Below are 57,671 nucleotides of genomic sequence, written 5' to 3' on the forward strand. Positions count from 1 at the left end.
CGCCAGGGTGGTGTCCTCGAACCAGGGCACGTCATTGACCTGCTGAAGCTGGACACCTGCACGGTAGTTCTCCGGTGCAGCCACACCACAACGCACGACGATCTCTTCCTGGCCCGGCGCGCTGTAGACCCAGGTGTTCTTGTCACCGACATCCTCGCGGCGCGAGTAGCCCTCCGCGAGGGTCTCCGGCAGGGCCTTTTCCAGCCGGCTGCACATGGAATCCGGGCCCGCCTTCAGCTGCGATAGCGGAGCGGCATTGGGCTGTTGCTGTTTCTGTTCCAAGTGGTCGAGAGCATCACCGAGACCCTCCGGGGCGTCGTCGCGCGCGTTGTCGGAGGTGGTGGTGACCGCGACGGCGGGAACGCGCTTGGTGCTGTACCACGTCGTGAGATTCGAGCCGGGAGTGGCGTCGACGACCTGCAGCCAGGATTCGCCGTCGGCCTCGACGGTCTGGGAATACTCAGTAAATTGCTGCGGCAAGTCAACACCGCAGCGCAGCGTTATCTTGTCCTCCGAGCTCTTCGCCCACGCCGCAGCACCCGCGGGAGCTGGCTCGACAAGATCGACGCGTGGGTACCCCAGTAGTTTGTCTGGCAGCGCATCGACCACGGCGGCGCACTCGGGGGAATCCGCCGCCTCAGATGGGGTGGGAGGCAGCGCCACCGGTTGCTGGGCAGCGGTGGTGAAGACGTATTTTGCCCCAAAAATCACCGCGAAGACCATCGCGATGGCGATCCCGAGTGAGACGTAGATTGCGGTGCGGTTAAATTGGGTATCCATAGGGGCTTATCCTATCGCTGATAGTCCAGGAAGAACGAACGTGGACGGTGCGCACGCGTACAGTGCGTGGCCCGCGCAACACAAAGGAGTCCGTGACGGTGGGTTTATCGCATACCCTCGACCAAGCCGGTGAGCGGCAAGTCATCCATGAGATTGTCACCGCTGCCCCGAGCGCGCTCAACGGTGACGATGCCGCGGTGCTGTACCCGGCAGCGCCCAATTCCCGCACGGTGGCAGCGACAGACATGATGGTGGAAGGCAGGCATTTCCGCCGGGATTGGTCGACTGCCGCAGAAATCGGGCAGAAGGCCATCGTGCGTAATTTCGCCGATATCGAGGCGATGGGTGCCCGGCCCACCGCAGCACTGCTGGCTATTGCCGCCCCAGGGGAAACCCCGGTGGATTTCGTGCGGGGGATTGCGCAGGGCATCGCTGAGCGCTGCGCGGTCTATAACGCAGAGCTGGTCGGCGGCGACCTTACCCGCAGCGACAGCTTAGTCATCAATGTCACGGCGATGGGCTCCTTGGGAGGAAGTGGGGCGCCGCTGACCCTAGATGGAGCACGCGCGGGCCAAAAGCTGGTGGCGCACGGCAAGATTGGGTACTCCGGAGCGGGCCTTGCTCTGCTTCAGCGCTTTGGCCGCGCGCTGCCCCCGGAACTAGAGGAGCTGTGGCCGCTGATCGACGCCCACTGTGCACCCACCCTGAGCCCAGGGCGTGGGGTTATCGCTCGGGCAACGGGGTCGACCGCGATGACAGATAATTCGGATGGCTTAGTGCGTGATGTGGGGCATCTGGCACAACGCTCCGGGGTGCGCATCGACCTCGACCGCGCAGCCATTGCCCCGGATCCGCTCCTAGCTGCTGCCGGCGCGGTGCTTGATATCGATCCGTGGGAATGGGTCCTAACGGGAGGGGAGGATCACACGCTGTTGGCCACCACGTACAAGGCCGCTCCCTCTGGGTTCCGGGAAGTAGGCCGGGTGATGCGCGGTACCGGTGTCACCATCAGCGGAGAGGAGCCTCGCTATCGCGAGGGCTGGGAGGGATTTGCGTGAGCCACATCGATACCTCTCGTATTCACTATTCGTGGATGCCCCACATCCGGCAGGCGCTGGAGGAGAATCTGCCGCGCCTTGAGCAGCAGATCGGCCAAGACTTTCTGCCCCCGGCCGAGGACGTCTTCGCTGCCTTGTCGATGCCCCTCGACGACGTACGTGTCCTCATCGTGGGCCAAGATCCCTATCCCACCCCGGGCCATGCCATGGGCTTGTCCTTTTCTACGCGCCCCGGGGTGCCGGCTCCCCGCTCGTTGCAGAATATCTACGTCGAGCTTCACGATGACCTCGGGATCGACGGTCGCGCGGATGGGGACCTGCGGGCGTGGTTCGACCAGGGCGTGCTGCTGCTGAACAGGGTGCTTACCGTGGCCCCGGGCCAGGCCGGCTCGCACCGGCGGATGGGCTGGGAAGCGATTACGGAGGCCGCCATCAGAGCGTTGGCGGGGCGCGATATCGTGGCCATTTTGTGGGGGCGCGATGCCCAAACCTGCCAGGCCTTCCTGCCGGGTACGGAGTGCATCACCTCCCCGCATCCTTCACCCCTGTCAGCACGACGCGGCTTCTTCGGATCGCGTCCATTTTCCCGGGCGAATGCGGCCTTAGAGGCCCGTGGCGTCTCGGCAGTGGACTGGCGCTTGTAGACTAACCAACATGTCTTATCCCGCCGAGTTGGATGCCCGTGGCCTGCACGAGTGGGCCGCGCGAACCGTTAAGGAGCTACAGTGCCGCCGCGCCGAGATTAACGCCCTCAACGTCTTCCCAGTGCCCGATTCTGACACGGGTTCCAACATGGCGCACACCATGGAATCTGCTCTGGCGGAGGCCGATAAAGGCGAGATGGACGTGGCTGAAGCCCTGGCCATCGGTTCGGTACGCGGAGCTCGCGGCAATTCCGGGATGGTGCTGTCCCAGGTATTGCGCGGGGTGGCTGACGCCACGACGGATTCGCGGGTGGATGGTTCGGTCTTGGCGGATGCCCTCTCGCTGGCCGTCACGCTGGTGGACCGTGCTCTGGCCTCTCCAGTGGAAGGCACCATCATCACCGTGCTGCGTACCTCGGCCGCCGCTGCCAGCAAGGCCGCCGAGCAGTCCGGCGCGCAGCTGCACGGAATCTTGGTCGCGGCGGTCAACGCCGCCCGGCAAGCCCTAGCGGAGACCCCTTCCCAGCTGCCGGCGCTGCGCGAGGCCGGTGTCGTAGACGCCGGCGGAGCCGGCTTCGTCATCTTGTTGGAATGCTTGCTGGCCCAGCTCACCGGTGAAGAGACCGCGCCCCAACCTGTGGCTATAGAACCTGAAGGGGCAGAGCCCACGCCGAGCGAATTGGTGCCGTCTCACGGAGAGAAATGTGCCGCGCCACAGACTGGGGCGGGCGCGGAGATTGAAGTCATCTTCTTCTTCGAGGGAGACCTCGCCCAGATCGAGGAGACACTTAACCCGCTGGGCAATAGCCTCGTCATCGCGCGAGCCACGGAGGATTCGGCGAGCGTGCATATCCATAGCGTTCAAGCCGGTGCGGTCATAGAGCAAGCCTATGGCCTCGGAAAAGTCAGTAACCTGCGCCTCGAGGTGCTTCCCTCCGCCGGAGATACAGCGGCCGGCGAAATGCAGGCCGCCGACCGTGCCGGGCGGCGAATCTTCGCCGCAGTGCCCGAAGGAGCCGCCCGCGAGCTTTTTGAAAAGGCCGGGGCGGATACCGTCAAGCCCGGCGACGGCCCTCGCGCCGCGAAGGCGGGTGATCTCTTCTTGCCCAACGGCTACGGCGGTGCGCCCGGCACAGCCACGCTTATCCCGACTGATTCCCTCGTCTCCGGGCTCGCCGCGCTGTCGGTCTACTCCCCGGGTTCCGCCCGCACCGCCGAGGCAGTGGCCGCCATGGCGGATGCCGCACGCTCGATGCGGGTGGTGCATCCGGATACAGAATGCCTCGACGGGATTGTGGCGTCGTGCCGCAGCCAATTGGCTTACGGCGGGGAGCAGATCACCGTGCTCACCGGACTCGAGATCGATGAGGACGAGCTGGCGCAGCTCCTAGGCGTCGACGTGGTAGTGCTGCGAGTTCCCGGGCTGCGTACCGAGATCGGGGTGGAGTAAGCCATGCTGGGGTGGCAGGATGACCGTGCGCTGACGGAGATTCTGGCAAAGAAGGATGCCTCAGCGATCAAGCGAGCCTTCGGGTACACCACGTGCGGTGAGCTGCTCAGCCACTATCCACGCGACTACATCCGCCACAACAAGGACGTCGGCCTCGGCGGTGCCGAGGACGGTGACCACGTCACCATCACCGGTGTCATTGAGGATGTCCGCGTCAAGCACACCTCCAAAGCCATGGTCTTTATTCTCTACATGGATAGTGGAGTCCAGGCTTCGTTCTTTAACGCGCACTACGTGCAGCGCGTGCTGGGGCGCGGCATGCGCGTCATGCTGTCTGGCAAGCTGAAGTACTTTCGGGGATATCCCAGCCTGCAGCACCCTGACTTCCTCATCCTCGACCCCGGCCGTTATCAGGAATCCTTGCTGGATAGCACGTCCGGGCAGGGGACGGGCTCGCTGAAGAAGCTCTCCCAATTCGGGTCGCTGGAGACCTTCCTGCAGCGCGAGTGGATCCCCGTGTACCCAGCCAGCGGGAAGGTGACGTCGTGGTACATCATGGGTGCTATCCACAAGGTGCTGGAACACACGCCTTCGATTCCGGAGCCACTGGACTACCGCATGATGGTGACGCTGGACCAAGCCGTCCGCGAGATCCACGAACCGGGTGAGCACGGGCCCGAACGCGCCATCCAACGTTTGAAATACAATGAGGCGCTGTCGATTGGGCTGGTTATGGCCCTGCGCCAGCGCGATGTCAAGGCGCGTACGGCAACCCCGATGCCAGCGATTTTGGAGGGCTACCGCGACGAACTGCTCAGCGAGCTGCCCTTTGAACTGACTGCGGGCCAGCGCCGCGTCATCGCGGAGATCGACGCGGACCTGTGTGGCACCGCGCCCATGATGCGTCTGCTGCAGGGCGAGGTGGGCTCGGGCAAGACCCTGGTGGCCACGTGTGCCATGCTGCAGGCGGTCGACGCCGGTAAGCAGGCCGCCCTTCTCGCGCCGACGGAGGTGCTGGCGGCGCAGCATGGGGCGTCGATTAGCGCCAGCGTTCCCGAAGGAGTCACCGTCACCGTGTTGACCGGCTCGATGAAGACGGCGGAGAAGCGGCAGGCGCTGCTGGAGATTGTCTCCGGCGAGGCCGATATCGTCATCGGAACGCATGCCATCATCCAAGACACGGTGGAGTTCTTTGACTTGGGCCTCGTCATCGTGGATGAGCAGCACCGTTTCGGCGTGGAGCAGCGCGATAGCCTGCGCACCAAGACCCGGGAGGGCACGAGTCCCCACCTGCTGGTCATGACGGCGACACCGATCCCGCGCACGATTGCCATGACCGTCTTCGGTGATTTGGCCGTGTCCACTCTCAAGGAGCTGCCTGGCGGGCGAAAGCCCATTTTGTCCGCGGTGGTGCCCGAATGGAAACCGGAATGGGTGCGCCGCGCTATCGAAAGAATCCGCGAAGAGGTAGAAAAGGGGCACCAGGCCTATATCGTCTGCCCGCGGATTGAAGGAGAGGGCGGCGTGGAAACGATGTCCGTACAGCTGCGCAACCTGCCGCTGCGGGGTCTGCGGGTGGAGATGCTCCACGGCAAAATGCCCGATAAGGATGAGGTCATGGAGCGCTTCGCCCGCGGGGAAATCGACGTCCTCGTGGCGACGACCGTCATCGAGGTTGGCGTCGACGTGCCCAACGCCACCGTGATGCTCATCCGCGAATCGGAGAATTTTGGCGTCTCGCAGTTGCACCAGTTGCGTGGGCGCGTGGGGCGCGGTGGTAACGACTCCGTGTGCTTGCTGCACACGACCGCCGAGCCCGACAGTAAGTCCTACCGGCGCATCCAGGCCATCGCGGATACGCCGTCCGGTTTTGATTTGGCGGAGCTAGATCTTCGGCAGCGCCACGAAGGGGACATCCTAGGAACGCTGCAATCTGGCACCAAGCGCACTCTGAAGCTGCTGGATCTCAGCCATGATAGGGACATTGTTGAGCGCACGCATGCTGATGCTGCCGCATTGGTGGAGCGCAATCCCGAGCTAGCGGAGGAGTTGACACACAATTTGAGTGCGGATGAGCAGGAGTTTTTGGAGAAGAACTAGGCCAGTCACCGCGCGCAGTTGTGGGGAGATAGGGTAGAGGCCATGACCAGAATCATTGCTGGGGAGGCCCGGGGGCGCACCATCAAGGTGCCGGAAGCCGGGACTAGACCTACCTCTGACCGTGCCCGCGAGGGCCTTTTCTCATCGTTGAACGTGCGTTGGGGTTTCATCGACTCCCGGGTGCTGGACCTTTTTGCTGGGTCCGGTGCCTTAGGTCTGGAGGCAGCCAGCCGCGGCGCTGAGGAAGTGGTCTTGGTGGAAAACAATCCTGCGGCGGTGAAGATCATCCGCCACAACATTGGGGTGGTGAAGCACCCGCGCGTCGAGGTACGCGAGATGAAGGCCTCGTCCTATCTAGCGACCGCCCCGCGCGGGTATTTCGATATGGTGCTCGCGGATCCTCCCTATGAGTTCGATGATGTGGATGGGCTGTTGGCCGCGATCGAACCGGTGTTGGATGATGCCGCAATCGTCGTCATCGAACGCCATGTGGATTCCCCGCAGACGCAGTGGCCGGAAGGCTTTGAGCCCACCGGCCAGAAGCTCAAGAAGCGGACCTTTGGCATTGCGCGTTTTGATATGGCGATTTATCACCGCGCTGAGGACAGTGACTACAGCGACAACGCGGGTAGCGAAGATACCGCCATGACCGAAATCAAGGAGGATTAGCCATGCCCACCCACGCCGTCTGCCCGGGATCTTTCGACCCCATCACGCTGGGCCACGTTGACGTGTTCAGCCGCGCCAGCGAATTGTTTGACAAGGTCACGGTGCTGGTGACGGGAAACCCCGATAAGCCGTCCGGACTGTTTAGCGTGGAGGAGCGCGTGGATCTCATCCGCCGTACCGTCGCGCCAGAGATCCAGGTGGACTGGTGGGGCGGCCTGCTCGTGGATTACACCAGTGCCCATGGCATAGACACCATTGTCAAAGGCCTGCGCTCCTCCTTGGACTATGAGTATGAGCTGCCGATGGCACAGATGAACCGGCGCCTTTCCGGGATCGATACGGTCTTCTTGCTCACTGATGAAAAGTACGGCTATATCTCCTCCTCCCTGTGTAAGCAGGTGGCACAGTACGGCGGTGATGTCACGGGTATGTTCCCAGAGCACGTTGCGGCCGCCGTGATGGAACGCTACCGAGGCTAAGGAGACATGTCTGTACTGGCAATACCTTTCGTCGTCCTCGTTACCGTCATAGTGGGCTCCTGCCTGCAGCGAGTCTCCGGCATGGGGTTGGGCCTCATTGGCGGGCCCATCTTGACGCTCTTCCTCGGCCCCGTGGAAGGCATCATGGTCATCAACGTTTTGGCCTGCATTAACGCCATCCTCACGACCTATTCGATGCGCGAGAATGTGGCTTGGAATAAGTGGCTGCGCATCGGCCCCTTCATGGTCCTCGGCTCAATCCCGGCGGCGCTGCTGATCGCGCGCATCGATACCTCGGCGTTGTTGGTGCTCGTGGGCGCCGCCTTGTTGATCGCGCTGGGCGTGGTGGTCTTCGGCCGCAAATTCGTCCCAGAGATGCGGGGGACGGGGCCCGCGATCTCCGCGGGTATCTTGGGCGGTTTTACCAATACCCTGGCCGGCGTCGCCGGCCCCGTCATCACCGTGTACGCCCAGGCTGCGCGGTGGCCTAAGTCAATCCTCGCCGCGACCCTGCAACCCTGCTTTGTCATCGGCGGATTGTCCTCTGTTCTGACGAAGTACTTCCTGGGCTCCGGCGGTTTCGAGGGCCTGCATTGGCTGGTGTGGCCTTGCGGAATAGTCGGCATGTGCGTTGGTATCCTCCTGGGCAAGAAGATCGCCGGGCACGTCTCGCGGGAGAAGGCCCACACGCTGTCGCTGGCGTTGGCTAGCCTGGGAGCGATGAGCGCTCTGCTGCGCGGTCTTTCCACGCTGGGCGCTTAAAACACTGCCTGGGTAAAGTGGACCCATGGCGAAGTTCAAGATTGAAGACGCGCTCTCCCTGCGCGCAGGCAAGAATTTTCAGATCGACTCGGTCGATGCCTCCGCAACCCCCGGCTTCGACGGTGACAAGGACGAGCTCGATGCCCGTTTCACCAAGTACGATGACGAGCTCTATGAACTGCAGGAGCGGCTCTTTGCCAACGGTCGCAGCTATGGTGAGGACGCCCCAGCGGTGCTCATTGTGTTGCAGGGAATGGATACCTCGGGCAAGGGCGGTGCTATTCGCCACGTGCTCAGCACCTTCGACCCGCAGGGAACCACCACGGTTGGTTTCGGAAAGCCCACCGAGGAAGAGCTGGAACATGACTTCTTGTGGCGCATCCGCAAGCACGACCCGCAGCCGGGACAGATTGTGGCCTTTGACCGCTCCCACTACGAAGACGTCCTCATTCAGCGCGTGCACGAGTGGGTCGACGAAGAAGAAGTGGACCGCCGCATCGAGGCTATCCGGGATTATGAGCTCGACCTGACAGCGAAGGGTGTCAAGGTCATCAAGATCTTCCTACACCTGTCCAGGGAAGCCCAGAAGGAGAATCTGCTGGAGCGCACGGAGCGGGAAGACAAGTTCTGGAAATACGATCCCGCCGATGTGGAGGAGCGCGCCTATTGGGATAAGTACATGGCGGCCTACCAGGACGCCATCCAGCGCACGGATGAAAACTATGCGCCCTGGTATGTCATTCCTACCGATAACAAGAAATACGCCCGCATGGCGCTGAAGTTCCTCATCGTGGATCTCCTGCGCCATCTTGACCTCGAGTGGCCGGCGCCCGACTTCGACCCGGAGGTGGAGCGCCAGCGCATCGAGGACGCCGACTAAGAACTAGTCGCTCTGTGCCTCATCGACGTCGCTGGCGAGCTCACGGGCGGCGGCGTTGAAACTATCGAGGACGGACAACAGCGCTTCCTGGGCATTGATAATTCCCAGGTTGAGGGCGTGGAAGAGCTGGTCCTCGTTCAGACCCGCCGTGGTGACGAAGCAGGCATCACCACGCAGCTCCACCTCATCCTCAACGAGGCCAACGATCGCGCGCCCATCGAAGGCACTGGAATTGAACTCGTTGCACAAGACGTGGAAGATCGGGAGCATGTCCGCGTCGAGCTGCGTCGGCAGCACGCATTCTATGCGCACGAGGCCATCGTCGACGGTGATAACCCAATCAAGGTCATTGAGGCGGGCAACCGCCGCAGTGGGGTCCTCCGGGTGCGCGGTGGCCGCCATATCTAGTTCCGTACCGTTGAGCACGCTCAGCACGCTGTCCCGGCTGACGGCGGGCAGCGGAGACCCAGACAGGATGTCGAAAGGATCGGTGCCTTCGCTAGCGTTGTGGCTCATTCCTACTCCTCCTCGTCCCAGGTGATCGCCTGCGGAAAACTCTGCGCCACGACGTCGAAAATCTCCGCGAAGCTGGCGAGCGAGCTCAGCAGGAAATGCCCCAGCTGGGCCAAGGACAAACCTTCGCCCACGGCCATGGCGCGGTTGGCACCTAGGTGGATCTCCGCGTTGCCCTTCGCGTCCTCTTCGACGAGGAAGTTCAGGGTGGGCGCCACGCTGGCCCAGTTCAGCTCCGCCACGGCAGCAGCAACGTCTTGTTCGAGGTGCGCGGGAAGCGTGCCTTCCCAGGAAGCGAAGGCGCTCAATACGTCGCCCTCCGCGTCGAGGTCACAGTGCACCGCGATGTGCGGCACACCGGTCTGCAGGACGCGGCGCGCGGGGGCGTTGTCGCCGCCGACACCGAGAGCGTCGCCTTCCTCGGGGGCAGCTTCGATGAGCGCGTAGTCGGCGTCGATAAGCTCGCACAACTGCGCCAGCCGGTCGATGGTGACCGGCTCAACCACGTGGAGATCGGTCACTGCTGCTCACCCTGGGCGCCCTCGGTTCCCTCGCCTGCCTGTGCGGCAGATTCGGAACCGAGCTTGGCCATCTCCTCGGCGGCGGCGACCATGGCGTTCTGGGCGTTGATGACACCATCCACGGAGGCGCGCAGCGCGGCCGCGAGTTGTTCGTCGGTCATGCCGGCCGCGCACGGAATATCGGCCTCGGTGCGCACGAGCAGCATGCCGTCGAAGTCAGCGATGACAGCGCGTGCCCCCATGGCCACGGAGTTGATCTGGTTAGCCGCGAGGAAAAGGCCGGCGTCGGCCTTGGCGTAGTTGACGTCCGTTGGCACATCGCAGCGCACGATGGCGACGCTTTCCAGCACAGCGAACATGCACGGCAGGCCGTTGAGGTTGGCGGTAGCGGCGTCGTCGCGGCCGGTGACCGGCTCGAGTTCGATGTCGAAGGTCTTCATTGCCTCAATGATGCGGTCGAGGGTGACCTCCGGCAGTGCGTGCGGATCCTCGGCGGGGGTAGTCGCAGGATTAGTCATGGTTGTGCTCCTTCCAGGTGACGAGCTGCGGGTACTGCTGTTCAATCCACTCGAAGGACTGCAACACGGCATCCAGGGTGGACATGACGAACGCGCCTAACTGGTTGCGGGAAGCGCCGTGGGTCAGGTCGAGATCGCGCGCACCGGAGACTGCCAAGGCGTTGTCCGGAGCCTCAAAGAAGCGGAACGTCGGCGTGAAGTGATCCTGGTTCCAGGCGTTGATGTGCATGAGGAGCGCGGGGCCCTCGGAGGCGGGCACGGAACCGCGCCACACGGAATCGACGATGAGGGACGAGCCAACCAGCTGGAAGGCGATGGCGGCGTTGGAGAAGCCGGTGCGCAAAAGGTTGACCGTTTGGCCGTCCTGCGTCTTTTGCTCTTCGATGCGGTATTCCAAGCCCTCTGACTTAAAGATCTCCGCAATGCGCTCGAGTGTGACCTCCTCAATCGGAGTATCGGGCTGCAGCTGGCGTTGCTGCGCTTCGTCGTGATTAGTGGTGTCAGTCAATTCTTCTACTCACTTCGCTACATTCTTCTTAATCTTTTCCGGCCCCGACACTACCGGAGCCGTCTTCCTTGGGTGCGGAGGTGGGGGTCTCGACGAGCTTTTCTCCGCCCAGCTCGTGGGCAAGCGCTGGAGCGATCTCGGGATAGCGGAAAGTATGGCCGAGCGCTTCTGCGCGCGTGGGCAGAACTTTTTGGTTAGCCAGTGCAAGCTCACGCGCACCTTCCTTGCCCAGCAGCAGAGCCGGGCCGACGCTGGGAATCGGAATGATGGTGGGGCGGTGAAGCAAGGAGCCAAGGGCATCAACATAATCGCGGTTGAGCACCGGAGTGGGGGAGACCGCGTTGATGACGCCGTGCCAGGCTGGGTCGAGCGCGGCGCGGATGAACATGTCAGAAAGATCATCGTGCGCAATCCAGCTATTCCACATGGTGCCTTTGCCGAAGGCGCCGCCAAGACCTGTGGAAAACAGCCCGCGTAGCAGCGGCAGGATCCCCGCATTGGCTGATTGCACAATACCCGTGCGCAGGTTAACCACGCGCTTTCCAGCCTCGCGCGCCGGCCCGCACGCCGCCTCCCAGTCGGCGACGACGTCGGCGAGAAAACCCTCGCCGCGCTCCGATTCCTCGGTCAATTCCGTATCACCCCTGTCCGGGCCATAGATTCCAATGGCGGAAGCACACACCAGGGCGGTTAGGGACGGGGTCTCAGCAGCTACCTGGGCGAGTAGGCGGGTAGGCTCGACGCGGGAATCCCGAATGGCCTCTTTGTGCGCGGAATTAAAGCGCCCGAAGATAGGTTCGCCGGCCAAGTGGATGAGAACGTCAACGCCCTCCAGCAGGTCCTTCGCTGGCAGCTGGGGGCGCCAGAGGCGCTCGCCAGGCCCGGGGTTGGAGCGCACCAAAGGAATGACGGTGTGGCCCAGGGTGCCCAGTTGTGCAGCCACAGCCGCGCCCACCGTCCCGTGCGTTCCGGTTACCGCTACCGTGCGGGGCTCGGCGTTGAGCGCGCCGAGCCTGTGAGCAAAGCGAAAGTCTTCGAGGAGCTGCTGCTGGCGGTAAGCAAAGATCGATTCCAGGGCTCCGGCAGGAATGCGGGTCTCCACCTTGTCCGTGATGAGCGTGCCCTCCGGGTGATCCTCAAAGAGGTGCTCGTGGCGCCAGTTCGCCAAGGACCGGAAGGGGGCGTTAATGCAGACATCGGCAAAGGATCGGCGTGGTTGGTAGCGGCTCAAATCATGCCGCGCAACCCATTTCAGTCCGCCGGGAAACCCCAAAATGGATGTCCCATCGGCCAAAGACTCGGCCTGTTGCAGGGGAGTCATGAAACCGAAAGGCGCGGTGAGACGGGCGAGCGCTCCCGGGCGGGTGTGCCATTGCCAAACCTCTTCGCGCGGGGCTGGAACAACATGCTGGGTAGTAAAACTCACTGTCTAGGGACCTGCCTCAAAAATTTCGGGGGTGCGAGGGCGTATACAGCACACCTGAAGGGTGCTATGGTTAGTGCTGGCTTTCAAGCATAGACAAGTCCTATTAACCATTGTCCGACATCCTTTAAAGACCGCACCGTGAGGCGGGGAAGGAGGTCACGATGAGTGAAACCGGCACCCACGCGGAGTCCAATGAGCTGCTGAGCTCGAAAGACGTCGCGCGCACTGTCGCACGCATCGCGCACCAGATTATTGAAAAGACGGCGCTTGATTCGAGTGATTCCCCTCGAGTCCTGCTCTTAGGCATTCCCTCTGGTGGCGTGCCTTTGGCACAGCGTCTTGCCGAAAAGATTGAGGAATTCTCCGGGGTGGAGGTTCCTTGGGGCTCCCTTGACATCACGTTGTACCGGGATGATCTTTATGCCCGCCCGCACCGTGCATTGCAGCCTACGACGGTGCCTGATGGCGGCATTAACGGCGCCACCGTGATCCTTGTCGACGACGTCCTGTACTCCGGCCGCACCATCCGCGCCGCGCTGGACGCCCTGGCAGACATCGGCCGCCCCGACATCATCCAGCTTGCTGTCCTCGTGGACCGCGGGCACCGCCAAGTTCCCATCCGTGCCGATTACGTGGGCAAAAACATCCCCACCGCACGCGACGAGGACGTCACCGTATACAACGCCGACATCGATGGCCGGGACGCGGTCGTTCTTACCCGCTTCACTGCACAGCCCGGCAAGGAGGCATAAATGAAGCACCTCATCAATATCGCCGACCACAGCGCCGAGGAAATCCTTGGGCTCATGGATGAGGCCGACCGTTTCCGGGAAGCCCTGGAAGGCCGGGAGGTCAAGAAGCTGCCCACGCTGCGCGGGCGCACTGTTTTCACCTTGTTCTATGAGAATTCCACCCGTACTCGCTCCTCGTTCGAGACGGCCGGTAAGTGGATGTCGGCGGATGTCATCAACCTGTCTGCGTCGACCTCCTCTGTGAAGAAGGGCGAGTCCCTCAAAGACACCGGCCTGACCCTGGCTTCCATCGGTGCCGACGCCATCATCATGCGCCACCCATCTTCGGGCGCGGCGCAGCAGTTGGCCGGCTGGGTGGCACCGGGAGGACAGGGGCCGAGCGTGATTAACGCCGGCGATGGCTCTCACCAGCATCCCACGCAGGCGCTTCTCGACGCCGTCACGATGCGCCAGCGCCTGCGCCTAGGCACGGATCGCTCCGCAGCGGGAACCGGCTTCGAGGGCCTGAAGGTCACCATCGTTGGTGACTGCCTGCACTCCCGTGTCGTGCGCTCCAACGTGGATTTGCTTTCCACGCTGGGCGCTGAAGTCACGCTCGTCGCCCCGCCGACGCTGCTGCCCTTCGGGGTGGAGACCTGGCCCGTGCGGGTCTCCCACGATTTCGACGCCGAGGTGGACAAGGCAGACGTCGTCATGATGCTCCGCGTGCAAGCAGAGCGCATGAACGGCGGTTTCTTCCCATCTCACCGCGAATATGCCACTCTCTACGGGCTGTCCAAGGACCGCGCCGCGGCCATGAAGAAGGATGCCATCATCATGCACCCAGGCCCCATGGTCCGCGGCATGGAGATCAACTATGCCGTGGCCGACTATGACAACACCGCGGTGCTCCAGCAGGTCAACAACGGTGTCCACGTGCGCATGGCGGCCTTGTTTACGCTGCTGACGAACGGCGAGAACGCCGGTATCTAAATCGAGATGTCCCACTTAGCAACGAGGAGAGCTGAAGAATCCATGACTAATTATCCAGACACCGGCGTGCTCTCTGCTCCCGCGGCCGGCACTCTGCTCATCACCAACGTTCGCCCCTATGGCGAGGGCGAACCCACCAGCATCCTGATCAAGGATGGCGTCATCGAGGCCATCGGCACTGCCGCCGATGCCGGGGACGCCAGGGACGCCGGGGACGCCGGGGCCGTGACCCCGGCAGTTGAGGTGGACCGCACTATCGACGGTAGCGGCAACGTGCTGCTGCCGGGGCTGGTGGACATGCACGTTCACCTGCGTGAGCCCGGCCGCGAGGACACCGAGACCATCGAAACCGGTTCGCGGGCTGCCGCCAAGGGTGGCTTTACCGCCGTGTTCACCATGGCCAACACCTCACCGGTGACGGACCAGCCGATCATCGCCGAGTCCGTCTGGGCCAAGGGCCAGGCACGCGGCCTGTGCGATGTTCACCCGGTCGGCTCCATCACGAAGGGCCTCGAGGGCAAGACCCTGACCGAGTTTGGCATGATGGCCCGCTCGGATGCCAAGGTGCGCATGTTCTCTGATGACGGCAAGTGCGTCCAAGACCCGCAGCTCATGCGCCGTGCCTTGGAGTACGCCAAGGGCCTTGACGTCCTGCTGGCCCAGCACGCAGAGGACCACCGCATGACTGACGGCGCTAGCGCCCACGAGGGCGAGGTTGCGGCCCGCCTGGGCCTGCGCGGCTGGCCCCGCGTGGCCGAGGAGTCCATCGTCGCCCGCGACGCACTACTCGCGCGTGACTATGGCAACCGCATGCACATCTGCCACGCTTCGACGAAAGGCACCGTGGAGCTGCTCAAATGGGCCAAGGAACAGGGCATTCCGCTGACCGCCGAGGTGACCCCGCACCACCTGCTGCTGACCGATGACAAGCTGGTGACCTACGACGGCGTCTACCGCGTCAACCCACCGTTGCGCGAGGAATCCGACACCCTGGCCCTGCGCCAGGCCTTGCTCGACGGGCTTATCGACGTCGTGGCGACCGACCACGCCCCGCACGGCAGCGAAGACAAGTGCGTCGAGTTCGAACACGCCAAGCCGGGCATGCTGGGACTGGAATCCTCCCTGGCGGTCATCGCCAAGCTTTTCGTTGCCACCGGTCTGGCCGACTGGCGCTTCGTTGCCCGCGTCATGTCGGAACGCCCGGCCGAGATCACCCGTCTGCCCGGCCATGGCCGCCCGATTGCCGTGGGAGAGCCCGCAAACCTTACCATCGTTGATCCGGAACACCAGTGGGTATCCGATTCCACGCGCCTGGCCTCGAAGTCGGAGAACAACCCCTATGAGGGGGAGGAATTCGGTGCACGCGTGGCCTACACCATCCTGCGGGGCGCGGTGACCTACGACCTAGCGGCTGAAAGCGCCAGCGAGGCGGCCGAGTAATCGGGATAATCGACAATCAGAGTTGCTCAACACTTAAGTAGCCAACGCACACCAACGCACGTCCCCAACACAATCACCCTTCACCGAGAAAATTCACTGAAAGGTTCAACACACAGTGACTTCCACTACTACCACCCCCGCCATCCTGGTCCTCGCTGATGGCCGCACCTTCCGTGGCTTTGGCTTTGGCGCCACGGGTACGACCCTGGGCGAGGCTGTCTTCACCACCGCCATGACGGGCTACCAGGAGACCATGACGGATCCGTCGTACCACCGCCAGATCGTCGTAGCCTCCGCGCCGCAGATTGGTAATACAGGTTGGAATGATGAGGACAATGAGTCCCACGGCGACAAGATTTGGGTCGCCGGTCTGGTCATCCGCGACCTTGCTCGCCGCGTCTCCAACTGGCGCGCCGAGCGCTCACTGCCGGAGGAGATGGAAAAGCAGGGCATCATTGGTATCAGCGGCATCGATACCCGCACCCTGGTGCGCCACCTGCGCAACCATGGCTCCATCAAGGCCGGTATCTTCTCCGGTGCCGATGCTGAGCGGGACGTCGAGGAGCTCATCGCTGAGGTGAAGAATCAGCCCTCCATGGCCGGACTCGACCTGTCGGCAGAGGTCTCGACTGATGAGGTTTATTCCTTCCCGGCCGTAGGGGAGAAGCTCTTCACCGTCGTGGCCTACGACATGGGAGTCAAGACCGCCACACCGAAGAACTTTGCCGAGCGCGGCATCGAAACCATCGTGGTTCCCGCCAACACCCCGTTCGAGGAGATCAAGCAGTACAAGCCGGACGGTGTGTTTGTCTCCAACGGTCCGGGCGACCCGGCTACTGCGGACACCATGGTTGGCATCGTCCGCGACATCCTCGCCGCCAAGTACCCGTTCTTCGGCATCTGCTTCGGCAACCAGATCCTCGGCCGTGCGCTGGGCATGGATACCTACAAGCTGAAGTTCGGCCACCGCGGCATCAACGTGCCGGTGCGCAACCAGCTCACCGGAAAAATCGACATCACCTCTCAGAACCACGGCTTCGCCCTGGCTAGCCCGTCAGGCAAGGAAGACCCGGCCGGTGAGGAATTCGATACCAACTTCGGCCCGGCAGTGGTGTCTCACACCTGCCTCAATGACAACACCATCGAAGGTGTTGCGCTCAAGGATGGCATGGCCTACTCCGTGCAGTACCACCCAGAGTCCGCGGCTGGCCCGCACGATGCTAACCCGCTCTTTGACCAGTTCATTGAGCTCATGACTGAAAAGTCTCCGAACAAGTAGAACACAACCAGGAAAAGGAAGAAGAAACACATGCCAAAGCGCAACGACATCAATCACGTCCTGGTTATCGGCTCCGGTCCGATTGTTATTGGCCAGGCCTGCGAGTTCGACTACTCCGGCACCCAGGCCTGCCGCGTGCTCAAGGAGGAAGGCCTGCGCGTCACGCTGGTCAACTCCAACCCGGCAACGATCATGACGGACCCGGAATTCGCAGACCACACCTACGTAGAGCCCATCGAGCCCGAGTTCATCGAGAAGATCTTCCAGAAGGAGAAGGAAGAGGGCAACCCCATCGACGCCGTCCTGGCTACCCTGGGCGGCCAGACCGCTCTGAACGCCGCGGTACAGTTGGACCGCCTCGGCATCCTGAAGAAGTACGATATCGAGCTCATCGGTGCCGATATCGACGCGATTGAGCGCGGCGAGGACCGCCAGAAGTTCAAGGATATTGTCGCCTCCATCGGCGGCGAATCCGCGCGCTCCCGCGTCTGTCACACCATGGAGGAGGTCCACGAGACCGTCGCCGAGCTTGGCTTGCCGGTTGTCGTTCGCCCGTCGTTTACCATGGGCGGCCTCGGTTCGGGCCTGGCCTTTAACGAGGAGGACCTTGAGCGCATTGCCGGCGGCGGTCTGGCTGCGTCCCCAGAGGCGAACGTCCTCATCGAGGAGTCCATCCTTGGCTGGAAGGAGTTCGAGCTCGAGCTCATGCGTGACGGCGACGATAACGTTGTGGTCATCGCGTCCATCGAGAACGTCGACGCCCTCGGCGTCCACACCGGTGACTCCGTCACCGTAGCCCCGGCCCTGACACTGACGGACCGCGAGTACCAGAAGATGCGCGATCAGGGTATCGCCATCATTCGTGAGGTGGGCGTCGACACCGGCGGCTGCAACATCCAGTTCGCCGTGAACCCGGATGACGGCCGCATCATCACCATTGAGATGAACCCGCGCGTATCCCGCTCCTCGGCGCTGGCCTCCAAGGCTACCGGTTTCCCGATTGCCAAGCTGGCCGCCAAGCTGGCCATTGGCTACACCCTGGATGAGGTGCGCAACGACATCACCGGTGTGACCCCGGCGGCCTTTGAGCCGACTCTGGACTATGTCATCGTCAAGGCTCCGCGTTTTGCCTTTGAGAAGTTCCCGGGCGCCGACGACACCCTGACCACCACGATGAAGTCCGTGGGTGAGGCCATGGGTATCGGCCGCAACTACATTTCCGGCCTGAACAAGGTCATGCGCTCGCTGGAGGGCAAGCCTTCTGGTTTCTGGACCAAGCCGGATGAGTACTTCGCTGAGGAGCGCGCAACGGACGTGGAGGCCGTTCTCAAGGACCTGGAGCGTCCGACCGAGGGCCGCATCTACGATGTCGAGCTGGCCCTGCGCCTCGGTGCCACCATCGAGCAACTGCACGAGCACTCGCACATCGACCCGTGGTTCCTCGCCGAGCTTGAAGCGCTTGTTGAGTTCCGCGAGGAGCTCGTGGGCGCTCCGGTGCTCGACGCCGAGCTGCTGCGCCGCGCCAAGGTCTTTGGCCTGTCCGACGCCCAGATCGCGGCTCTTCGCCCAGAGTTCGCCGGTGAGGATGGCGTGCGCTCCCTGCGCTGGTCTTTGGGCATTCGCCCGGTGTACAAGACCGTTGATACTTGTGCGGGTGAGTTTGAAGCCCAGACCCCGTACCATTACAGCGCTTATGAAATGGACCCGAACGCTGAGTCCGAGGTGCGCGAGAGCAGCGAGAAGACCAAGGGCAAGGTCATCATCCTGGGCTCCGGTCCGAACCGTATCGGTCAAGGCATCGAGTTTGATTACTCCTGCGTGCATGCCGCCCTCGAGCTTTCCCGTGAGGGCTACGAGACGGTCATGGTTAACTGCAACCCGGAGACCGTGTCTACCGACTATGACACGGCAGACCGCCTCTACTTCGAGCCGCTGACTTTCGAGGACGTCATGGAGGTCTACCACGCGGAGGCCGCGTGCGGTGAGGTTGCCGGAGTCATTGTCCAGCTGGGTGGTCAAACCCCGTTGGGCCTGGCTGAGCGCCTGACTGCTGCCGGCGTTCCGGTCGTGGGTACTTCTGCCGCTGCCATCGACTTGGCGGAGGACCGTGGTGAGTTCGGCAAGGTGCTTGCTGAAGCCGAGCTTCCCGCACCGGCCTTCGGCACCGCGACCTCCTTCGAGGAGGCACGCCAGGTTGCCGCGAAGATCGGCTACCCGGTACTGGTCCGCCCGTCCTACGTGCTGGGAGGCCGCGGCATGGAGATCGTCTACGACGAAGATTCGCTGCGCGATTACATTGAGCGCGCTACCGAGATCACCTCGGATCACCCGGTCTTGGTTGACCGCTTCCTGGATAACGCCATCGAGATTGACGTCGACGCGCTGTGCGACGGCGAGGAAGTCTACCTCGGCGGCGTGATGGAGCACATCGAGGAGGCCGGTATTCACTCCGGTGACTCTTCCTGCGCCCTGCCGCCGATGACGCTGGGCCCGGAGGATATTGAGAAGGTGCGGGAGTCGACGCGTCGCCTAGCGCATGGCATCGGCGTCAAGGGCTTGATGAACGTTCAGTACGCCTTGAAGGATGACACCCTCTACGTCATCGAAGCCAACCCGCGTGCCTCCCGCACCGTGCCTTTCGTCTCCAAGGCCACCGGCGTCCCGCTGGCCAAGGCCGCCGCGCGTGTCATGCTGGGGGCATCCATCGCCGAGCTGCGCGAGGAGGGCATCATCCCGTCTACCTACGACGGTGGTTCCCTGCCGCTGGAGCACCCGATTGCGGTCAAAGAAGCCGTGCTGCCGTTTAACCGCTTCCGTCGCCCCGATGGCCAGCTGCTGGATACTTTGCTGTCCCCGGAGATGAAGTCCACCGGTGAGGTGATGGGCTTGGCCGATAACTTCGGCGCCGCCTACGCCAAGGGTGAGATGGCCGCCTTCGGCGAGCTGCCCACTGAGGGAACCGTGTTTGTCTCCGTAGCCAACCGCGATAAGCGCACGCTCATCTTCCCGATTCAGCGCCTGGCCTACATGGGTTACACCATCGTGGCTACCGCTGGGACCGCGCAAATGCTGCGCCGCAACGGTGTCGAGTGCGAGGTCGCCCGGAAGGTATCGGAGGCCACGGAGGGCGAGGAGTCCATCGTGGACCAGATTCTTGCTGGAAAGGTTGATCTCATCCTTAACACCCCGGCAGGCTCCGCCGGTGCCCGCCACGACGGCTATGACATCCGCGCTGCTGCGGTATCCGTGGGCATTCCGTTGGTGACGACCGTCCAGGGCGTGACCGCCGCCGTGCAGGGTATTGAGGCTCTGCGTCGCGGGGATCTCAAGGTGCGCGCGCTGCAGGAGCTTGAGCATGACCCAGCCAACTAGGAAGTTGCCGTCTTTTGGTGAGCGCCTCGTAGCAGCTGGTGCGGAGCGCGGGCGCCTGTGCGTAGGCATCGACCCGCACCCGCATCTGCTCGAAGCCTGGGGCCTGTCGGTTGATGTGGATGGTCTGCGCACGTTTACGCTGCGCTGTGTAGAGGCCTTCGGCGAGACCGCCGCGGTGGTGAAGCCACAGGTGGCTTTCTTTGAGCGTTTCGGTTCGCGCGGCTTCGCAGTTCTTGAGGAGGCCCTCGCGGGGCTCCGCGAGCAGGGCTGTCTGAGCCTAGCGGACGCGAAGCGCGGAGACATCGGTTCCACCATGGCGGGCTACGCACAAGCCTGGTTGGGGGAGGACTCGCCGCTGCGTTCCGATGCTGTGACGGTCTCGCCCTACCTCGGTGTGGGTGCTTTGAGTCCAGTCTTCGACCTAGCGGAGGAAACTGGACGAGGTGTCTTTGTTCTTGCGGCGACCTCCAATCCGGAGGCCGTGGCGTTGCAGTCGTTGAGTGTCGACGGCCGCAGCGTTGCGCAGCGCGTCGTCGATGAGCTTGCACAGCGCAACGCCTCTGCGGCTGGGCCAGACACCACCGTGGGTGCCCTTGGTGTTGTCGTGGGCGCGACGTTGGAGGCTCCGCCTGCACTAGACCAATTAAACGGTCCGGTGCTGCTGCCGGGTGTGGGCGCCCAGGGCGCTACGCCCGCCGATGTAAGGGAACTCACCGCAGCGGCGCCCGAGCTCGGCTTTGCCAACGTTTCCCGGGCCATTCTTTCGCAGGGGCCGAGTGTCTCTGACCTGCGGAAAGCCGTAGTGGATACCGCGGCGGAGTTCCGGGATTAATACTCAGACCAGGTGGCGGCGTGCTGGATTAACGGGCGCGCCGTTTACCTGGTATTTTGTTTAAGGCATGTGCGTTGACGTGCGGGAACCTTTAAAAGAAGGGGGCCGCGTTGCGTCATCGCGTACAGACCAGTGCTAGGATTGCCAGAAGTCGGTTCGTGGAGGTAGCAAAAGCTATCCCGCGCTGGGGAAACCTTCCCACCGTGAGCCGAGATTCTGGTGCTAGCCATCAGAAGACAATGTTCGAACTAATGAAATCGGAGGAAACCCGTGGCCCTTCCCAAGTTGACAGATGAGCAGCGCAAAGAAGCTCTCGCAAAGGCCGCCGAGGCCCGCAAGGCTCGCGCTGAGCTCAAGGCTGCGCTGAAGCGTGGCGAGACCAACCTGCAGGAAGTTCTGGAGAAGGCCGAGACCGATGAGATCATCGGCAAGACCAAGGTCTCCGCTCTCCTCGAGGCCCTGCCGAAGGTTGGCAAGGTCAAGGCTAAGGAAATCATGGAGGACCTGGAGATTGCTCAGACCCGCCGTCTGCGTGGCCTGGGTGACCGTCAGCGCCGCGCCCTGCTCGAGCGTTTCGGCTACGGCGAGTAATTAGCGCAATGGCTGACGAAACTGCACGCGGGCGCCTGGTCGTTCTGGCCGGGCCGTCCGCTGTGGGCAAATCCACGGTGGTTTCGCGCCTGCGCGACGATGTCGACAACCTCTACTTCAGCGTCTCCATGACGACGCGCCAGCCCCGTCCCGGAGAGACTGATGGGGTGGACTACTTCTTCGTCTCACCAGAGACCTTTCAAGAGCATATCGACGCCGGTGACATGCTCGAATGGGCAGAGATCCACGGCGGTTTGCAGCGTTCCGGGACACCCGCTCAGCCGGTCCAAGAAGCGATGACGGCTGGACGCCCGGTGTTGGTAGAGGTTGATCTTGCAGGCGCCCGCAACGTGAAGGCGGCGATGCCGGAGGCGGAAACCGTGTTTCTCGCCCCACCATCCTGGGAAGTTTTGGTCGAGCGCCTGACAGGGCGTGGGACCGAGCCGCAGGATGTCATCGACCGCCGGTTGCAGACCGCAGAGTCGGAGCTTGCCGCGCAAAAGGAGTTCGACCACATCGTTGTCAATGAAGATCTCGATGAGGCCGTTGCCGCTATTAGTGCTATCCTGCGTGGATAGACCACGATTTTGACCATCTACCAACAGTAAAGGTGCATGTGACCAACGTGACCACACCTGCTAATTCTGAGGCCGTTAAGCCGGAACCAGTATTCGATCCGCCGACGGGCATTACCGATCCGCCGATCGATGAGCTGCTGGGCAAGGTCTCGTCCAAGTACGCTCTGGTGATCTTTGCCGCTAAGCGCGCACGCCAGATCAACAGCTACTACCAAGAACAGGATGAAGGCGTCTTCGAGTTTGTCGGACCGCTGGTGACCCCGGAACCGGGGGAGAAGCCGCTGTCCATCGCTTTGCGCGAAATCGAAGCCGGCCTGCTGGACCACGAGGAAGGCAACTAAGCTTTTCCGTGCCGGTCGCTGCCTACAGCACATTCTGAACTGAACCCACCCACGTGTCTGCCAAGATACTGGGTGGGTTCAGTGCGTCTTGGGTAACATCGTCCGAGTGAAGGACGTACAGCATTTCCAACAAGCTCAAGAAAGTAGCGCCGTGAATCATCCAGAGTCCGCAGGGGCGGGGTCGGCTCAACGGCGGCGCATCCTCATCGGAGTGGCGGGAGGAATTGCCGCCTACAAGGCGTGCCATCTTATCCGCGATTTCACTGAGCATGGCGATGATGTTCGCGTGATTCCTACCGAGGCTGCGCTGAACTTCGTTGGGGCAGCGACCTTTGAGGCCTTGTCGGGGCATCCGGTGTCGACCACGGTCTTTGATGCGGTGGATGAAGTCCAGCACGTCTCCCTAGGCCAGCAAGCGGATGCCATCGTTATTGCCCCGGCAACCGCAGACCTGATCGCGCGTTTGGCTGGTGGTCGCGCAGACGATCTTCTCAGCGCGTCTGTCCTCGTTGCGACGTGTCCAGTGATTATCGCCCCGGCGATGCACATGGAGATGTGGCTTCACCCGGCAACCCAAGACAACGTGGCTACGCTGCGCCGTCGCGGAGTTACTGTCATGGAGCCCGCCCACGGCCGCCTGACCGGTACCGATACGGGCGCAGGCCGGTTGCCGGATCCGGAGCAGATCGCGGAGTTTGCTCGCACCATCATTGCCGGCCACCGCGTGGACCATGATTGGCAGGGCCGGAAGGTCGTGATCTCCGCTGGCGGGACGCAAGAGAACCTTGACCCAGTGCGCTACCTTGGCAACCGCTCGTCCGGGCGGCAGGGCTTTGCGTTGGCTGAGATTGCCGCACAGCGGGGTGCCGATGTCACCATCGTTGCTGGTAATACGGAGGCGCTTCCGGTTCCCTCCGGTGCCGCGGTCGTGCGGGTGACCTCAACCCGCGATATGCAGGAGGCAATGAATGCAGAGTCCGCGGACGCGGACATCGTCATCATGGCCGCGGCCGTTGCGGACTATCGCCCAGCTTCCGTGGCTGAGTCAAAGATGAAGAAGAGGTCCGCGGACGCCGATTTGGCGCATCTGGAACTGGTAGAAAATCCAGATATTCTCAAGGGCCTCGTCGAGCGCCGCGACAGTGGCACCCTCAACCCCGATGCCATCATCGTCGGCTTTGCCGCAGAGACCGGTGATGAGACGACGACTGTCCTGGAGTACGCCCGGCGGAAGTTCGCAAAGAAGGGCTGCGATGTACTCATGGCCAATGAGGTTGGGGAGGGAAAGGTCTTTGGACAGCCTACGAGCGCTGGGTGGATCCTGCGGCGTGATGCCGAGCCAGTGGTGGTCGAGCCTGGCTCGAAACAGGTCGTGGCCGCGCAGATACTTGAAGCTGTGAATGAAATCCTGAAAAAGTAGTGGTCGTTCTTGCAGCTGTAGACCGCTTGGTCTACGATGGGGCGGTGTTATCAGCCGAGGCGTGGGCAAGGCGCTGTCCCACCCACGACGCGCAGAACTAGCTTAAGGAAAACTTGTGACTGAAAGAACTGCACAGGCGGTACGCCTCTTTACCAGCGAATCCGTAACAGAAGGCCACCCGGATAAAATTTGTGACGCGATCTCGGACGCCATTCTTGACGCCCTCCTCGAAGAAGACCCCAACGCCCACGTCGCCGTAGAGACCCTCGTGACGACGGGGCAGGTGCACGTCGTCGGTGAGGTGCGCACTACCGGTTATGTAGAGATCCCGCAGATCGTTCGCAAGACCCTCGTGGAGATTGGGTTTACCTCCTCCGACGTTGGTTTCGACGGCCATACCTGTGGTGTCAACGTCGCCATTGGTGAGCAGTCCCAAGAGATCGGGGCCGGCGTGGACGCCTCCACCGAGGTTCGTTCCGGTACCTTTGAAGATGATGACCAGTACGGTGCGGGTGACCAGGGCCTCATGTTTGGCTATGCCACCAACGAGACCCCGGAGTTTATGCCGTTGCCGATTTCCACGGCGCACCACCTCTCGCGTCGTCTCACTCAGGTGCGCAAGGAGGGCATCGTGCCTTCCCTGCGCCCCGATGGCAAGACCCAGGTCACCTACGCCTATGACGAGAATGATGTACCCACGCGCCTGGAGACGATCGTCATCTCTACCCAGCACGATCCGGACGTAACTCAGGAGTGGTTGGCCGAGCAGCTGCGCACGCACGTCGTCGAATGGGTCGTCAACGACGCCGACTTGAGCAAGTACTACACCGAAGACACCGAGCTGCTCATCAATCCTTCTGGCTCTTTCATCCTCGGTGGCCCCATGGGTGATGCCGGGCTGACCGGCCGCAAGATCATCGTGGATACCTATGGCGGCATGGCTCGCCACGGCGGCGGTGCCTTCTCCGGTAAGGATCCGAGCAAGGTGGACCGCTCCGCTGCCTACGCCATGCGTTGGGTAGCCAAAAATATCGTGGCCGCAGAGCTTGCCGACCGCGCCGAGGTGCAAGTGGCGTATGCCATCGGCCGTGCTAAGCCGGTTGGCCTCTACGTCGAGACCTTCGGGACTGCGCACGGCGGGCTGAGCGACGCCGACATTCAGGCTGCGGTGGACAAGGTCTTTGATCTGCGCCCGGCCGCCATCATTCGTGAGCTCGACTTGCAGCGCCCGATTTACCGCCAAACCGCGGCCTACGGTCACTTCGGTCGCACGGATGTCGACCTTCCGTGGGAGGATACCTCACGGGCCGTCGACCTACGACGCGCTGCCGGCCTGTAGAATCGGGCGCTATGCCCAAGAAGACACCCGCCGCCCAACAACCGGTCGCGCGGGTGTTGCCCTTGTTAGGGGTAGCGCACCTCGACCGCGGCTTCGATTACCTCATTGAGGAGGCGGATTCCGACGCCGCGCAACCGGGCGTGCGCGTGCGCATCCGCTTCAATGGCAGGTTGGTAGACGCCATCTTGCTCTCGCGCAGCAGCGATTCTGATTTTTCCGGTTCGCTCCGCTATATCGAACGCGTCATTTCCCCCTATGCGGTGTACACACCAACCATGGCGGCGCTCATCGAATCCCTTGCAGCCCGCTACGGCGGCGTGCGCTCCGATATCATTCGCACCGCCATCCCGGCGCGCCATGCCAAGGCCGAAGAAGCGGATATCACCACACCGTGGGAGGAGCTCGGCACGGCAGAGCACCCGGATCTCTCTGCGTGGTCGAGCTACCAGCATGGCGAGTCTTTCGTGGATTCGGTGCTGACGGGAAACATTGCGCGGGCAGCGTGGCAGATCGCACCGGGGTCAGATTGGGCTGGCGCGCTTGCGGCCTTGGGCGCTAGCGTGGCGCTGCAAGGCGGCGGGGTGCTCATGGTTGTGCCGGATCAGCGTGACCTTGACCTGTTGGAAGCGGCGTTTCGTCGGCACCTCTCCGCCAAGCAGATCACGGTGCTCGCGCACAGTACTGGCCCGCAGGCTCGCTACCGCCGCTATCTGTCCGCACTGACGGGGCAGGCACGCATCGTTATCGGCACGCGCTCCGCGGCCTTCGCCCCAGTAAAGAACCTGAAGCTGGCCGTTGTCCTCAATGACGGTGACGATAGCCTGGTGGATAACCTCAAGCCCTACGTCCACACGCGAGAGGTATTGAGCACGCGCTCCGCGCAGGAAGAATGCAGCCTTATCCTTGCTGGCCACGCGCGCACGGCCGAAGCGCAGCTGCTCGTTGAGTCGGGATGGGCACACGATCTTCTCCCAACTCCGGAAGCCCTGGAAGCGGCGCGCCCCGATATTGTTGCGGTGGGTGCGTTCGGTATCAATCTGGCGCGGCACATGCAGGGCGGGACGACGTCGGTCAGCGGCCCAGCTTTTCAAGCCACTCGGGCGGCGCTCGACCGCGGTGAACCCGTCCTTGTCCAAGTCCCGCGCAAGGGCTACGCCCCAATTCTGGCTTGTGGGCAGTGTTCATCCCCGGCACGGTGTCGACACTGCAACGGGCCACTAGGTTTGCCCTCTGTCCGTGGCGCGGCGGATGGGGCGCAGGATTCCGCCGCGCTTCCCACGTGTCGCTGGTGCGGGCGTGTCGACGCCCATTACCGCTGTTCCGAGTGTGGTTCCCCACGGCTGCGGGCCATTGTGCTGGGCTCCGAGCGCACCGCCGAGGAGATGGGGCGCGCCTTTCCCAACACGCGCGTTATCCAATCAGGTGGCTCCACAGTCGTCGACGAGGTCCCTGCCGGCCCCGCGCTGGTGATTGCCACGCCTGGCGCGGAGCCACGCGTTGCCGAGGGAGGGCACTATGGTGCTGCGCTCCTGGTGGAAACCGGGGCGTTGCTGGGCCGTCAGGATCTCCGAGCTACGGAGGATACCTTGACCACATGGGCTGCCGCAGCCACCCTCGTGGCCCCGGCTGCGCAGGGCGGAGCGGTGATCGTGGCAGCAGATGAGCAGCTCCCGCTCGTGGGCTTCTTTAGCCGGTGGGACATGGTGGGAGCCGCGGCGGCCGAGTTGCAGGCACGCCGCGAGGTACGCTTCCCGCCCGCGGTGCACATGGCGGCCGTCGACGGTGCCGATGCCTCGCTCGACGCTTTCCTGGAGCTGGCAGAACTACCGGAGCACGCGGAGCTTCTTGGCCCGGTCCCGCTGCCGCCCGGGGTGAGCTTGCCGGGCGAGTATGACCACGAACGCGGCGGCGAGCCCCAGCGCCTGCTGATCCGCACGCCATTGGGGCCGCGCTCGGAGCTTGGGCAGGCGCTGCGAACGGCCAATTCGCTGCGCAGCGCGCGCAAGGACGTGTTGCCTCTGCGCATCGCCGTGGACCCGATCAACATCGGATAGACAGAGCAGCCGACCCCACCCCTGGAGGGCACGCACTGCTTACTGTGAACTATTCTCGGTGCAGGAGCACTACGGATGGCAATCCCTGCTTACCGTGAAAGACTGCAAACCACGAGGAGTTCATACTATGACCGTGCGCGAGGTTCGCCTCTATGGCGATCCCGTCCTGAGCACCCGGGCCGAGGAGATCACCGAATTCGGGCCATCGCTCGAGCGTCTAGCTCAGGACATGTTGGAGACCATGGAAGACGCCGGGGGAGTAGGCCTAGCGGCTAACCAGATCGGCGTGACCAAGCGCATCTTCGTTTTTGACTGCTCTCACTATCAGCACGGCCTGCGCGGTGCCATCATCAACCCCGAGTGGGAAGCAGTGGGAGAAGAGACTCAGCTGGGACCAGAGGGCTGCCTGTCCATCCCCGGTATTTCCCAGCCCACCGAAAGGTTCAATACCGTACGCCTTACAGGCTTCGATCCCCTAGGCCGCCCAGTGTCTATGCTCGCGTCCGGACTGATGGCACGCTGCATCCAACACGAAACGGATCACCTCGACGGAATTTTGTTCCTCAAGCGCCTGAGCGATGAGTTGCGAAAGGAATCCATGAAGATCATCCGCCAGTCGGAGTGGTTCAACGCATAGGCGTCAGACTTTAATCAACAATCAACCTTACGAGAGAAAGGCATGCACCCACTGTGCGCATCGTTTTCGCCGGAACCCCCGAGCCCGCCGTCGTGGCTTTGGAGAAACTCATTGCCTCACACCACGACATAGCCGCCGTCATCACCCGTCCTGATGCCCGCCGCGGCCGCGGGCGCACCCTGCACCCCAGTCCCGTGAAGGCGCTGGCCCAGGAACACGGAATCGAGGTTCTTACGCCAACCACACTCAAGCCAGGCACCGAGGACGGCGACGCCCTGCGCGCGCGGTTGGCGGAGATTGCTCCGGAGGCTATTCCGGTGGTGGCCTACGGAAACTTGATCACCGAGGATCTGCTGGGCCTTCCAACGCACGGCTGGGTCAACCTGCACTTCTCCCTGCTTCCAGCGTGGCGCGGCGCAGCACCGGTCCAGGCAGCCATTGCGGCCGGCGACGAGCGCACTGGCGCCACGACCTTCCGCATCGATCAGGGCCTGGATACCGGGGACATCCTGGCCACCATCGAGGAAGCAATCCTGCCCACCGATACCGCTGATGACCTGCTCACGCGACTGGCATACGCGGGTGGTGACCTCCTAGTCCAGACTATGAATGGCCTGGAGGACGGCAGCATTACGCCGCAGCCGCAGGAAGGAGAGGCCACTTATGCGCACAAGATCGCGACCGACGACGCCCGCATTGACTGGACCCTGCCTGCTGACGTCGTTGATCGCCACATCCGCGCCCATACCCCGGGGCCGGGAGCCTGGACCTTAATGGGGGAATCCCGCCTGAAGGTAAGGCCTGTAAGCAGGGTGGCACCCGCCGAACTCGAGGCGCTGCCAGAGCCTGCCGCAGTGCGCGCACTCCAGCCAGGAGAAGTGCACGTGGCCAAGAATGCCGTCGTGGTCGGCACCGGTAGCTCCCCGGTACGTTTGGGCAAGATTCAACCGCCCGGCAAGAAGATGATGAACGCCGCCGATTGGGGCCGAGGTCTTGCTAGCCAAGGCTCTCGCGGCACGGATTCCACAGACACAGACGAGGTGAAGTTCTCATGACCGGAGGGTTTAGGTCCCGCAGCAAGTCCGGGGACTCGGCGCAGCGCGCGGGGACAGGCGCAGAGAAGGGAAAGCAGCAGCGGGGCAGCCAACAGCGTGGAAACTCGCGCGGTGGACGCGACCACAAGGGACGCGGAGGCTATCAGAACACCGGTGCGCAGCGTGACCGCCGAGGCGGACAGCGCCAGACTGCTCACCACGATCGCCAGAGCCCGTCGCTGATTTCCGCGGCACGACGCTGCGGGGTCGACGTGCCGCGCGCGGTCGCCTTCGAGGTACTGCAGCGGGTAGCGGCGGATGACGCTTTTGCCAACCTCACGCTGCCGAAGGCCGTGAGCGCGAACAAGCTCAGCGGCCGCGACGCCGCCTTTGCCACGGAACTGACCTATGGCACGCTGCGCACCGAGGGCGTTCTCGATGCGGTCATCGCTGAATGCTCGTCGCGCGGGCTCGACGCCATTGCGCCCGAGGTGCTCACGGCCCTGCGACTGGGAACCTACCAGGTGCTCTACACCCGGGTGGAGGCGCACGCGGCGGTCGATACCACCGTTCGCCTCGTGGAGGCAGCCGGCCACGAGAAAGCCAAGGGCTTTGCCAACGGCATCATGCGGACTATCACCCGCACACCTGCGCAAGAGTGGCTGGACAAGCTAGCTCCGAGCGGAGAGGTCGCGGCTTTGGCCTTCCGCCACGCTCACCCCGAGTGGATCGCCCGCTCCTTCGGCCGCGCGTTGGGGCTCCTCGACACCGCTGACGATAACGCGCTCAGCGCCGAGCAAACAGCGGAGCTGGAGCGCGCACTCGAGGCAGACTCTGAGCGGCCCCTCGTGCACCTGGTAGCGCGACCGGGCGAGATATCCGCCGAAGAACTCGCGCTCATTACCGGCTGCGAGGAAGGACGCTATTCCCCTTATGCGGTTTACCTTGAGCAGGGAGACCCGGGCTCCCTCGAGCCTGTCCGCCAGAAACTCGCGGCGGTGCAAGACGAAGGCTCCCAGCTCATCGCACGCGCGGTGACGGAAGCTGAACTTATTGGCGAGGACACCGGGCGTTGGTTAGACCTGTGCGCCGGCCCCGGTGGCAAGGCCGCCCTGATGGGTGCCATCGCTCGCGTCGAGGGGGCGAAGGTCGATGCCGTAGAAGTCTCCCCGCACCGCGCTACCTTGGTGGAAAAAACAGTGGGTGACTTGCCTGTCCGCGTGCACCGTGCGGACGGTCGTGCGCCGGGGCTCGACGCAGGCTTTGACCGGGTGCTTGTCGACGCCCCCTGTTCCGGCCTCGGTGCACTCCGTCGCCGCCCCGAAGCCCGCTGGCGCAAAGCCGAGTCCGATATTGCGGAACTCAACACACTGCAGACCGAGCTCCTCGAGTCCGCGTTGGACCTCGTGCGCCCAGGTGGCGTCGTGGTGTACTCCACCTGTTCGCCCGACCTGCGCGAGACCCGGGGCATCGTGGACGCTGCCGTGGAGCGCCATGGCGTTGGGGCAGAGATCCGCGTCGAGGAGCTGGATGCGCGCGACGTGCTTCCGGACATGGGGGATCTCGGCAGCGAGCTCTCTGCCCAGATGTGGCCGCACCGTCACGGCACAGATGCAATGTTTTTCGCCGTCCTCCGCCGAGTAGCGGACTAGCGGGGCGTGAGGGACTAGGCTGAGTGTCATGTCTGCACTCTCGTCTGCTCCCATTATCTCCCCATCCATTCTGGCCGCCGACTTCACCCGCTTGGGCGAAGAGGTCAAAGCAGTGGCCAACGCGGATTGGATCCACGTTGACATCATGGACGGTCACTTCGTGCCGAACCTGTCCTTCGGCCCGGATATCACCGCGACGGTGGACGGGATTACCTCGCAGACCCTCGACGTTCACCTCATGATCGAGGAGCCGGAGAAATGGGTGGAAACCTACGCCAAGGCGGGCGCTGATTGCATCATCTTCCACGTCGAGGCCGTGGCCGACAAGGACGCGGCCATCGCCTTGGCCCGCAGGATTCGGGACCTAGGGGTGCGCGCGGGCTTCTCGATCAAGCCGGGCACCCCGATTGAGCCCTGGCTGGATGCCCTTGAGCACTTCGACGAGGTTCTCGTCATGTCTGTCGAACCCGGCTTTGGTGGTCAGAGCTTCATGCCGGATCAGCTGGATAAGGTACGCACCTTGCGCGCAGCCATCAATGAGCGTGGCCTCGATGTCCTCATCGAAATCGATGGCGGTATTTCTGTTGAGACGATCCGCTCCGCCGCCGAGGCGGGCTGTGATGCCTTTGTCGCGGGTTCGGCCATTTACAAGCAAGCAGATAAGGCGGCGGCCGTCGAGGAGCTGCGCCGACTGGCCACGCTGTGATTCCACGCCACGATTCTGCTGTCCTATCGCAAGCATTGCGCGTCGCCATGGAGGCCGGCGAGCGGGTTCGCGGTACGACGAGTCCGAACCCGCCGGTCGGCGCAGTGATTCTCGATGCTGCCGGCCAGGTCGCCGGCGTCGGCGCCACCCAGCCCCCGGGCGGGCCGCATGCTGAAGTCATGGCGCTGCGCGATGCAGGGGACAAGGCCCGCGGTGGAACCGCCGTGGTGACCTTGGAGCCCTGCAATCACACGGGTCGTACTGGGCCCTGCGCGCAGGCGCTTATCGATGCCTCCGTGGCCGCCGTGTACTACCTCCACCCGGACCCCACCCCACAAGCCGGGGGCGGATCAGCAACACTGCGCCGCGCCGGAGTCACGGTGGGACAGCTCGCGCCGCCGGAGGGCGTGGACGATGCGCTCGAACCGTGGTTGAGCGCGGTGAGTCTCGGCCGCCCGCACGTCACGCTCAAATTTGCACAAAGCCTGGATGGTTTCACCGCTGCCGCGGATGGCAGTAGCCAGTGGATTACCGGAGAGCGGGCCCGCGAGCACGTGCATCGTGATAGAGCTCAGCGCGATGCCATCCTTATCGGAACGGCCACGGCGTTAGCGGATAATCCATCGCTGACCGCGCGCTACCCCGATGGTTCATTGCGTGAGCGGCAACCGCGGCGCGTTGTCATCGGTTCCCGCGATGTTAGCCGGGGCGGGGCTAGTAACCTGGTCGAGCTAGGCTTCGAGCACTATTCCACGCCGCAGGAGGCACTAGATCAGCTGTACGCCAGCGGCGCGCGAGACATCCTTGTCGAAGGCGGCGCAGGGCTAGCCACCAGCTTCATGGAGTTGGGCTACATCGAGCGTATTCAGGCCTACCTGGGCAACGTCATTCTCGGCGAGGGCAGAGGAGTTCTCACCCGTGCACTGTCCCAGAATCTGGCCCAGGCTGAGAGGTGGCAGCGCGTGGCGGTTACCGAGCTAGGCGAGGACCTGCTCGTGGAATATATAAAGCTCAAAGGTTAAAAGATAGGGAAGGGGAGTGCTGGCTATGTTTACTGGACTCGTTGAAGAAATTGGCCACGTCGATAGCGTGGAGCTGCAGGGTGATGCCGTGCGCCTCGGCATCGCCGCAACCATCGTGCTGGGGGACGCCCAACTGGGAGATTCCATCGCGGTCAACGGCGTGTGCCTGACCGTTGCTGAGTTGGGAGAAGGAACCTTCACCGCAGATGTCATGAAGGAGTCTTTGAACCGGAGTTCCCTCGGCGAACTCGAAGTGGGCGCGCCGGTCAACCTCGAGCGTGCGGTGCTCCCGACGACGCGCTTGGGTGGCCACATTGTGCAAGGGCACGTCGATGGCACCGGGACCTTGCTGAGCCGCACGCCGTCGGAGCACTGGGAGGTGCTGCGCTTTAGCCTGCCGGCCGAGCTGGAGCGCTACGTGGTGGAGAAGGGTTCGATCGCGGTGCAGGGAACCTCCCTGACGGTATCGGCCTTGTCAGACGGGCAGGGAGAGCCCGACGCGGAGAGCTATTTCGAAGTCTCTCTCATTCCCACCACGCTGCGCGATACCGTGTTTGGTTCGATGGCGCCAGGTGTTCGCGTCAACCTCGAGGTAGACGTGGTTGCAAAGTATGTGGAGAAAATGGTTCACCCCAACGCCTCCGCCAGTGGCACGGAAGGATAGAGTAAGTCCTTATGAGCGCTGCAGATTCAGCTTTTAGTTTAGATAGCGTCGACCAAGCCATCGCGGACATCGCGGCCGGCAAGGCGGTCGTCGTCGTGGACAATGAGGACCGGGAGAACGAAGGTGACCTCATTTTTGCCGCTGAGCTCGCTACCCCGGAGCTCGTGGCTTTTATGGTGCGCTACAGCTCCGGCTACATTTGCGCACCGCTGCTCCCAGAAGACTGCGAGCGTTTGAACTTACCCCCGATGTTCGCGGTGAACCAGGACGTACGGCAGACCGCCTACACCGTCACGGTGGACCTGGCTAATGGTTCCACTGGTATCTCTGCCACCTCACGTTGCGAAACTATCCGCAGGTTGGCCGATCCCTCCTCTAAGCCCTCGGAATTTACCCGCCCCGGACACGTGGTCCCGCTCGCCGCGCGCCCGAATGGCGTGCTCGAACGTGACGGGCACACGGAAGCCGCCATCGATCTGGCTCGCTTGGCAGGCCTTCGCCCAGCTGGCGTGCTCTGTGAGATCGTCTCTGAAGAGGATCCCACGGACATGGCGCGCTCCCCGGAGCTGCGCCGCTTTGCCGACGCCCACGGGCTGACGATGATCTCCATCGAGCAGCTCATCGAGTGGCGTCGCCACAACGAACAGCAGGTTCACCGCCAAGTAGAAACTCGCCTGCCCACCGAGTACGGCGAGTTTCGCGCGGTAGGTTATTCGAATGACGTCGACAAGCGCGAGCACATCGCCCTTTTCGTTGGTGACGTGGAAAGCTATTCCGGTGCCGAGGATGTACCCGTTCGCGTACACTCTGAGTGCCTTACAGGTGACGTCTTTTCCTCCCAGCGCTGTGATTGCGGTCCGCAGCTGCAGGAATCCCTCCGTGCGGTGCAAGAAGCGGGACGCGGCATCGTCATCTACCTGCGTGGACAGGAAGGGCGCGGAATTGGCCTGGTCAACAAGCTCAAGGCTTACCGTCTGCAGGACGAAGGCCTCGATACCGTTGATGCCAACGTGGAGCAGGGCCTGCCGGAGGATGCACGCGAATACTCCGTGGCCGGACAAATCCTGCGCGACGTCGGCGTGAAGTCCGTGAACCTCTTGACCAATAACCCGCACAAGGGCGAGGGGCTGCAAGGCTTCGGCATTGATGCCACCGCGCGCACAGCGCTGGCTACCCCCGCCACAGCGGAGAACATCAGCTATCTGCGCACCAAGCGTGACCGAATGGGGCATGATCTGCCCCAGGTAGCCGAATGGGATCAGAAACACTCCTAGAGTTGGGATGAAGCGCTTCAGCGCCCCTAACCATCACGCATTGAGTATCAAGCTTTGAGCACAAGGAGCACACTATGAGCAAGGAAGGCCTGCCCACCCCGAACAATGTCTCCGGGGAAGGTATCCGCGTCGCCGTCGTTACCGCAACGTGGAACGCAGAGATCTGTGATCAGCTGCATCGTCGAGCGCTCGAGACTGCCGAAGCCGCCGGCGCCGCGGTCACGCCCCTGCGCGTGGTCGGGGCCCTCGAACTGCCCGTCGTGGCCCAAGCCGCCGCGCGCACCCATGATGCCGTGGTTGCGTTGGGCTGCGTTGTTCGTGGTGGCACCCCGCACTTTAATTACGTCTGCGATTCCGTGACGCAGGGCCTGACGCGCATCGCGCTCGATGAATCGACCCCGGTGGCCAATGGAGTGCTGACGGTCAACGACTATGAGCAAGCCGTCGATCGCGCCGGCTTTGCGGACTCTGAAGAGGATAAAGGCGCCGAGGCCATGCACGCAGCTTTAGAAACCGTGCACACGTTGCGTACACTGAACGAGTCAAACCAAAAGTAGGCTGCCAAGTGCAACCACGCCGCCTTGCGTATCCGGCAGGGGGAGTGGCCTGCTTCAGCGGAGTGATGAGGAGATGGAAAACTCGATGACGGACTCACAGGTGCCTTCCGGGAACGAAGAGCGGGCACAGTCGGCCCATGCCAACCAGTCCTCCGCCTCTTCGCAGCCGGCTGCGTCGATGGCGGCCGGGGAAGCAGGCCGCAGCATGAGTGATGAGCAAATGCTGGCCTATACCAGCGCGGATCCTTTCGCCCAGACGTCGTCCAAGCCCTGGGAGTATGAAGTTACCTCTCCCTACCTGCGCAAGGTGGCCATCATCTGGATCATTCTCGTTATGGCCGCGCACCTTTTCATGGGCTTTACGGTGGGTCTGTCCTTTACCGGCGCGACGGTGACGACGATTGATAAGTTCGCTTTCCCCGGCGTCGGCGTGGTGATTTCCATTTTGTCTTGGCTAGCGCTGACCCGCCCGCGGCTGCGCGCGAACTCCGACGGGGTGGAGGTCCGCAATATCGTGGGAACCCGTTTCTACCCGTGGCAGGTCATCTACGGACTGTCCTTCCCCGAAGGCTCCCGCATGGCGCGCATCGAGCTTCCGGACTTTGAATACGTGCCGGTCTGGGCCCTGCAGTCGGGCGATAAGGACGACGTGATCACCAATGTCCGCTCTTTCCGCGACCTAGAAGCCCGTTACATGCCGCAGGATGACTAGTGGCTGATCCCTCTCAGTACCGTCCCGCGCCCGGAAGCATCCCTACAGATCCGGGCGTTTATAAGTTCCGTGATGAGAACCGCCGGGTCGTCTATGTGGGCAAGGCAAAGAACCTGCGGGCGCGGTTATCCAATTACTTCCAGGACATCACTCAACTACACCCGCGCACTCGCCAGATGGTGCTGACGGCGGCTTCGGTGGAATGGACCGTGGTGGCCAGCGAGGTGGAAGCGCTGCAGCTGGAGTACACGTGGATTAAGCGCTTCGATCCGCGCTTTAACGTGATGTACCGCGATGATAAGACTTATCCCATGCTCGCGGTATCCGTTGGGGAGACCATTCCGCGTGCGTTTTTCTACCGGGGCCCACGCCGCAAAGGCGTGCGCTATTTCGGTCCCTATTCCCATGCCTGGGCGGTGCGTGAATCCCTGGATCTTCTCACTCGCATCTTTCCCATGCGTACCTGCGCCAAGGGTGTGTTCAACCGCCACGAGCGCTTGGGGCGGCCCTGTTTGCTGGGGTATATCGGCAAGTGCGATGCCCCCTGCATCGGCCGCGTTAGCCCGGAAGAACATCGCGATACGGTTAACCAACTCATCAGCTTCATGAACGGTAACACCGCACCCGTTCGCAAGCGGGTCACGCAGCGCATGGAGGAGGCCGCGGAGAACCTGGAGTTTGAGTTGGCGGCCCGCCTGCGCGATGACTTGGGTGCCATCGACAAGTTGATGGAGCAGCAGGCAGTGGTGTTGCCTGATGGCACGGATGCGGACCTCATTGCGTTTAGCTCGGATGAATTGGAAGCTGCAGTTCAGATCTTCCATGTGCGTTCGGGACGCATCCGCGGGCAGCGCGGCTGGGTTGTGGAGCGTTCCGGAGATCAGGCAACGACTGACGCGGTGCGCGAAGGCGAGCCAGATCCTGGTCTGCCGGCTTTGATCCAAAACTTCCTCATTCAGTTCTATTCTGACGCGGCAGAACGCCAGCGCCTAGAGGCTGAAGAAGACGCGAAGTTGGAGCGTAGGGGAGTGGACCAGGAATCCCATGCCGAGGAGCATCGTGGAAACGCTATTCCGCGGGAGATTTTGGTCCAGGAACTGCCCGACGAAGCCGATGAGGTCAAGATCGTTTTGGAGGAGCTGCGTGGCGCCCAGATCGATCTGCGCGTTCCGCAGCGAGGGGATAAGCGCGCGTTGATGGAGACCGTCGAGCGCAATGCCAAAGAGCAACTGAAACAGCACAAACTCAAGCGCGTTGGCGACCTCACTGCGCGCTCCGCCGCACTCCAGGAGCTGCAGGAAGCACTGGGCATGGATTCCGCGCCGTTGCGCATCGAGTGCACGGATATCTCCCACATTCAGGGCACCGATGTTGTGGCCTCCCTGGTGGTTTTCGAGGATGGGCTGCCCCGTAAGTCCGACTACCGGCGTTATCGCATCAAGGAAGCGGCGGGCGATGGCCGCTCGGACGATGTCGGTTCCATCGCCGAAGTCACCCGCCGCCGGTTTAAGCATCACCATGACGATAAGCGGGCGGTGCCTGACGAAGAGCTAGAGAACACCACCTTCGCTGAGGAGTTGGTGCGCGAAGAGGCGGCGAGCCAGACCAAACGCAGCTCTTATCCGCCTCAGCTCTTCATCGTTGATGGCGGCGCGCCGCAGGTGGCAGCCGCGCAAGCTGTGTTTGATGAGCTCGGCATCGTCGATGTGACACTCATCGGTCTGGCCAAGCGCCTAGAGGAGGTGTGGGTGCCTGGTGATGACGAACCGGTGATTCTACCGCGCAATTCGCAGGCGCTGTTTCTACTGCAGCACCTGCGCGACGAGGCCCATCGCGTAGCTATCTCTTATCACCGCCAGCAGCGTTCAAAGCGGATGCGCTCCTCCGTCCTCGACGCGGTCCCGGGCTTGGGGCCGCAGCGTCGCACGGACCTAGTGAAGCACTTCGGCTCGGTAAAGAAGCTCAAGGAAGCAAGCGTGGAGGACATTGCTGAGGTGAAGGGATTCGGCCCCAAACTAGCTCAGACCGTCTTTGATCACCTTCACGACTCTTAGGAGGGATTCCCACCGTATTCCTAGACAGGATTCCTACCGTGGCAACCACTTAAGTGGTAAGAATGGAGGCCATGACGTTGTTTGATTCTCCGCCCATTTTGATTACCGGCATGTCGGGCGGCGGCCTGACGTCGGCGGCAAAAGTGTTGGAGGATAAGGGCTACTACGTCGCCCACAACATCCCGCCGAAGGCCATCGTTGACCTCTTGAAGCTGTGTGCGCGTCCGGATTCTCCAGTTACGAAGATCGCCGCGGTCACCGACGTACGCTCCCGCATGTTCCCTGGTTCTTTGGCAGAAACCTTGGACGAACTAGAGCAGCTGGATATGAAGCCGACCCTGCTTTTCCTCGATGCGCGCGATGACGTGCTGATTCGCCGCTTCGATTCGGTGCGTCGCACGCACCCGCTGCAGGACGGTGAAACACTGAAGGCCGGCATCCAACGCGAGCGCGCCGCCGTGCAATCCATTCGTGAGCGTGCGGACATTATCATCGACACGACGAACCTGTCCGTTCATGACCTACGCCGTGCCATCGAGGCTGCCTTCGGTGACATGCGTGGGGAGCGCCAGCACGTCACGCTCCAGTCCTTCGGCTTCAAGCATGGTTCTCCGCGGGACGCTGACCTTGTCGTCGACGTCCGTTTTCTTCCCAATCCTTATTGGGTACCGGAACTGCGGGGCTACCGGGGCACCGATGAGCCGGTGTCGGATTACGTTCTGTCCCAAGACGCCGCTGAGCCTTTTATCGAGCGCTTCATCGACATGTTGGACTCGATGCTCACGGGGTATCGCCACGAGGGGAAGAATTTCATCACCGTAGGCATTGGTTGCACGGGTGGGCACCACCGTTCCGTGGCCGTCACGGAAGAGATTGCCCGCCGCCTTAGCGAGCGCGGAGACTTGGATGTGAGCACCCTGCACCGAGACATCGCCCGCGACTAGGCGCGATACGTATCGAGAAGATTCGTATTCATTCCTTTTATTACATGACTGAAAGCTAGTACTTACGTGACGACTCTCCCACTCCACATGGCTAGCCTGGGCGGCGGCCATGGTCTTTATCAAACCTTGCTCGCTGCTCGCCGCACGGGCGCGGAGGCAATCTCCGCCATCGTCACCGTGGCCGATGACGGCGGTTCATCCGGCCGGTTGCGCCGCGAGATGGACATTATTCCGCCGGGTGATTTGCGCATGGCGCTCGCCGCTTTATCCAGTGATACGGAGGATGGCCAGCTGTGGGCTGAGACGCTTCAGCATCGCTTCCAGAGCACCGGAGCGATGGCCGGCCACGCCGTGGGCAACCTCCTCATCGCTGGACTCACTGAGGTGTTGGGGGATTTCCAGGCGGCTCTCGATGCCGTTGCCCGCTTAACGGAGTCGGCCGGCCGGGTACTGCCAGCCGTGAACTTACCTCTGGAGATTGAGGCGGATGTTTCTGGGCTTGACGACGACCCCCGTATCATTCGCTCGGTCCGCGGCCAGGTGGCTGTTGCATCGACCGTGGGGCAGGTGCGCCGGGTGCGCATCATTCCGGAGAAGCCTCGGGCCAACCCGGAAACCATTAGCGCGCTGCACGACGCGGACCTGATCACCCTAGGTCCTGGTTCCTGGTTTAGTTCCGTTCTCCCACACGTCCTGGTGCCGGATATCGTCGACGCGATTACCTCGTCGGATGCTCTCCGCGTGGTGGTGCTCAATCTTTCTGCTGAGCCGGGTGAGACCCAAGGTTTTTCTGCCGAGCGCCACCTGCATGTCCTAGCGCAGCACGCCCCGAGCCTGCGGGTAGACCGCGTTATCGTCGACGCATCCGGGCTTCCGAACGAGTCGGAGCGAGTCTTTGTCCAGCGCGCCGCCAGTGTTCTGGGCGCTACGGCAGTCTTCCGAGACGTGTGCCAATACGACGAGGACGGAAGGTCGATTAATAAGCACTGCCCAGACAAGCTGGCGCAGGTGCTCACCGAGCTTTACGCCGAGTATGCCGCCGATCGCGATGGCACAGCGGGAGCCCCAGACGCTCATCGCGGTTAAGCGCGCGATAGACTATGGGGCATTCATCGTTCACCGCCGCGTCTCGCCCACGCCAATCTGCGCGGTGCGCTACGTCCACGAGTTGAAAGGGGAGGCACGAGGTGTCTGCGTCATTGACCGATCAGGTCAAGGAGGAACTTACGGCGGTGTCCGTGCCGCGCCAGTCCGCCCGCGCGGCGGAGGTTGCCGCGATCCTCAGGTTCGCTGGCGAACTCCACATCACCGGGGACCGCGTGATGTACGAGGTGGAACTGGAGTCGCAGAGCGTAGCGAACCGCCTCGTCACCGCACTCGATGAGCTCTATTCGATTTCCGCCAGCACCCACGTCGCTGGGCCTGCGGCTTCGTCCAAGAAGAGTCGCGTGCAAGTGCGCATCACCACCGGTGCCAAGGAACTGACCAGACGCCTTGGTTTGGTAACCCGCTCCGGCCACCCCGTGGTGGGTTTGCCCCCACAAGTCATCTCCGGTTCTGTAGCCGATAATGAAGCAGCCTGGCGCGGCGCCTTCTTGGCGCAAGGTTCCTTGACCGAACCGGGCCGCTCCTCAGCGCTTGAGGTGACCTGCCCATGCCAGGAGGCTGCACTCGCTCTTGTCGGCTGCGCGCGCCGTTTGGGCGTGGCGGCGAAGACAAAGGAAACGCGCGGCGCGGACCGCGTCGTCGTGCGCGACGGCGACGCCATTGGCGCGCTGCTGACCCGTATGGGCGCCCAAGAGACGCGCCTGACATGGGAAAAAAAGCGGATCCAGAGAGAAGCCCACGATACGTCTCGCCGTCTCGATAATTTCGATGATGCCAACTTGCGCCGCTCTGCCCGCGCGGCCGTGACGGCTGCAGCACGCGTCGAACGCGCGATGGTCATCTTGGGCGATGACGTTCCGGAGCATCTCGCGGATGCCGGCCGCTTGCGCGTGCAGCATCGTGAGGCCTCTTTGGAAGAGCTCGGCCGCCTGGCTGATCCGCCAATGACTAAGGATGCGGTGGCCGGGCGTATTCGGCGCCTTTTGTCTATGGCGGACAAGCGTGCCAAGGAGCTTGGGGTCCCAGATACGACGAAGGCCGTCACTGAGGATCTTTTCGAAGAGTCCTAGTTACTCGTGCCCGTTCGGGCATTAGACCGGGTATCACGCCCGATTTCCGTGCGGCTGTTGCCGCATTTCTTTTTGGATTAATCCGCTCTTTTTTGCTTTAGTGAGATATCCCACCCCGCAGTGAAAGTCCCCAACATAATCCCACACAAACGGGCATATCTGCAGGTGTATAGCTCGAGGGTTGTCTCAAATTCTCTGCGACGGCCCAACCACTATACGCCTCTTTTTGGCCTCGTGCGACCACTCGTGTTGGGGACGGGCAGGAGCACTGCGGGATGCACAAACCGTGGGTACTATCGGCCGTGTTGGGAAAACCACCGAGCACGTCACGGAAGTGGCAGGGCAACGGTGCCGCAAGGACGGTCCACCGCACTGCCTATAAAGACAAAGTCTCGGAAGCCCCCACGATAGAACTTCACTCGATTATTTGAGGAGACATTACAGTGACCATTCGCGTAGGTATCAACGGATTTGGCCGCATCGGCCGCAACTTCTTCCGTGCAGTCGCACAGGGCAACAATGACCTCGAGGTCGTCGCAGTCAACGACCTGACCGACAACGCAACCCTGGCCAACCTGCTCAAGTACGACTCGGTGCTGGGCCGCTTCGACGGTGAGATCGAGCACGACGACGAGTCCATCACCGTCAACGGTCACAAGATTGCAGTCTCCGCAGAGCGCGATCCGAAGAACCTGAACTGGGGCGAGCACAACGTCGACATCGTCATCGAGTCCACCGGTTTCTTCACCGATGGTGAGGCCGCCAAGGCTCACATTGAGGCCGGCGCCAAGAAGGTCATCATCTCTGCTCCGGGCAAGAACGTCGACGCAACCTTCGTCTACGGCGTTAACTCCGATGAGTACGACGCTGAGAAGCACAACGTCATCTCCGCCGCATCCTGCACCACCAACTGCCTGGCCCCGATGGCCAAGGTCCTGCACGAGAAGTTCGGTATCGAGAAGGGCCTGATGACCACCATCCACGCCTACACCGGTGACCAGCGCATCCAGGATGCCCCGCACCGCGACCTGCGCCGCGCCCGCGCCGCAGCCGTCAACATGGTTCCGACCTCCACTGGTGCAGCAAAGGCCGTCTCCCTGGTTCTCCCGGAGCTGGAGGGCAAGCTCGACGGCTACGCAATGCGCGTTCCGACCATCACCGGTTCCGCCACGGACCTGACCTTCCAGGCATCCCGCGACGTCACCGCTGAGGAAATCAACGCTGCTATCAAGGAAGCCGCCACCGGCGAGTTCGGCGAGACCCTGGGCTACACCGAGGATCCGATTGTCTCCACCGACATCATCACCGACTCCCACGGCTGCATCTTCGATGCGGGCATGACCAAGGTTTCCAACGGCAACTTCGTCAAGGTCCTTGGCTGGTACGACAACGAGTGGGGCTACACCAGCCAGCTCGTGCGCACCACCTCCCTGGTTGCCTCCAAGCTCTAAAGTTGACTCTTTAGAATGACCACAGTGAACCAAGCTGTGATCGCCTGTGACAGCTCCACAGGCTAGACACCGGCCCATGCGCCACGCCTCACCCTCCATAATCTCGTGGCGTGCGCTGGGCCGATAGTCGTTTATAAGGAACCAGCACACTTTCCCATTGAATAGCATTAACCTTTAGCTTGAGTACCTACTTTTAAGGAGAACATCATGGCTTTCAAGACTCTGGACGACCTGCTCGCAGAAGGCGTCTCCGGCCGCCACGTCCTCGTCCGTTCTGACTTCAACGTCCCACTTGATGATGAAGGAAACATCACCGACTCCGGCCGCATCACCGCTTCCTTGCCCACCATCAAGGCCTTGATTGAAGGCGGTGCGAAGGTCATCCTGTCGGCGCACTTGGGCCGCCCGAAGGGCGAGGTCAACCCGAAGTACTCGCTGGCCCCAGTAGCAGAAGCTCTGTCTGAGGCACTGGATCAGTATGTCGCCCTCGCCGGGGATGTCAGCGGCGAGGACGCCCACGAGCGCGCTAACGGTCTCAACGAGGGCGATGTCCTGTTGCTGGAGAATGTCCGCTTCGATCCACGCGAGACCTCGAAGGACGAGGCAGAGCGTGGCGCCTTCGCTGATGAACTCGTCGCCCTGGCTGCAGACAACGGCGCCTTCGTCTCCGATGGTTTCGGTGTCGTTCACCGCGCGCAGGCTTCCGTGTACGACGTGGCCAAGCGCCTGCCTGCTTACGCCGGCAAGCTCGTGCAGAAGGAAGTGGAAACCCTGGCGGCGGTAGCAGAGAAGCCAGAGCACCCGTATGTGGTTGTTCTTGGCGGCGCCAAGGTATCCGACAAGCTTGGTGTGATTGAGGCGCTCGCCGGTAAGGCCGACAACGTCATCATCGGCGGCGGCATGTGCTACACCCTCCTGGCAGCACAGGGCTACAACGTCCAGAACTCCCTGCTGCAGGAAGACCAGATCGACAACTGCAAGGAGCTGCTGGAGCGCTTCGGCGATAAGATCGTCCTGCCGGTCGACCTCGTCGCTGCCACCGAGTTCAATGCCGATGCAGAAAATAAGGTTGTGGGCCTCGACGGTATCCCGGAGGGATGGATGTCCCTCGATATCGGACCGGAATCGGTGAAGAAGTTCGATGAGGTCATCGCTTCCTCCAAGACCGTCTTCTGGAACGGCCCGATGGGTGTCTTCGAGATGGAAGCCTTCTCCAAGGGCACCGCAGGTGTGGCGCAGTCCATCATCGATGCCACGGCCAAGAATGGTTCCTTCACCGTCGTGGGTGGCGGTGACTCCGCAGCTTCCGTCCGACTGCTCGGCCTCGACGAGGACGGCTTCTCCCACATCTCCACCGGTGGTGGTGCTTCCCTGGAGTTCCTGGAAGGCAAGGAGCTGCCGGGCGTCAAGGTCCTGGAATCCTAATCAACCATCCTCTCAACACAGTCTGACTTCGAGAAAGGCTAATCATGGCACGTACCCCGCTTATCGCTGGTAACTGGAAGATGAACCTCGACCACAAGGAAGCTATCGGCTCCCTGCAGAAGTTCGCTTTCTCCTTGCCGAAGGAATACTACGAAAAGGTCGACGTGGCTTTTATGGTCCCGTTCACCGACATTCGCACGGTCCAGACGCTTGTCGACGGCGACGACCTGCAGTTCACCTACGGCGCGCAGGACATCTCCAAGCACGAGTCCGGCGCCTACACCGGTGAGGTATCCGGCAAGATGCTCTCCGCCCTGGGCTGCTCCTGGGCAGTGGTGGGCCACTCCGAGCGCCGCGAGTACCACGGCGAAACGGATAAGCTCGTCGCAGAAAAGGCCGCAGCGGCGTTGGCCAACGGTATCAGCCCCATCGTGTGTGTCGGCGAGCCCTTGGATGTCCGCGAGAAGGGCACTCACGTCGATTACGTGGTGACCCAGACCCGCAACTCCCTGGAGGGCCTGTCCGCTGAGGATCTGGCAAAGACCGTCATCGCTTATGAACCTGTCTGGGCTATCGGCACCGGCAAGGTTGCTTCCGCTGAGGATGCACAGGAAGTGTGCGCAGCTATTCGTCAGCTCGTCCGCGAGCTCGGCGGCGACGAGGTTGCCGAAGGCATCCGCATCCTCTACGGCGGCTCCGTCAAGGTGGACTCTATCGCGGAGATCGTGGGCAAGCCCGACGTTGACGGTGGTCTCGTCGGCGGCGCCTCCCTCAAGGGCGAGGAGTTCGCAAAGCTGGCGGCTAACGCCGCCCAGGGCGCCTAATCTCCCCGCATCCTGCCGTGGCGGGTCGGAATAGTTTCTGGCCCGTCACGTGGTGTATCATCGAGGATTATTGCGCGCGCTGTCTTCGCGCCCTTTTTTCCACGCGTGACGGTGGCTCACCACGGTGATTCACTAACGCGCGTCATACTCACTGTACATACGCGTAAACAAGGAACTACTTCATGATCTTGGCACTGGAAATCCTCCTCGTGATTGCCGCAATCTTGATGACTATCTTCGTGCTGCTGCACAAAGGTAAAGGTGGTGGCCTGTCGAGCCTCTTCGGCGGCGGCGTGCAGTCCAACCTCTCTGGTTCCACCGTGGTAGAGAAGAACCTTGACCGCTACACCGTGGTCATGGTGGTTATCTGGCTTGCCTGCATCGTGGCTCTGAACCTGCTGCAGGCTTATAGCTAAAAGGTCTTTCGGCCCCGCCGCACATACGCCAAACGCCGCGTCCCTCCTCCAATAAAGGTGAAGGACGCGGCGTTGTAGTTTTCATTGGCGGCCCTAGAGAAGCCGCCGGGGAGCTGTTGTTAGAGACGCTGCGCGGCATCGTCGCTTAAGAACAGCAGCGTTTCCTCAGTGCCCTGAGCACCTGCGGCCGGCCAGTCCTCAGCCGCAGCGCCAGCCACGAGGTGGGAGACAGCCTCGGCCTTCTCCTCACCGGAAACCAGGAACCAAATGCGCTGGGAGCGGTTGATGGCCGGGTAAGTCAACGTAACGCGCTCAGAAGGCGGCTTGGGGGAGTCGTGGACCGCGAAGGCATAGTCGGTGTCTTCATAGACCGCTTCTGAATGCGGGAACAGGGAGTTAATGTGGCCTTCGTGACCCATGCCCAGCAGGTGAATATCGAAGCCTTCCGGCGCAAAGTCACGGATCTCGCCCTCATAGGCTTGTGCTGCGTGCTCCATGGATACGGCTCCCAAGTCATAGCCGTGAATGTGGCGCTCCGGGATATCCACGTGTGCCAAGAGAGCCTCACGGGCTTGGCCCTCGTTAGAGTCCGGATCGCTTACCGGCACGTTGCGCTCATCGCCGAAGAAAACATGGATGCGCGTCCAGTCCACAGCCAATGCTGGGTAGTCGCTGCCTTGCTGTTGAGCGGCGTCGTGAAGCCGTGCCAGCTCGCGCAGCATGCCGATTCCTGCTCCGCCACCGGTGAGCACGACGCGGGCGACACCATCCTTGTGGAGGCCGCCGCCTGGGGCTTGAATCGCCGCAACCGTCTCAATAAAGGCGAGTGCGGCGGAGGATATGAGCTCGTCGATGTCGCTAACGCGGCGAAGCGTGACCATGGTGCAGAAAGATCCTTCTGAATGATGAGACTAGGAAACGATGAAATGATTATGCCTACACACTGTAGTCCACGCGGGCTAAGGCGCGGAGAGCGTGAGCGTATGTCTTATCCGCATCGAGATGGCGGAGTTCTTCCGAAAGCACTTCTGCTTCGGAACGCACCGCGAGGCTAACGAGTGATTCCGGGGAGCCCGGAACACTGACCTTCACTGTCGCAGGGTCAACGACAGTGACGCTAACATCGGCAGTGGGACGTTGGAAAACCACCGAGGTAATCGGGAAGGTACCCGCCGCGCAGTCCGACACAGTACGGGTAACGGGGACGGAGAGGGCGTCGAGAAGCCAGCCGGCAGCAAAGTCGACGGCGGCGTGGTGCTCGGCACCGGAGATCTTCACAGAGGTGATCGGTTCGTGCGGGAACCTGTCGAGGGCCGAAGCGACGATACCGCGCCAGAGGGTGATGGCACCCCACGACATGTCGGAATCTCCGGGCTTATAGCCAGAGGAGAGCACGTGGAGGTCGTACTGATCGACTCCACTGCCGAAGGCAACGTTGGTAATACGGCGCTGGGCCAGCGCACCGATCGGAACAGAGGACGGGGACGGCGGGCATGCCGTAGGCCACCACGCCACGATTGGTGTATCGGGAAGAAGCAGTGGAGTCACTACCGCTTCTGCCTGATCCGCGAGGGCGCCATGCAGGTGCATGACGACGATCTCCGAGGCACCCGCTTCGCCACCGACGCGCAACTCGGCGTCGAGCCGAGTGTCCTCGTCGAGATTTCCAGTAGCGATGACGATGACACGGGAAGGGTGCTCGTGGGAGGCATCGCGCACCGATGCGAGCAGGTTGTCCAGGTCATCGCCCTCTTCGGTCATGACGATGAGCGTGAGGACCCGGCCGGTCGTGAGCGTGTAGTGCTCCTGCATCTCTACAAGCTTCTTAGAGATCTTGCGCGTCGTCGTATCGGGCAAGGGGATAATCATAAGGCCATTCCTCCTAAGGACCTACGGACGGCGCCAGGAATGACCCCGGCGGCGCAGCATTCTATTAGCGGACTCCGGCCCCCACGTGCCAGCGCGGTATTGCTCCGGCTGTCCGATACTGGACCAGTACTCAATGATGGGGTCGAGGATGGACCACGACAGCTCCACTTCCTCGTTGGTGGGGAAGAGGGAGGACTCGTCCAAGAGGGCGTCGAGAATCAGGCGCTCATAGGCTTCCGGCGATTCTTCCGTAAAGGCCTCGGCATAGGCGAAGTCCATGTTGACGTCACGCACCTCCATGGTGGAGCCCGGAACCTTGGAACCAAAGCGCATGGTGACGCCTTCATCAGGTTGGACGCGGATCACCACGGCATTTTGGCCCAGCGCATCGGCTTGGCCCTGATCAAAAGGCTGGTGCGGGGCGGTCTTAAACACCAGTGCAATCTCGGTTACGCGGCGGCCCAGCCGCTTGCCGGTACGCAGGTAGAAAGGAACGCCCGCCCAGCGACGGGAATTAACCTCGAGGGTGCACGCGGCATAGGTCTCCGTCGTGGATTCCGGATCGAATCCTTCCTCCTCCCGCAGGCCCTTGACATACTCTGAGCCCTGCCAGCCGGCGGAGTACTGGCCGCGGGCGGTGGTCTTGTTAAGCGGGTGCACCGCATTGGTAGCGCGCAGCACCTTGATCTTTTCCGCCTGGAGCGCCTCTGGGTCGAAGGAGGAGGGTTCCTCCATGGCGACGAGGGCTAGTAGCTGCAGGAGGTGATTCTGGATGACGTCGCGCGCAGCGCCGATGCCGTCGTAATAGCCGGCACGTCCGCCCAATCCGATGTCTTCGGCCATCGTGATCTGCACGTGATCGATGTAGTGCGCGTTCCACATCGGCTCGAAGATCTGGTTGGCGAAGCGCAGCGCCATGATGTTCTGCACTGTTTCCTTGCCCAGGTAATGATCGATGCGGAACACCGAAGACTCCGGGAAGACGGCATTGACGATCTCATTGAGCTGGCGCGCGGAAGCCTGATCGTGGCCGAAAGGTTTTTCAATGATGACGCGGCGCCAGGAGCTTTCCGTGCTGTCCGCCATGCCGACGCGCTCTAGCTGGTGGCAAATATCGGAGAAGAACTCTGGCGGAACCGAAAGATAATAGGCCCAGTTTCCACCGGTGCCGCGGGAAGCGTTGAGCTCAGACAACCGGGCGGAGAGCCTATCAAAGCCAGCGTCGTCGAAGTTGCCTTGGACAAACTCGATTCCTTTGGCGAGGTGCTCCCACACATGCTCACTGAAGGTGGTTCGGGCACCCGCCTCGGCGGCCTCGCGGACGTAGTCGCAAAAGGCTTGCTTGTCCCAGTCTCGGCGGCCGTAGCCCACCAGCGTGAAGCCGGCGGGCAGCAGCCCTCGGTTGGCCAGGTCGTAGATGGCAGGGAGGAGCTTTTTGCGCGCCAAGTCACCCGTGACGCCGAAAATCACCATGCCGGATGGCCCGGCGATACGTGGCAGGCGCTTGTCCTTCGCGTCGCGCAACGGGTTGACCCACGCGCTGGTAGTGCTCACTAAGTGTCCTTTCGGTCTGTGTGAGATAAGTCCAACAGCTCAGCATAGCGACACGCGCCCCGCCGGCCACAGTTGCATGGCCGTTGGTGGCGCGCGCCGATGGTGAGCACTTAAAACCTCATGCTCTTTTAGGAGAGGCGGTCTGTCATCGAGGCAAGCAGTTCCTCCCACGCATCGACGAACTTGTCGACGCCCTCCTGCTCGAGCACGGTGAAAACATCGGCGAAGTCGATGCCGACAGCCTCCAGCTGTGCCCATACCTTCTCTGCGTCGTCAGAAGCTTCAGTCAGCGTATCGCCGTGCAGGTTCCCCTGCGCAAGAACCGCATCAATGGTTTTCTCGGGCATCGTGTTGACGGTCTCCGGCCCAGCGAGCTCGGAAACGTACAAGGTGGCAGGGTAGTCAGGGTTTTTGACTCCCGTTGACGCCCACAGTGGCCGCTGCGGGTGGGCACCGGAAGGCAAGTCGCTACCGTTGTCCTTGAACTCCTTCAGGAAAAGCGCATAGGCGCGTTGGGCGTTGGCCACGCCGGCCTTTCCACGCAGCGCGAGGGCTTCATCAGAGCCGTTCAACTCGAGGCGCTTGTCGACTTCGGTGTCCAAGCGGGAGACAAAGAAGGAGGCCACGGAGTGAATAGTGGAGACATCCTTACCTGCTTCGGCGGCGCGCTGAATTCCCTCCTTGTAGGCGGCAATCACCTGCGCGTAGCGCTCGACAGAGAAGATCAGGGTGACGTTGACGGAAATACCTTCTGCCAGAGCATCGGAGATGGCGGGAAGGGAACCGTCGGTTGCCGGGATCTTGATCATGAGGTTGGGGCGGTTGACCTTGGACCACAGCTCGCGGGCCTGTGCCAAGGTTGCCTCCGCATCCGCTGAGATTCGTGGATCAACCTCGATGGACACCCGCCCATCCCGGCCATCGGTTGATTCATAGATCTCGGTGAAGAGATCGCAGGCATTGCGGACATCGTCGATGGCGAGCGAGTACACCGCGTCGTCCGCGGTAGCGGACTTTTCCTTCAGCGCTGCGATGTCGGCATCGTAGGAGGTGCCGGAGGACATTGCGGCAGCAAAGATCGCTGGGTTCGTGGTGACACCCACGATGGACTTGGTGTCGAGGAGTTCGCGGAGGTTGCCGGAATCCAAGCGCTCGCGGGAGAGATCATCGAGCCACGTCGAGGTACCGAGACGGGCCAGCTCATCAATATGTGTCATGGTGTGTGCAGGGTCCTTTCGTAGTGGACAGCAGTAGGGGGTTAGCCTGCCTGAGCAGCGTTGAGGGACTCGCGGGCGGCGTCAACAATGGCGTCGGCAGTGAAGCCGAACTTCTCAAAGAGTTCCGCGGCAGGTGCGGAAGCGCCGAAGTGCTCCAAGGACACGGTGCGGCCGAAGGAACCGGTGTACTTGTGCCACGGCATGGAGATACCGGCCTCGACGGAGACGCGCGCGCGGACGGAGGAGGGGAGGACGGACTCGCGGTAGGAAACGTCCTGCTCGTCGAACCACTCTAGGCACGGCGCGGACACCACGCGGGTCGCGGTACCGTCCGCCTCGAGTTGCTTGGCGGCCTCCACGGCGAGCTGTACCTCGGAGCCGGTGGCGATAAGAATCACGTCCGGGGTTTCCTTCGATGCCTCAACGAGGACGTAGGCGCCGCGGCGCACACCTTCGGCAGCTTTCTCCTTGGTTCCTTCGAGTACAGGCAGGTTCTGGCGGGACAGAGCGAGGCCCTTCGGAGCGGCCTTGTACTCAAGGGCCGCCGCCCACGCCTGAGCGGTCTCGTTGGCATCTGCCGGGCGGATGACGGAGAGGTTGGGGATGGCGCGCAGGGCAGCGAGCGTTTCCACTGGCTGGTGGGTGGGGCCGTCCTCGCCCAGCCCGATGGAATCGTGCGTCCAGACGTAGTAGGTATCGGTGGACATGAGCGCGCCGAGGCGGACAGCCGGGTACTGGTACTCAGAGAAGATGAGGAAGGTACCACCGTAGACGCGGGTATTGCCGTGCAGTGCAATGCCGTTCATGACTGCGGACATGGCGTGCTCGCGGATGCCGAAGTGCAGGTTGCGGCCGTAGGGGGTGGCAGTCCAAGTATCGGTGGTGATGGACTCTGGGCCGAAGGAATCCGCGCCCTTGATCACCGTGTTGTTGGAGCCTGCCAGATCGGCGGAGCCGCCCCACATCTCCGGCAGGGAGGCTGCAAGTGCCTGGATGGCGGCCTCGGAAGCCTTGCGCGTGGCCAAGGATTCGCCCGCTTCCCATGTCGGAAGTTCTGCGGCGAAGTCAGCCGGCAGCTCGCGAGCCTGGAGGCGGTCGAAGAGCTTCTTCTCCTCCGGGTTGGCAGCTGCCCACGCGTCAAACTTTTCCTGCCACTCTGCGTGCTTCGCGGCACCGCGAGTGGTCAGCTCGCGGGTGTGTGCGAGGACTTCCTCGTCGATGTGGAAGGACTGCGCCGGATCGAAGCCGAGGACCTCCTTGGTGGCGGCTACCTCATCCTCGCCAAGAGCTGCACCGTGGACGCCACCGGTGTTCATCTTGTTCGGTGCCGGGTAACCAATCACGGTCTTAACTCGGATGAAGGAGGGGCGGGAGGTTTCGGCGCGTGCCGCGGCGGCAGCTGCTTCGATGGCTTCGACATCTTCGCCGGACTCCACGGTCTGCACGTGCCAGCCATAGGCCTCGTAACGCTTAGCCACGTCCTCGTTGAAGGCAATGTTGGTGTCGTCCTCAATGGAGATGCGGTTGTCATCCCAGAAGACGATGAGATTGCCCAGCTTCTGGGTGCCCGCCAAGGAAGAAGCCTCAGCGGTGACACCCTCTTGCAAGTCACCGTCGGAGGCAATGACGCAAACGAAGTGATCGAAGGGGGATTCGCCGGCCGGGGCCGAGGCATCGAACAGGCCACGTTCCTTGCGTGCGGCCATTGCCATGCCGACCGCGGACGCCAAGCCTTGGCCCAGGGGACCGGTGGTGATCTCGACGCCATCGGTGTGGTGAACCTCGGGGTGGCCCGGAGTCTTCGAGCCCCAGGTGCGCAGCGACTTGAGATCCTCCATCTCGAGACCGAAGCCGCCGAGGAAGAGCTGGATGTACTGCGTCAGGGAAGAGTGTCCAACGGAGAGTACGAAGCGGTCGCGCCCTGCCCAGTGAACATCGGCCGGATCGTGGTTTAGCACGCGCTGGTAGAGCGTGTAGGCCAGCGGTGCCAGGGACATGGCGGTACCGGGGTGGCCGGAGCCGCAGTTCTGGACGGCGTCGGCAGCTAGGACGCGCACGGTATCCACGGCGCGAGTGTCGAGGTCACTCCAGTCCGAAGGATAACGGCGCTCAACCATAGCCTGCAGTTCTGGGGACAACTTTTCGTTCGACACGGCGAAAACCTCACTTCGCTTCTGGAAACAGATATACCGTTAATCAGTGTAAAGGTTTTTCGATCTTCGGCGGGGGATTATATAAACCAGGTTTCGGGCGGTAGTCTGGCATGGTTGACGCTGTTGCCCCGCTGCCAGCCAGTGGGCGGCGACTATCCCCAAAGAACGCTTCGGGGATTCGCCACAAAGTTCTCGGGAACTTTTTAGCGCGGGCAGCCGACCAGTACGTCAGACCCATAAGCCATACACCCACGTGCCGGATATACGGAGGATTGTTCCTTGGAGACCATCAAGGCCTATTTTGCGCTAACGAAACCGAGGATCATTGAGCTCCTCCTCGTGGCGGCAATCCCGGCTATGCTCCAGGCGCAGCGTGGATTCGAGGCAGTGTCCTCCAACTTCTGGCTCATCGTCTCCACCATCTTCGGTGGATGGATGGGTGCCGCGGCCGCCCACACGTTCAATAACGTCGTCGATTATGAGATCGACCAGAAGATGCAGCGCACCCGTGCCCGGCCGCTAGTGCGCAAGACCATCTCGCGGCGCAATGCCGCGATCTTCGCGTGGATCATGTTGGCGCTATCCGTCTTTTGGCTGGGTGTGTTAGCTAACTCGTGGTTGGCCGCGTTCTTCGTGCTCTTGACCAACTTCTTTTATGTCATCGTCTACACGAAGTTCCTCAAGATGCGGAACTCCCAGAACATCGTCTGGGGTGGCCTCGCTGGCTGTATGCCCGCCATGGTGGGTTGGGCCGTCATTCGTGATAATGCACCGGCAGGGGAGCCGGACCGTTGGTGGCAGGCCGTGGTGCTGTTCCTCATTATCTTCTTCTGGACGCCACCCCACACGTGGGCGCTGGCGATGAAGTACAAGGAGGACTACCGCAAGGCTGGGGTGCCGATGCTGCCCGTCGTTGCCGGGGAAGTAGAGGTGACCCGCCAAATCGTGTGGTACACGATCGGCACGGTTATCGTGACCTTCCTTATCATCCCTGCGGCCTCGTGGATCTACTTGGTAGCCGCGGTGTCTTCCGGCGCGGTCTTCCTTTGGATGGCGATTCGTCTGCACCAAGGGGTAAAGAAGGGCGCAAAGGTCAAGCCCATGCGCCTGTTTATTTACTCCAACAACTACCTGTCGGTGCTCTTTATCGGCCTGTCCATCGACGCCGTCGTGGGCTGGGAGCCCATCGGGCGCATGCTGGGCTGGTCGGCCGCGCTGTTCTAGCGAACTAGTCTTCGCGTACCCGGAGGACAATCGAGCCTGTGGTCTTGCGCTCTTGGAGGTCGCGGTGGGCCTGAGCAGCTTCGGCGAGCGGATATTCCGCGGAGATGCGGAAGTCGAGGTCGCCATCGATGACCGCCTGCACCACTGCCTGGGCGCGCATCTGGAACTCGCCTTCCTGGGAGGTCCAGGCGCCGAGTGAGGGGCGGGTGAGGAAGATGGAGCCGTGCTTGTTCAGCAGCTGCGGGTCCATCGGAGGGACGGGGCCCGACGCGGCACCGAAGAGCGCTACCGTGCCGCGCGGTCGCACAACCTCAAGGGATTCACCGAAGGTGGCTTTGCCGACGCCGTCGTAAACCACGTCCACGCCGCGCCCACCGTTGTGACGACGCACCTGCTCGGCCAGGCCGCTGCTGTAGCGGAACACGTGGTCTGCGCCCGCGCCATAGGCCAGCTCTTCCTTCTCATTCGTGGAGACCACGGAATAGACGGTGGCGCCCAGGGACTTGGCCATCTGGGTAAGGATTAAGCCCACGCCGCCCGCACCGGCAGTGATCAGACAGGATGCTCCTTCCCCTAGCTGATACACACCGTGGGTGAGGTAGTGCGCCGTCATGCCCTGCAGGAGCATCGAACCGGCGACGGCGGAGGGAATCTCGTCGGGGACGGCCACCACGCGGTCTCGCGGCACGCAGACTTGCTCCGCATAGGATCCGAAAGCGTGATCCCAGGCCACCATCGTGCCCGGGGCGATTTCTCCCTGGGGGTCGTGCACAACGCGTCCGGTTCCTTCGAGTCCGATGATGAAAGGCACGGAGGCGTTGTAGATGCCTTCGCGGTAGTAGGTGTCGATGTAGTTGACACCGGCCACGGAGACGTCGACAAGCAGCTGCTCCTTCGTCGGCGTGGGGGATTCTACCTCAGCGTAGGTGAGGACCTCGGGCCCTCCGGTCGTGGTCACCTGAATAGCATGCATGGTGTCTAGGCTAAACGAAGCACAGGCACCCGCGCAGCAAAAAGCGCCGCCATCCTCACTTCCTGGTGAGAACGGCGGCGCTAGGAGTACCTGTTGTAGTGGCTTTGCTGGCTCCGGTGACTCTGCTTAGCCTTGGGCGGCGGGAACGTTCTCGTCACCGCGCTGGGCAGAGCTTGCAGTAGTGCCATCCTCGCTTCCGACGCGGCGCAAGCCATGGGCCCACAGCAGGGCGGTGAAGGCTGTGACCACTGAGGACATGCCCACGTGGAAGGGGACGGTCCAGCGAGGGATGTGGAGATAGAACTGGGTGACACCAATAGCCCATTGGATAACGATGCAGGCAATGAGCACCCAGCCGGCCTTCTTGGCCACCTTGGGAGCGCCGGTGCGGTGCAGGAGGAAGACCACGATGAGCGTGAGCGCTAAGTAGACGTACATGCAGACCGCGTGAATGACGGCCATGCCATAGGTGTCTACGCCGAGGCGTCCCTCCATGCCCACACCGGCATCACCGGAGTGGGTACCCGAGCCAGTCACAAAGGTACCGGTCAGCAGAACGATGGACAGGGCTACTGTGGCCACCACCGCGAGGGTGCGCACGGCGGCGGGGAAGAGGCGAGTGGGAGTGCCGTCATCGGGCTCGTTAATACGGGAGAACAGCATGGCCGCAATCCACACTAGGACCATAGATGGGAGGAAGTGAATTGCCACACTCCACCAAGAAAGCTTCAGCACGACCGACAGAGCGCCGATGAGTGCCTGCACGAAAACACCTGCGAGCCCCGCCCAGGCATAGACCTTGAGCTCCTTGCGACGCTGCGCCTTGTGGACCACCACAATGCTGGCGATGGCCGCGGCAGCCACAACAAAAGTCAGCAGGCGGTTGCCGAACTCAATGGCCTGGTGGAGCATGGGAGCCGCGCCCTGGATGGGAACCAAGGAACCAGGGTGGCAGTTAGGCCAGGTGACGCAACCAAGACCGGAGCCGGTGACGCGCACGATGGAACCCGATACCGTAATGCCGCCCTGGCAGAGCAGGAGGATGAGCGCGACGATGCGCTGCGTCTTCACCGAGGGACCGGTGGACGGCGCAGCGGGCGCGGTGGAATGTTGAGGAGAGGAAATATTGGCGGTACTCACGGCTACTCAGCCTACCGCCCGGCCCCATCCGGGAACCAATATCGACGGGTGGGTCACACCGCGCAAGGGAGAAGAATCACTTTTAGCCCTCGAAGCGGAACCAACGCACCGCGGCAAACGACGCCACCGCTGACCACCCGACGAGTACAAGGAGCTCAATGCCCGGGAAAGACCCGTTCAGGGCGGTATCGAGACCGGCGGCCATGGCCACCGTGGGCACTAGGGTGAACACCCCGTTATCACCGAGCCCCTGGGAAAACATGACCCAGCCGACGGTGCCGAGGAGGATGAACCAAATGAGGTTGGCCACCGCCAAGACCACCTCCGAACTCAGTGTGCCGCCGAGCAGTAGGCCTAAGGCCGTAAACGTAGCCACACCCAAGGCGAGCGTGAGCACACCGATGGCCGCACCCCCAGCGGTGATCCGCAGCCCCAGGAAGGCGGCAATCGTCCCCAGCACAAGGACCTGCAGCACCACCATCGACAGCACGGCGAGAATCTTTCCCACCACGATGGCCCAGGCAGGAACGCCTGAAGCGCCTGTGCGCTTCAGCGCACCATAGCGACGGTCGAAGGCCAAGGAGATGGCCTGACCCGTGAAACCGGAGGAGGTCGCCGCAACGGCCAGCACCATGGGGAAGATTTCCTCCACGCCGTGGCCAGTGCTGTCTTGCAGTGTCGCGGCGCCGATCAGGATGGCCACAGGGATGATGATGCTCAGCAGCTGCTGCTCACCGTGGCGCAGCATGAGCTTGGATTCGATAGCCCCTTGGGCACGTGCCATAGCCGCTACGCCCACGCGCTGCGGGTGCGGGCTAAAAGTGCCGGGTGCGAAGGTGCTCATGGAGCTTCTCCTTGTTCAAACAACTTGATAAAAGAATCGTGCTAAATGGCCGAGGGCGGTTCTAGCTGCGCATGTCGCGGCCCGTGAGATCGAGGAAGACTTCCTCGAGATTCCGGTGTGAGGTGTGCAGGTTGCGGAGGATGACGTTTTGCGCGGCCAAGCATGAAGCCAGCGCTGCGATGCCGGCGGGGCTGGCCTCCGAGGTGAGACGGTAGTGCAGGGGGCGGAGAGCTTCCGCCGCGATGCCGGCGTCCCGCAGTGCTTCGAGGTCCACCGGTGTTGCGGTATCGAAATTCACCTGCGGAACATCGGCCGAGTCCGTCAGCGATGCTGCGGTGCCGCTCGCCACGAGTTGTCCGTGGTCAATGATGACGACGCGGTCGCTGAGCGCTTCCGCTTCATCCATGAGGTGCGTGGTGAGGATGACGGTTACGCCATCGGCCCGGAGGGCGCGGATGAGGTCCCACACGGCAAGGCGCGACTGGGCATCCATGCCCGCGGTGGGTTCATCGAGAAAGACCAACTCTGGGCGCCCGATGATCGCTAGGGCTAGGGAGAGACGTTGTTGTTGCCCGCCGGACAGGCGGCGGTAGCTGCTCTTCGCCACCCCGCGCAGTCCGAGCGTGTCCAGCAGCCACTCCGGGTCCAAGGGATTCTCGTTATAGGAGGCGCTAAGCTCAAGCATCTCCTTGACTTTGATTCCGGAATAGGAGCCGCCGCCCTGCAGCATGATGCCGATGCGGGAGCGCACGGCATCGGGATTGCGCGCGGGGTTAAGCCCCAGCACCTCGATGCGGCCCGACGTGGGCTTCTTGAAACCCTCACACATCTCGATGGTGGTGGTCTTACCTGCACCGTTAGGGCCCAGCAAGCACAGGATCTCGCCGTAATTGGCGCGGAAACTCAGCCCGTTCACTGCGTTGACGTCGCCATAGGTCTTCATGACGTTATCTAAGACAAGAGCTGATGTAGTCACGAATCGCTAGTTTAGGACACGCACGCCCGCCCTGCGCAAAGCAACCCACCCCACGCCGGCGAGGACGAGGAATGTCACCAAGGCGGCGAGGTAAATGACGAAGACTGTCCCTGGGGGAAGGCCGAGGCCGCGGGGAAGCACGATGAAACTCATGAACCCGGAGTAGATGATCACAGCCATGCGGAAGAAGCGTCGGTTGGCCCAAGCCGCCAGCGGCAGCACCGCCCACAGGATGTACCAGGGTTGGACGACGGGGAAGAACACCACGAGCACGAAGGTCGATACCCCCAGGCCGCCCACGGGGTGGATGGCGCCGCGGTAGGTGGCAAAGAGCATGCGGATCATAAAGCCCGCGGCAATGATGACGCCCACAGTCCGGGTCACGGTGAGGATGGCCTCGGTGTGATCACCCAATCCCAACAGCATCCCAAGGAAGCCGGCGCCGACGCCTACGGAGGTCGTCGCAGACAGCCACGACCGGATGGTGGCCGCGCCGCCCTGGCCAAAGACCCAACCAATGTCGATCCCCGTGAGTACCGTCACTGCGGCGATGGAGGTGGCAAGCAGGAGAAGCTGCGCGGCCCCGGCGCCCAGCACTGCCCGCACGCCGGACACGCCGTGCTTGTCGACGAGCCTGCGTGCCGCCGCCATGCCAACGAACCCGAGGCCGATAAAGCCAGTCACCTTGACCATTCCGGCACACGAGATCAGGACGCCAGATGCGATAAACAGCGACCATGCTCGCCAGCGGGCCTCGTGGGAATCGTTAACCGCCCGCAACCCCAGCTCCACACCGACGAGAGCTAGCCCCAGCATGAAGGATTCATTGTGGATGCCTCCGACGAGGTGGAGGATGGTCAAAGGGTTAAGGATGCCCAGCCACAGCGCTGCCTC

At 62.4% G+C, this 57,671-nt stretch carries 54 protein-coding genes (2 of these 54 running past the window's edge); 38 read left to right on the top strand and 16 right to left on the bottom strand.

What is annotated here, in order from left to right; translation table 11 throughout:
* Positions 1-780, bottom strand: the 5' portion of a protein-coding gene (locus HMPREF2807_RS08040; RefSeq protein WP_046649072.1) for a DUF3515 domain-containing protein. Its footprint begins 135 nt before the window's first position; 780 of the gene's 915 nt are visible here — the first part of the coding sequence; its start codon is at positions 778-780; the stop codon falls past the left edge of the window.
* Positions 781-827: 47 nt separating this feature from the next.
* Here HMPREF2807_RS08040 and HMPREF2807_RS08045 point away from each other — a divergent pair, with 47 nt between their 5' ends.
* From HMPREF2807_RS08045 to HMPREF2807_RS08080, 8 genes are read left to right on the top strand one after another with little or no spacing between them, the layout of a single operon-like run.
* Complete coding sequence (locus HMPREF2807_RS08045; protein WP_369816146.1) at positions 828-1,838, top strand: thiamine-phosphate kinase; 1,011 nt, start codon at positions 828-830, stop codon at positions 1,836-1,838.
* 35 nt (positions 1,839-1,873) lie between these two features.
* Positions 1,874-2,482, top strand: coding sequence for a uracil-DNA glycosylase (locus HMPREF2807_RS08050; protein WP_185963800.1), 609 nt, complete (start codon positions 1,874-1,876; stop codon positions 2,480-2,482).
* A gap of 10 nt (positions 2,483-2,492) precedes the next feature.
* Positions 2,493-3,932, top strand: a complete 1,440-nt coding sequence (locus HMPREF2807_RS08055) for a DAK2 domain-containing protein (RefSeq protein WP_070511696.1) — start codon at positions 2,493-2,495, stop codon at positions 3,930-3,932.
* A 3-nt stretch (positions 3,933-3,935) separates the two neighbouring features.
* Positions 3,936-6,032, top strand: coding sequence for an ATP-dependent DNA helicase RecG (locus tag HMPREF2807_RS08060; protein WP_070511698.1), 2,097 nt, complete (start codon positions 3,936-3,938; stop codon positions 6,030-6,032).
* 42 nt (positions 6,033-6,074) lie between these two features.
* Complete coding sequence (gene rsmD / locus HMPREF2807_RS08065) at positions 6,075-6,701, top strand: 16S rRNA (guanine(966)-N(2))-methyltransferase RsmD (RefSeq protein ID WP_046649076.1); 627 nt, start codon at positions 6,075-6,077, stop codon at positions 6,699-6,701.
* Positions 6,702-6,703: 2 nt separating this feature from the next.
* Positions 6,704-7,180, top strand: coding sequence for a pantetheine-phosphate adenylyltransferase (coaD, locus tag HMPREF2807_RS08070; RefSeq protein WP_070511700.1), 477 nt, complete (start codon positions 6,704-6,706; stop codon positions 7,178-7,180).
* Between the two features lie 6 nt (positions 7,181-7,186).
* Entirely contained in the window at positions 7,187-7,942 is a 756-nt protein-coding gene (locus tag HMPREF2807_RS08075; RefSeq protein ID WP_070511702.1) for a sulfite exporter TauE/SafE family protein, read from the top strand.
* Positions 7,943-7,967: 25 nt separating this feature from the next.
* Positions 7,968-8,822, top strand: coding sequence for a PPK2 family polyphosphate kinase (locus HMPREF2807_RS08080; RefSeq protein ID WP_046649079.1), 855 nt, complete (start codon positions 7,968-7,970; stop codon positions 8,820-8,822).
* Between the two features lie 3 nt (positions 8,823-8,825).
* Here HMPREF2807_RS08080 and HMPREF2807_RS08085 read toward each other — a convergent pair whose 3' ends face one another.
* From HMPREF2807_RS08085 to HMPREF2807_RS08105, 5 genes are read right to left on the bottom strand one after another with little or no spacing between them, the layout of a single operon-like run.
* A complete protein-coding gene (locus tag HMPREF2807_RS08085; protein WP_046649080.1) occupies positions 8,826-9,338 on the bottom strand; it encodes a hypothetical protein in 513 nt (170 codons plus the stop codon).
* Positions 9,339-9,340: 2 nt separating this feature from the next.
* Positions 9,341-9,856 carry a hypothetical protein gene (locus HMPREF2807_RS08090; protein ID WP_070511705.1) on the bottom strand — a complete coding sequence of 172 codons (516 nt, stop codon included), beginning with the start codon at positions 9,854-9,856 and terminating at the stop codon, positions 9,341-9,343.
* Positions 9,853-10,374 (bottom strand): YbjN domain-containing protein, encoded by a 522-nt coding sequence (locus HMPREF2807_RS08095; RefSeq protein ID WP_070511708.1) that lies wholly within the window; start codon positions 10,372-10,374, stop codon positions 9,853-9,855. The genes HMPREF2807_RS08090 and HMPREF2807_RS08095 overlap by 4 nt, the downstream gene beginning before the upstream one ends.
* Positions 10,367-10,882 (bottom strand): YbjN domain-containing protein, encoded by a 516-nt coding sequence (locus HMPREF2807_RS08100; protein ID WP_046649083.1) that lies wholly within the window; start codon positions 10,880-10,882, stop codon positions 10,367-10,369. The genes HMPREF2807_RS08095 and HMPREF2807_RS08100 overlap by 8 nt, the downstream gene beginning before the upstream one ends.
* Positions 10,883-10,910: 28 nt before the next feature.
* Positions 10,911-12,308, bottom strand: a complete 1,398-nt coding sequence (locus HMPREF2807_RS08105; RefSeq protein WP_070511711.1) for a TIGR01777 family oxidoreductase — start codon at positions 12,306-12,308, stop codon at positions 10,911-10,913.
* A gap of 161 nt (positions 12,309-12,469) precedes the next feature.
* Here HMPREF2807_RS08105 and pyrR point away from each other — a divergent pair, with 161 nt between their 5' ends.
* From pyrR to secG, 29 genes are all read left to right on the top strand, one after another.
* Complete coding sequence (pyrR, locus tag HMPREF2807_RS08110) at positions 12,470-13,060, top strand: bifunctional pyr operon transcriptional regulator/uracil phosphoribosyltransferase PyrR (RefSeq protein WP_010186814.1); 591 nt, start codon at positions 12,470-12,472, stop codon at positions 13,058-13,060.
* Entirely contained in the window at positions 13,061-14,032 is a 972-nt protein-coding gene (locus tag HMPREF2807_RS08115) for an aspartate carbamoyltransferase catalytic subunit (protein ID WP_070511714.1), read from the top strand.
* Between the two features lie 42 nt (positions 14,033-14,074).
* Positions 14,075-15,472 carry a dihydroorotase gene (locus tag HMPREF2807_RS08120; protein ID WP_070511716.1) on the top strand — a complete coding sequence of 466 codons (1,398 nt, stop codon included), beginning with the start codon at positions 14,075-14,077 and terminating at the stop codon, positions 15,470-15,472.
* Between the two features lie 115 nt (positions 15,473-15,587).
* On the top strand, positions 15,588-16,751 hold the full coding sequence (gene carA / locus HMPREF2807_RS08125; RefSeq protein WP_070511719.1) for a glutamine-hydrolyzing carbamoyl-phosphate synthase small subunit: 1,164 nt from the start codon (positions 15,588-15,590) through the stop codon (positions 16,749-16,751).
* Positions 16,752-16,781: 30 nt separating this feature from the next.
* The gene (carB, locus tag HMPREF2807_RS08130; protein WP_070511722.1) at positions 16,782-20,123 is read left to right on the top strand and encodes a carbamoyl-phosphate synthase large subunit; all 3,342 of its coding nucleotides are present in this window, start codon (positions 16,782-16,784) and stop codon (positions 20,121-20,123) included.
* Positions 20,107-20,955 (top strand): orotidine-5'-phosphate decarboxylase, encoded by an 849-nt coding sequence (pyrF, locus tag HMPREF2807_RS08135; protein WP_046649088.1) that lies wholly within the window; start codon positions 20,107-20,109, stop codon positions 20,953-20,955. Before carB ends, pyrF begins: the two co-directional genes overlap by 17 nt.
* Positions 20,956-21,225: 270 nt before the next feature.
* A complete protein-coding gene (mihF, locus tag HMPREF2807_RS08140) occupies positions 21,226-21,546 on the top strand; it encodes an integration host factor, actinobacterial type (RefSeq protein ID WP_010186801.1) in 321 nt (106 codons plus the stop codon).
* A gap of 8 nt (positions 21,547-21,554) precedes the next feature.
* The gene (gmk, locus tag HMPREF2807_RS08145) at positions 21,555-22,124 is read left to right on the top strand and encodes a guanylate kinase (protein ID WP_046649089.1); all 570 of its coding nucleotides are present in this window, start codon (positions 21,555-21,557) and stop codon (positions 22,122-22,124) included.
* A 38-nt stretch (positions 22,125-22,162) separates the two neighbouring features.
* Positions 22,163-22,465 carry a DNA-directed RNA polymerase subunit omega gene (gene rpoZ, locus HMPREF2807_RS08150; RefSeq protein WP_046649090.1) on the top strand — a complete coding sequence of 101 codons (303 nt, stop codon included), beginning with the start codon at positions 22,163-22,165 and terminating at the stop codon, positions 22,463-22,465.
* A gap of 151 nt (positions 22,466-22,616) precedes the next feature.
* Positions 22,617-23,885 carry a bifunctional phosphopantothenoylcysteine decarboxylase/phosphopantothenate--cysteine ligase CoaBC gene (gene coaBC, locus HMPREF2807_RS08155; protein ID WP_070511725.1) on the top strand — a complete coding sequence of 423 codons (1,269 nt, stop codon included), beginning with the start codon at positions 22,617-22,619 and terminating at the stop codon, positions 23,883-23,885.
* A gap of 115 nt (positions 23,886-24,000) precedes the next feature.
* Positions 24,001-25,224 carry a methionine adenosyltransferase gene (metK, locus tag HMPREF2807_RS08160; protein WP_070511728.1) on the top strand — a complete coding sequence of 408 codons (1,224 nt, stop codon included), beginning with the start codon at positions 24,001-24,003 and terminating at the stop codon, positions 25,222-25,224.
* A gap of 11 nt (positions 25,225-25,235) precedes the next feature.
* Positions 25,236-27,278: a primosomal protein N' gene (locus HMPREF2807_RS08165; protein ID WP_049157475.1), complete on the top strand. Its 2,043-nt coding sequence runs from the start codon at positions 25,236-25,238 to the stop codon at positions 27,276-27,278.
* A 127-nt stretch (positions 27,279-27,405) separates the two neighbouring features.
* On the top strand, positions 27,406-27,915 hold the full coding sequence (gene def, locus HMPREF2807_RS08170) for a peptide deformylase (protein ID WP_049157473.1): 510 nt from the start codon (positions 27,406-27,408) through the stop codon (positions 27,913-27,915).
* Between the two features lie 53 nt (positions 27,916-27,968).
* Positions 27,969-28,970: a methionyl-tRNA formyltransferase gene (fmt, locus tag HMPREF2807_RS08175; RefSeq protein ID WP_070511731.1), complete on the top strand. Its 1,002-nt coding sequence runs from the start codon at positions 27,969-27,971 to the stop codon at positions 28,968-28,970.
* Positions 28,967-30,601, top strand: coding sequence for an RsmB/NOP family class I SAM-dependent RNA methyltransferase (locus tag HMPREF2807_RS08180; protein WP_070511734.1), 1,635 nt, complete (start codon positions 28,967-28,969; stop codon positions 30,599-30,601). Before fmt ends, HMPREF2807_RS08180 begins: the two co-directional genes overlap by 4 nt.
* Before the next feature lie 28 nt (positions 30,602-30,629).
* On the top strand, positions 30,630-31,307 hold the full coding sequence (rpe, locus tag HMPREF2807_RS08185) for a ribulose-phosphate 3-epimerase (protein ID WP_070511738.1): 678 nt from the start codon (positions 30,630-30,632) through the stop codon (positions 31,305-31,307).
* Positions 31,304-32,329: a bifunctional diaminohydroxyphosphoribosylaminopyrimidine deaminase/5-amino-6-(5-phosphoribosylamino)uracil reductase RibD gene (gene ribD, locus HMPREF2807_RS08190; protein WP_082254479.1), complete on the top strand. Its 1,026-nt coding sequence runs from the start codon at positions 31,304-31,306 to the stop codon at positions 32,327-32,329. Before rpe ends, ribD begins: the two co-directional genes overlap by 4 nt.
* Positions 32,330-32,354: 25 nt before the next feature.
* Positions 32,355-32,993, top strand: coding sequence for a riboflavin synthase (locus tag HMPREF2807_RS08195; RefSeq protein ID WP_070511741.1), 639 nt, complete (start codon positions 32,355-32,357; stop codon positions 32,991-32,993).
* An 11-nt stretch (positions 32,994-33,004) separates the two neighbouring features.
* The gene (locus HMPREF2807_RS08200; protein WP_046649096.1) at positions 33,005-34,267 is read left to right on the top strand and encodes a bifunctional 3,4-dihydroxy-2-butanone-4-phosphate synthase/GTP cyclohydrolase II; all 1,263 of its coding nucleotides are present in this window, start codon (positions 33,005-33,007) and stop codon (positions 34,265-34,267) included.
* Between the two features lie 74 nt (positions 34,268-34,341).
* Positions 34,342-34,824 carry a 6,7-dimethyl-8-ribityllumazine synthase gene (gene ribH, locus HMPREF2807_RS08205; RefSeq protein WP_049157464.1) on the top strand — a complete coding sequence of 161 codons (483 nt, stop codon included), beginning with the start codon at positions 34,342-34,344 and terminating at the stop codon, positions 34,822-34,824.
* An 85-nt stretch (positions 34,825-34,909) separates the two neighbouring features.
* Positions 34,910-35,536: a PH domain-containing protein gene (locus tag HMPREF2807_RS08210; protein ID WP_049157463.1), complete on the top strand. Its 627-nt coding sequence runs from the start codon at positions 34,910-34,912 to the stop codon at positions 35,534-35,536.
* The gene (uvrC, locus tag HMPREF2807_RS08215; protein WP_070511746.1) at positions 35,536-37,590 is read left to right on the top strand and encodes an excinuclease ABC subunit UvrC; all 2,055 of its coding nucleotides are present in this window, start codon (positions 35,536-35,538) and stop codon (positions 37,588-37,590) included. Before HMPREF2807_RS08210 ends, uvrC begins: the two co-directional genes overlap by 1 nt.
* A gap of 62 nt (positions 37,591-37,652) precedes the next feature.
* On the top strand, positions 37,653-38,534 hold the full coding sequence (gene rapZ / locus HMPREF2807_RS08220) for an RNase adapter RapZ (protein WP_070511748.1): 882 nt from the start codon (positions 37,653-37,655) through the stop codon (positions 38,532-38,534).
* 87 nt (positions 38,535-38,621) lie between these two features.
* Complete coding sequence (gene yvcK / locus HMPREF2807_RS08225; RefSeq protein WP_049157461.1) at positions 38,622-39,620, top strand: gluconeogenesis factor YvcK family protein; 999 nt, start codon at positions 38,622-38,624, stop codon at positions 39,618-39,620.
* Between the two features lie 101 nt (positions 39,621-39,721).
* The gene (gene whiA / locus HMPREF2807_RS08230; protein ID WP_046649102.1) at positions 39,722-40,711 is read left to right on the top strand and encodes a DNA-binding protein WhiA; all 990 of its coding nucleotides are present in this window, start codon (positions 39,722-39,724) and stop codon (positions 40,709-40,711) included.
* A gap of 443 nt (positions 40,712-41,154) precedes the next feature.
* Positions 41,155-42,162 carry a type I glyceraldehyde-3-phosphate dehydrogenase gene (gene gap, locus HMPREF2807_RS08235; RefSeq protein ID WP_070511751.1) on the top strand — a complete coding sequence of 336 codons (1,008 nt, stop codon included), beginning with the start codon at positions 41,155-41,157 and terminating at the stop codon, positions 42,160-42,162.
* A gap of 207 nt (positions 42,163-42,369) precedes the next feature.
* Positions 42,370-43,587 carry a phosphoglycerate kinase gene (gene pgk, locus HMPREF2807_RS08240; RefSeq protein ID WP_046649104.1) on the top strand — a complete coding sequence of 406 codons (1,218 nt, stop codon included), beginning with the start codon at positions 42,370-42,372 and terminating at the stop codon, positions 43,585-43,587.
* 44 nt (positions 43,588-43,631) lie between these two features.
* Positions 43,632-44,411, top strand: coding sequence for a triose-phosphate isomerase (gene tpiA, locus HMPREF2807_RS08245; RefSeq protein ID WP_046649105.1), 780 nt, complete (start codon positions 43,632-43,634; stop codon positions 44,409-44,411).
* 182 nt (positions 44,412-44,593) lie between these two features.
* Positions 44,594-44,827, top strand: coding sequence for a preprotein translocase subunit SecG (secG, locus tag HMPREF2807_RS08250; RefSeq protein WP_046649106.1), 234 nt, complete (start codon positions 44,594-44,596; stop codon positions 44,825-44,827).
* Positions 44,828-44,946: 119 nt separating this feature from the next.
* Here secG and pgl read toward each other — a convergent pair whose 3' ends face one another.
* The 5 genes from pgl to tkt all read right to left on the bottom strand — a co-directional run bounded on the left by pgl (position 44,947) and on the right by tkt (position 51,584).
* Positions 44,947-45,708, bottom strand: a complete 762-nt coding sequence (gene pgl / locus HMPREF2807_RS08255) for a 6-phosphogluconolactonase (protein ID WP_046649107.1) — start codon at positions 45,706-45,708, stop codon at positions 44,947-44,949.
* 55 nt (positions 45,709-45,763) lie between these two features.
* Positions 45,764-46,696, bottom strand: a complete 933-nt coding sequence (locus HMPREF2807_RS08260) for a glucose-6-phosphate dehydrogenase assembly protein OpcA (RefSeq protein WP_046649108.1) — start codon at positions 46,694-46,696, stop codon at positions 45,764-45,766.
* Between the two features lie 21 nt (positions 46,697-46,717).
* On the bottom strand, positions 46,718-48,169 hold the full coding sequence (gene zwf / locus HMPREF2807_RS08265; RefSeq protein ID WP_369816149.1) for a glucose-6-phosphate dehydrogenase: 1,452 nt from the start codon (positions 48,167-48,169) through the stop codon (positions 46,718-46,720).
* 209 nt (positions 48,170-48,378) lie between these two features.
* Positions 48,379-49,467, bottom strand: a complete 1,089-nt coding sequence (tal, locus tag HMPREF2807_RS08270) for a transaldolase (RefSeq protein WP_049157451.1) — start codon at positions 49,465-49,467, stop codon at positions 48,379-48,381.
* A 41-nt stretch (positions 49,468-49,508) separates the two neighbouring features.
* Positions 49,509-51,584: a transketolase gene (gene tkt / locus HMPREF2807_RS08275; protein ID WP_198531395.1), complete on the bottom strand. Its 2,076-nt coding sequence runs from the start codon at positions 51,582-51,584 to the stop codon at positions 49,509-49,511.
* A 315-nt stretch (positions 51,585-51,899) separates the two neighbouring features.
* Between tkt and HMPREF2807_RS08280 the strand changes: the two genes are divergently transcribed.
* The gene (locus HMPREF2807_RS08280; RefSeq protein WP_049157448.1) at positions 51,900-52,844 is read left to right on the top strand and encodes a heme o synthase; all 945 of its coding nucleotides are present in this window, start codon (positions 51,900-51,902) and stop codon (positions 52,842-52,844) included.
* Positions 52,845-52,848: 4 nt separating this feature from the next.
* Here the strand turns inward: HMPREF2807_RS08280 and HMPREF2807_RS08285 are convergent, their stop codons facing one another.
* From HMPREF2807_RS08285 to mptB, 5 genes are all read right to left on the bottom strand, one after another.
* Entirely contained in the window at positions 52,849-53,817 is a 969-nt protein-coding gene (locus tag HMPREF2807_RS08285; protein ID WP_046649110.1) for a quinone oxidoreductase family protein, read from the bottom strand.
* A gap of 126 nt (positions 53,818-53,943) precedes the next feature.
* Positions 53,944-54,957 carry a COX15/CtaA family protein gene (locus HMPREF2807_RS08290; protein WP_070511761.1) on the bottom strand — a complete coding sequence of 338 codons (1,014 nt, stop codon included), beginning with the start codon at positions 54,955-54,957 and terminating at the stop codon, positions 53,944-53,946.
* Between the two features lie 82 nt (positions 54,958-55,039).
* Positions 55,040-55,801 (bottom strand): ABC transporter permease, encoded by a 762-nt coding sequence (locus HMPREF2807_RS08295; protein WP_046649112.1) that lies wholly within the window; start codon positions 55,799-55,801, stop codon positions 55,040-55,042.
* Between the two features lie 61 nt (positions 55,802-55,862).
* Positions 55,863-56,777 carry an ABC transporter ATP-binding protein gene (locus tag HMPREF2807_RS08300; RefSeq protein ID WP_046649113.1) on the bottom strand — a complete coding sequence of 305 codons (915 nt, stop codon included), beginning with the start codon at positions 56,775-56,777 and terminating at the stop codon, positions 55,863-55,865.
* 6 nt (positions 56,778-56,783) lie between these two features.
* On the bottom strand, positions 56,784-57,671 hold the 3' portion of the coding sequence (mptB, locus tag HMPREF2807_RS08305) for a polyprenol phosphomannose-dependent alpha 1,6 mannosyltransferase MptB (protein ID WP_049157439.1). 849 nt of this gene lie beyond the right edge of the window; only the last 888 of its 1,737 coding nucleotides appear in the window; its start codon lies beyond the right edge, outside the window; the stop codon is at positions 56,784-56,786.

The sequence above is a fragment of the Corynebacterium sp. HMSC074A09 genome, from assembly GCF_001811545.1.
Lineage (GTDB): Bacteria > Actinomycetota > Actinomycetes > Mycobacteriales > Mycobacteriaceae > Corynebacterium > Corynebacterium hiratae.

Coding starts and splice junctions, on each gene's coding strand:
- secG (WP_046649106.1), top strand. CDS start 44,594: ATGATCTTGGCACTGGAAATCCTCCTCGTGATTGCCGCAATCTTGATG.
- ribH (WP_049157464.1), top strand. CDS start 34,342: ATGAGCAAGGAAGGCCTGCCCACCCCGAACAATGTCTCCGGGGAAGGT.
- HMPREF2807_RS08085 (WP_046649080.1), bottom strand. CDS start 9,338: ATGAGCCACAACGCTAGCGAAGGCACCGATCCTTTCGACATCCTGTCT.
- HMPREF2807_RS08260 (WP_046649108.1), bottom strand. CDS start 46,696: ATGATTATCCCCTTGCCCGATACGACGACGCGCAAGATCTCTAAGAAG.
- HMPREF2807_RS08075 (WP_070511702.1), top strand. CDS start 7,187: ATGTCTGTACTGGCAATACCTTTCGTCGTCCTCGTTACCGTCATAGTG.
- HMPREF2807_RS08115 (WP_070511714.1), top strand. CDS start 13,061: ATGAAGCACCTCATCAATATCGCCGACCACAGCGCCGAGGAAATCCTT.
- HMPREF2807_RS08200 (WP_046649096.1), top strand. CDS start 33,005: ATGAGCGCTGCAGATTCAGCTTTTAGTTTAGATAGCGTCGACCAAGCC.
- HMPREF2807_RS08180 (WP_070511734.1), top strand. CDS start 28,967: ATGACCGGAGGGTTTAGGTCCCGCAGCAAGTCCGGGGACTCGGCGCAG.
- HMPREF2807_RS08285 (WP_046649110.1), bottom strand. CDS start 53,817: ATGCATGCTATTCAGGTGACCACGACCGGAGGGCCCGAGGTCCTCACC.
- tkt (WP_198531395.1), bottom strand. CDS start 51,584: ATGGTTGAGCGCCGTTATCCTTCGGACTGGAGTGACCTCGACACTCGC.
- HMPREF2807_RS08060 (WP_070511698.1), top strand. CDS start 3,936: ATGCTGGGGTGGCAGGATGACCGTGCGCTGACGGAGATTCTGGCAAAG.
- zwf (WP_369816149.1), bottom strand. CDS start 48,169: ATGGTGATTTTCGGCGTCACGGGTGACTTGGCGCGCAAAAAGCTCCTC.
- rapZ (WP_070511748.1), top strand. CDS start 37,653: ATGGAGGCCATGACGTTGTTTGATTCTCCGCCCATTTTGATTACCGGC.
- pyrR (WP_010186814.1), top strand. CDS start 12,470: ATGAGTGAAACCGGCACCCACGCGGAGTCCAATGAGCTGCTGAGCTCG.
- coaD (WP_070511700.1), top strand. CDS start 6,704: ATGCCCACCCACGCCGTCTGCCCGGGATCTTTCGACCCCATCACGCTG.
- HMPREF2807_RS08295 (WP_046649112.1), bottom strand. CDS start 55,801: ATGAGCACCTTCGCACCCGGCACTTTTAGCCCGCACCCGCAGCGCGTG.
- rpe (WP_070511738.1), top strand. CDS start 30,630: ATGTCTGCACTCTCGTCTGCTCCCATTATCTCCCCATCCATTCTGGCC.
- yvcK (WP_049157461.1), top strand. CDS start 38,622: ATGGCTAGCCTGGGCGGCGGCCATGGTCTTTATCAAACCTTGCTCGCT.
- HMPREF2807_RS08120 (WP_070511716.1), top strand. CDS start 14,075: ATGACTAATTATCCAGACACCGGCGTGCTCTCTGCTCCCGCGGCCGGC.
- HMPREF2807_RS08095 (WP_070511708.1), bottom strand. CDS start 10,374: ATGACTAATCCTGCGACTACCCCCGCCGAGGATCCGCACGCACTGCCG.
- pgl (WP_046649107.1), bottom strand. CDS start 45,708: ATGGTCACGCTTCGCCGCGTTAGCGACATCGACGAGCTCATATCCTCC.
- HMPREF2807_RS08080 (WP_046649079.1), top strand. CDS start 7,968: ATGGCGAAGTTCAAGATTGAAGACGCGCTCTCCCTGCGCGCAGGCAAG.
- tpiA (WP_046649105.1), top strand. CDS start 43,632: ATGGCACGTACCCCGCTTATCGCTGGTAACTGGAAGATGAACCTCGAC.
- def (WP_049157473.1), top strand. CDS start 27,406: ATGACCGTGCGCGAGGTTCGCCTCTATGGCGATCCCGTCCTGAGCACC.
- HMPREF2807_RS08210 (WP_049157463.1), top strand. CDS start 34,910: ATGACGGACTCACAGGTGCCTTCCGGGAACGAAGAGCGGGCACAGTCG.
- gmk (WP_046649089.1), top strand. CDS start 21,555: ATGGCTGACGAAACTGCACGCGGGCGCCTGGTCGTTCTGGCCGGGCCG.
- pyrF (WP_046649088.1), top strand. CDS start 20,107: ATGACCCAGCCAACTAGGAAGTTGCCGTCTTTTGGTGAGCGCCTCGTA.
- HMPREF2807_RS08195 (WP_070511741.1), top strand. CDS start 32,355: ATGTTTACTGGACTCGTTGAAGAAATTGGCCACGTCGATAGCGTGGAG.
- rsmD (WP_046649076.1), top strand. CDS start 6,075: ATGACCAGAATCATTGCTGGGGAGGCCCGGGGGCGCACCATCAAGGTG.
- tal (WP_049157451.1), bottom strand. CDS start 49,467: ATGACACATATTGATGAGCTGGCCCGTCTCGGTACCTCGACGTGGCTC.
- pgk (WP_046649104.1), top strand. CDS start 42,370: ATGGCTTTCAAGACTCTGGACGACCTGCTCGCAGAAGGCGTCTCCGGC.
- HMPREF2807_RS08165 (WP_049157475.1), top strand. CDS start 25,236: ATGCCCAAGAAGACACCCGCCGCCCAACAACCGGTCGCGCGGGTGTTG.
- carB (WP_070511722.1), top strand. CDS start 16,782: ATGCCAAAGCGCAACGACATCAATCACGTCCTGGTTATCGGCTCCGGT.
- HMPREF2807_RS08050 (WP_185963800.1), top strand. CDS start 1,874: ATGCCCCACATCCGGCAGGCGCTGGAGGAGAATCTGCCGCGCCTTGAG.
- HMPREF2807_RS08055 (WP_070511696.1), top strand. CDS start 2,493: ATGTCTTATCCCGCCGAGTTGGATGCCCGTGGCCTGCACGAGTGGGCC.